Source organism: Methylopila capsulata (genome assembly GCF_016907975.1).
Lineage (GTDB): Bacteria > Pseudomonadota > Alphaproteobacteria > Rhizobiales > Methylopilaceae > Methylopila > Methylopila capsulata.
This window is the reverse complement of record NZ_JAFBCY010000001.1, coordinates 1-57,054: the sequence shown is the minus strand read 5'-3', so window position 1 is coordinate 57,054 and position 57,054 is coordinate 1. Positions and strand designations below refer to the sequence as shown.

Annotated in this window: 50 protein-coding genes and 1 pseudogene (1 of these 51 only partly in view); 32 read left to right on the top strand and 19 right to left on the bottom strand. The window is 70.1% G+C overall.

What is annotated here, in order from left to right; all coding sequences use genetic code 11:
- From JOD31_RS00255 to JOD31_RS00240, 4 genes are all read left to right on the top strand, one after another.
- On the top strand, positions 1–777 hold the 3' portion of the coding sequence (locus JOD31_RS00255; RefSeq protein WP_204948326.1) for a class 1 fructose-bisphosphatase. 246 nt of this gene lie to the left of the window's left edge; only the last 777 of its 1,023 coding nucleotides appear in the window; its start codon lies off the left edge, out of view; it ends in the stop codon at positions 775–777.
- Between the two features lie 22 nt (positions 778–799).
- Positions 800–1,684, top strand: a complete 885-nt coding sequence (locus JOD31_RS00250) for a phosphoribulokinase (RefSeq protein WP_204948325.1) — start codon at positions 800–802, stop codon at positions 1,682–1,684.
- Positions 1,685–1,764: 80 nt separating this feature from the next.
- Positions 1,765–2,433, top strand: coding sequence for a ribulose-phosphate 3-epimerase (gene rpe, locus JOD31_RS00245; protein ID WP_204948324.1), 669 nt, complete (start codon positions 1,765–1,767; stop codon positions 2,431–2,433).
- Positions 2,433–3,179 carry an HAD-IA family hydrolase gene (locus tag JOD31_RS00240; protein WP_204948323.1) on the top strand — a complete coding sequence of 249 codons (747 nt, stop codon included), beginning with the start codon at positions 2,433–2,435 and terminating at the stop codon, positions 3,177–3,179. Before rpe ends, JOD31_RS00240 begins: the two co-directional genes overlap by 1 nt.
- An 86-nt stretch (positions 3,180–3,265) precedes the next feature.
- Here the strand turns inward: JOD31_RS00240 and fhuF are convergent, their stop codons facing one another.
- Positions 3,266–4,021, bottom strand: coding sequence for a siderophore-iron reductase FhuF (gene fhuF / locus JOD31_RS00235; protein ID WP_204948322.1), 756 nt, complete (start codon positions 4,019–4,021; stop codon positions 3,266–3,268).
- Positions 4,022–4,348: 327 nt separating this feature from the next.
- On the opposite strand from fhuF, the gene JOD31_RS00230 reads away from it, so the two are divergent.
- The 4 genes from JOD31_RS00230 to JOD31_RS00215 all read left to right on the top strand — a co-directional run bounded on the left by JOD31_RS00230 (position 4,349) and on the right by JOD31_RS00215 (position 13,328).
- Positions 4,349–5,791, top strand: a complete 1,443-nt coding sequence (locus JOD31_RS00230) for an efflux transporter outer membrane subunit (RefSeq protein WP_204948321.1) — start codon at positions 4,349–4,351, stop codon at positions 5,789–5,791.
- On the top strand, positions 5,788–6,996 hold the full coding sequence (locus JOD31_RS00225) for an efflux RND transporter periplasmic adaptor subunit (RefSeq protein WP_204948320.1): 1,209 nt from the start codon (positions 5,788–5,790) through the stop codon (positions 6,994–6,996). The genes JOD31_RS00230 and JOD31_RS00225 overlap by 4 nt, the downstream gene beginning before the upstream one ends.
- A gap of 16 nt (positions 6,997–7,012) precedes the next feature.
- On the top strand, positions 7,013–10,111 hold the full coding sequence (locus JOD31_RS00220; RefSeq protein ID WP_204948319.1) for an efflux RND transporter permease subunit: 3,099 nt from the start codon (positions 7,013–7,015) through the stop codon (positions 10,109–10,111).
- Positions 10,112–10,256: 145 nt separating this feature from the next.
- Positions 10,257–13,328, top strand: coding sequence for an efflux RND transporter permease subunit (locus JOD31_RS00215; protein ID WP_204948318.1), 3,072 nt, complete (start codon positions 10,257–10,259; stop codon positions 13,326–13,328).
- A gap of 74 nt (positions 13,329–13,402) precedes the next feature.
- Here the strand turns inward: JOD31_RS00215 and gnd are convergent, their stop codons facing one another.
- Positions 13,403–14,503: a phosphogluconate dehydrogenase (NAD(+)-dependent, decarboxylating) gene (gnd, locus tag JOD31_RS00210; protein WP_204948317.1), complete on the bottom strand. Its 1,101-nt coding sequence runs from the start codon at positions 14,501–14,503 to the stop codon at positions 13,403–13,405.
- A 178-nt stretch (positions 14,504–14,681) separates the two neighbouring features.
- On the opposite strand from gnd, the gene JOD31_RS00205 reads away from it, so the two are divergent.
- From JOD31_RS00205 to JOD31_RS00175, 7 genes are read left to right on the top strand one after another with little or no spacing between them, the layout of a single operon-like run.
- Positions 14,682–15,686 (top strand): AAA family ATPase, encoded by a 1,005-nt coding sequence (locus JOD31_RS00205; RefSeq protein WP_204948316.1) that lies wholly within the window; start codon positions 14,682–14,684, stop codon positions 15,684–15,686.
- 16 nt (positions 15,687–15,702) lie between these two features.
- A complete protein-coding gene (locus tag JOD31_RS00200) occupies positions 15,703–16,605 on the top strand; it encodes a DUF58 domain-containing protein (RefSeq protein WP_204948314.1) in 903 nt (300 codons plus the stop codon).
- Complete coding sequence (locus JOD31_RS00195; protein ID WP_204948313.1) at positions 16,592–17,047, top strand: DUF4381 family protein; 456 nt, start codon at positions 16,592–16,594, stop codon at positions 17,045–17,047. Before JOD31_RS00200 ends, JOD31_RS00195 begins: the two co-directional genes overlap by 14 nt.
- 4 nt (positions 17,048–17,051) lie before the next feature.
- The gene (locus JOD31_RS00190; protein ID WP_204948312.1) at positions 17,052–18,011 is read left to right on the top strand and encodes a VWA domain-containing protein; all 960 of its coding nucleotides are present in this window, start codon (positions 17,052–17,054) and stop codon (positions 18,009–18,011) included.
- Positions 18,008–18,937, top strand: a complete 930-nt coding sequence (locus tag JOD31_RS00185; protein ID WP_204948311.1) for a VWA domain-containing protein — start codon at positions 18,008–18,010, stop codon at positions 18,935–18,937. Before JOD31_RS00190 ends, JOD31_RS00185 begins: the two co-directional genes overlap by 4 nt.
- Positions 18,934–19,770, top strand: a complete 837-nt coding sequence (locus tag JOD31_RS00180; RefSeq protein WP_204948310.1) for a tetratricopeptide repeat protein — start codon at positions 18,934–18,936, stop codon at positions 19,768–19,770. The genes JOD31_RS00185 and JOD31_RS00180 overlap by 4 nt, the downstream gene beginning before the upstream one ends.
- Positions 19,770–21,041 (top strand): BatD family protein, encoded by a 1,272-nt coding sequence (locus JOD31_RS00175; protein ID WP_204948308.1) that lies wholly within the window; start codon positions 19,770–19,772, stop codon positions 21,039–21,041. Before JOD31_RS00180 ends, JOD31_RS00175 begins: the two co-directional genes overlap by 1 nt.
- A gap of 28 nt (positions 21,042–21,069) precedes the next feature.
- On the opposite strand, the gene JOD31_RS00170 is transcribed toward JOD31_RS00175, so the two are convergent.
- The gene (locus tag JOD31_RS00170; protein WP_204948307.1) at positions 21,070–22,257 is read right to left on the bottom strand and encodes a pyridoxal phosphate-dependent aminotransferase; all 1,188 of its coding nucleotides are present in this window, start codon (positions 22,255–22,257) and stop codon (positions 21,070–21,072) included.
- Positions 22,258–22,397: 140 nt separating this feature from the next.
- On the opposite strand from JOD31_RS00170, the gene JOD31_RS00165 reads away from it, so the two are divergent.
- The 6 genes from JOD31_RS00165 to trpD all read left to right on the top strand — a co-directional run bounded on the left by JOD31_RS00165 (position 22,398) and on the right by trpD (position 28,258).
- Positions 22,398–23,816 (top strand): M48 family metalloprotease, encoded by a 1,419-nt coding sequence (locus JOD31_RS00165; RefSeq protein ID WP_204948306.1) that lies wholly within the window; start codon positions 22,398–22,400, stop codon positions 23,814–23,816.
- Between the two features lie 341 nt (positions 23,817–24,157).
- Positions 24,158–24,949, top strand: coding sequence for a DsbA family protein (locus JOD31_RS00160; protein ID WP_204948305.1), 792 nt, complete (start codon positions 24,158–24,160; stop codon positions 24,947–24,949).
- Between the two features lie 253 nt (positions 24,950–25,202).
- Complete coding sequence (locus JOD31_RS00155) at positions 25,203–25,706, top strand: RDD family protein (RefSeq protein ID WP_246482284.1); 504 nt, start codon at positions 25,203–25,205, stop codon at positions 25,704–25,706.
- Positions 25,707–25,780: 74 nt separating this feature from the next.
- Positions 25,781–26,530 (top strand): arginyltransferase, encoded by a 750-nt coding sequence (locus JOD31_RS00150; protein WP_204948303.1) that lies wholly within the window; start codon positions 25,781–25,783, stop codon positions 26,528–26,530.
- Positions 26,531–26,605: 75 nt separating this feature from the next.
- Positions 26,606–27,226, top strand: a complete 621-nt coding sequence (locus JOD31_RS00145) for an anthranilate synthase component II (protein ID WP_204948302.1) — start codon at positions 26,606–26,608, stop codon at positions 27,224–27,226.
- Between the two features lie 15 nt (positions 27,227–27,241).
- A complete protein-coding gene (gene trpD, locus JOD31_RS00140) occupies positions 27,242–28,258 on the top strand; it encodes an anthranilate phosphoribosyltransferase (protein WP_204948301.1) in 1,017 nt (338 codons plus the stop codon).
- Between the two features lie 164 nt (positions 28,259–28,422).
- Here trpD and JOD31_RS00135 read toward each other — a convergent pair whose 3' ends face one another.
- Positions 28,423–29,055 (bottom strand): LysE family translocator, encoded by a 633-nt coding sequence (locus JOD31_RS00135; protein WP_204948300.1) that lies wholly within the window; start codon positions 29,053–29,055, stop codon positions 28,423–28,425.
- A 131-nt stretch (positions 29,056–29,186) separates the two neighbouring features.
- Here JOD31_RS00135 and trpC point away from each other — a divergent pair, with 131 nt between their 5' ends.
- From trpC to JOD31_RS00110, 5 genes are read left to right on the top strand one after another with little or no spacing between them, the layout of a single operon-like run.
- Complete coding sequence (trpC, locus tag JOD31_RS00130) at positions 29,187–29,993, top strand: indole-3-glycerol phosphate synthase TrpC (RefSeq protein ID WP_204948299.1); 807 nt, start codon at positions 29,187–29,189, stop codon at positions 29,991–29,993.
- Positions 29,994–30,020: 27 nt separating this feature from the next.
- A complete protein-coding gene (locus tag JOD31_RS00125; RefSeq protein WP_204948298.1) occupies positions 30,021–30,584 on the top strand; it encodes a DUF1003 domain-containing protein in 564 nt (187 codons plus the stop codon).
- Between the two features lie 4 nt (positions 30,585–30,588).
- Complete coding sequence (locus JOD31_RS00120; RefSeq protein WP_204948297.1) at positions 30,589–30,966, top strand: hypothetical protein; 378 nt, start codon at positions 30,589–30,591, stop codon at positions 30,964–30,966.
- Positions 30,963–31,460, top strand: coding sequence for a cyclic pyranopterin monophosphate synthase MoaC (gene moaC / locus JOD31_RS00115; RefSeq protein WP_271206135.1), 498 nt, complete (start codon positions 30,963–30,965; stop codon positions 31,458–31,460). The genes JOD31_RS00120 and moaC overlap by 4 nt, the downstream gene beginning before the upstream one ends.
- Positions 31,457–32,674: a molybdopterin molybdotransferase MoeA gene (locus tag JOD31_RS00110; protein WP_204948296.1), complete on the top strand. Its 1,218-nt coding sequence runs from the start codon at positions 31,457–31,459 to the stop codon at positions 32,672–32,674. Before moaC ends, JOD31_RS00110 begins: the two co-directional genes overlap by 4 nt.
- A 204-nt stretch (positions 32,675–32,878) precedes the next feature.
- Here JOD31_RS00110 and JOD31_RS00105 read toward each other — a convergent pair whose 3' ends face one another.
- The 5 genes from JOD31_RS00105 to JOD31_RS00085 form a co-directional block, all read right to left on the bottom strand.
- On the bottom strand, positions 32,879–33,373 hold the full coding sequence (locus JOD31_RS00105) for a cupin domain-containing protein (RefSeq protein ID WP_204948295.1): 495 nt from the start codon (positions 33,371–33,373) through the stop codon (positions 32,879–32,881).
- A gap of 73 nt (positions 33,374–33,446) precedes the next feature.
- Positions 33,447–33,830: a DUF1236 domain-containing protein gene (locus JOD31_RS00100; RefSeq protein ID WP_204948294.1), complete on the bottom strand. Its 384-nt coding sequence runs from the start codon at positions 33,828–33,830 to the stop codon at positions 33,447–33,449.
- Between the two features lie 91 nt (positions 33,831–33,921).
- Positions 33,922–35,727 (bottom strand): glycoside hydrolase family 15 protein, encoded by a 1,806-nt coding sequence (locus tag JOD31_RS00095; RefSeq protein ID WP_204948293.1) that lies wholly within the window; start codon positions 35,725–35,727, stop codon positions 33,922–33,924.
- A complete protein-coding gene (locus JOD31_RS00090) occupies positions 35,720–36,517 on the bottom strand; it encodes a glucose 1-dehydrogenase (RefSeq protein WP_204948292.1) in 798 nt (265 codons plus the stop codon). Before JOD31_RS00090 ends, JOD31_RS00095 begins: the two co-directional genes overlap by 8 nt.
- A gap of 79 nt (positions 36,518–36,596) precedes the next feature.
- On the bottom strand, positions 36,597–40,034 hold the full coding sequence (locus JOD31_RS00085; RefSeq protein WP_204948291.1) for a class I SAM-dependent DNA methyltransferase: 3,438 nt from the start codon (positions 40,032–40,034) through the stop codon (positions 36,597–36,599).
- A 175-nt stretch (positions 40,035–40,209) separates the two neighbouring features.
- Between JOD31_RS00085 and JOD31_RS00080 the strand changes: the two genes are divergently transcribed.
- The 4 genes from JOD31_RS00080 (at position 40,210) to JOD31_RS00065 (ending at position 43,554) form a co-directional block, all read left to right on the top strand.
- The gene (locus JOD31_RS00080; protein WP_204948290.1) at positions 40,210–41,727 is read left to right on the top strand and encodes a fumarate hydratase; all 1,518 of its coding nucleotides are present in this window, start codon (positions 40,210–40,212) and stop codon (positions 41,725–41,727) included.
- A gap of 38 nt (positions 41,728–41,765) precedes the next feature.
- The gene (locus JOD31_RS00075) at positions 41,766–42,200 is read left to right on the top strand and encodes a PaaI family thioesterase (protein WP_204948288.1); all 435 of its coding nucleotides are present in this window, start codon (positions 41,766–41,768) and stop codon (positions 42,198–42,200) included.
- 93 nt (positions 42,201–42,293) lie between these two features.
- Complete coding sequence (locus JOD31_RS00070) at positions 42,294–42,743, top strand: RrF2 family transcriptional regulator (RefSeq protein ID WP_020185383.1); 450 nt, start codon at positions 42,294–42,296, stop codon at positions 42,741–42,743.
- Between the two features lie 52 nt (positions 42,744–42,795).
- Complete coding sequence (locus tag JOD31_RS00065) at positions 42,796–43,554, top strand: Crp/Fnr family transcriptional regulator (protein ID WP_204948287.1); 759 nt, start codon at positions 42,796–42,798, stop codon at positions 43,552–43,554.
- On the opposite strand, the gene JOD31_RS00060 is transcribed toward JOD31_RS00065, so the two are convergent.
- Together JOD31_RS00060 and JOD31_RS00055 are read right to left on the bottom strand one after the other, a co-directional pair.
- A complete protein-coding gene (locus JOD31_RS00060) occupies positions 43,506–45,329 on the bottom strand; it encodes an ABC transporter ATP-binding protein (protein ID WP_204948286.1) in 1,824 nt (607 codons plus the stop codon). The two genes, JOD31_RS00065 and JOD31_RS00060, sit on opposite strands and share 49 nt — an antisense overlap.
- A complete protein-coding gene (locus JOD31_RS00055; RefSeq protein WP_204948285.1) occupies positions 45,326–46,522 on the bottom strand; it encodes a beta-glucosidase in 1,197 nt (398 codons plus the stop codon). Before JOD31_RS00055 ends, JOD31_RS00060 begins: the two co-directional genes overlap by 4 nt.
- A 395-nt stretch (positions 46,523–46,917) precedes the next feature.
- On the opposite strand from JOD31_RS00055, the gene JOD31_RS00050 reads away from it, so the two are divergent.
- Both JOD31_RS00050 and glf read left to right on the top strand, forming a co-directional pair.
- A complete protein-coding gene (locus tag JOD31_RS00050) occupies positions 46,918–47,979 on the top strand; it encodes a glycosyltransferase family protein (protein WP_271206134.1) in 1,062 nt (353 codons plus the stop codon).
- Positions 47,972–49,162, top strand: a complete 1,191-nt coding sequence (gene glf / locus JOD31_RS00045) for a UDP-galactopyranose mutase (RefSeq protein WP_204948283.1) — start codon at positions 47,972–47,974, stop codon at positions 49,160–49,162. The genes JOD31_RS00050 and glf overlap by 8 nt, the downstream gene beginning before the upstream one ends.
- Positions 49,163–49,287: 125 nt before the next feature.
- Here glf and JOD31_RS00040 read toward each other — a convergent pair whose 3' ends face one another.
- From JOD31_RS00040 to JOD31_RS00005, 8 genes and pseudogenes are all read right to left on the bottom strand, one after another.
- Positions 49,288–51,306, bottom strand: a complete 2,019-nt coding sequence (locus JOD31_RS00040; protein WP_204948282.1) for a cation:proton antiporter domain-containing protein — start codon at positions 51,304–51,306, stop codon at positions 49,288–49,290.
- A 155-nt stretch (positions 51,307–51,461) separates the two neighbouring features.
- Positions 51,462–51,677, bottom strand: a complete 216-nt coding sequence (locus tag JOD31_RS00035; RefSeq protein WP_204948281.1) for a hypothetical protein — start codon at positions 51,675–51,677, stop codon at positions 51,462–51,464.
- 116 nt (positions 51,678–51,793) lie between these two features.
- A complete protein-coding gene (locus tag JOD31_RS00030; protein ID WP_204948280.1) occupies positions 51,794–52,591 on the bottom strand; it encodes a fumarylacetoacetate hydrolase family protein in 798 nt (265 codons plus the stop codon).
- Positions 52,584–53,612, bottom strand: coding sequence for a 2-dehydropantoate 2-reductase (locus JOD31_RS00025; protein ID WP_204948279.1), 1,029 nt, complete (start codon positions 53,610–53,612; stop codon positions 52,584–52,586). Before JOD31_RS00025 ends, JOD31_RS00030 begins: the two co-directional genes overlap by 8 nt.
- A gap of 117 nt (positions 53,613–53,729) precedes the next feature.
- Entirely contained in the window at positions 53,730–54,611 is an 882-nt protein-coding gene (gene sucD / locus JOD31_RS00020; protein ID WP_204948278.1) for a succinate--CoA ligase subunit alpha, read from the bottom strand.
- A 2-nt stretch (positions 54,612–54,613) separates the two neighbouring features.
- Entirely contained in the window at positions 54,614–55,789 is a 1,176-nt protein-coding gene (sucC, locus tag JOD31_RS00015) for an ADP-forming succinate--CoA ligase subunit beta (protein ID WP_204948277.1), read from the bottom strand.
- A 143-nt stretch (positions 55,790–55,932) separates the two neighbouring features.
- Entirely contained in the window at positions 55,933–56,691 is a 759-nt protein-coding gene (locus JOD31_RS00010; protein WP_210341281.1) for a GntR family transcriptional regulator, read from the bottom strand.
- Between the two features lie 222 nt (positions 56,692–56,913).
- Positions 56,914–57,054: pseudogene (locus JOD31_RS00005) on the bottom strand (succinate--CoA ligase subunit alpha); the annotation flags it as partial.

Sequence of the window (57,054 nt, the reverse complement as noted above, 5' to 3'; positions counted from 1 at the left end):
ACGCCGGTCGCCCGTATCGGCTCCGAGGAGGCCGACGACGAGGTCGTGTTCGACGACGCGCGCCCGCTCGTGGTCGCGACCGACCCGCTCGACGGCTCGTCGAACATCGAGACCAACGTCTCCATCGGCACGCTGTTCGGCATCCTGCCGAACACGGGCGAAGCGTCCTTCCTGCAGCCCGGCTCGAAGCAGTTGGCGGCGGGCTTCGTGGTCTACGGCCCGGCGACCGTGCTGGTGCTGACGGTCGGAGCCGGCACGCAGGTCTTCACGCTGGAGCGTGACAGCGGCGACTACGTTCTGACGGACGCCGACGTCGCCATTGCGCGCGAGACCAAGGAATACGCCATCAACGCCTCGAACCAGCGCCACTGGGACGCGGCGGTGCAGGGCTACGTGATGGACTGCCTCGCCGGCGTCGAGGGACCGCGCGAGAAGAACTTCAACATGCGCTGGGTCGGCTCGCTGGTGGCGGACGTGTTCCGCATCTTGGTGCGCGGAGGCGTCTATCTCTACCCGGGCGACGACCGCAGCGGCTACGCCCAGGGCCGGCTCCGGCTGGTCTACGAGTGCAACCCGATCGCCTTCGTCTGCGAGCAGGCGGGCGGCGCGGCGACCACCGGGACCGAGCGCGTGCTGGACGTGATCCCCGCCTCGCTCCACGTCCGTTCGCCGCTGGTCGCGGGCTCGGCGGAAGAGGTCGAGCGCGTCACTCAGTACTACGCGGAGCCGCCGCGCCGCTCGCCGCTGTTCGCGAAGCGCGGCCTGTTCCTGGCCTGAGCGGACGATCGCCGGAACGCCCATGTCCGTCAGACATCCGATCATCTCGGTCACGGGCTCGTCCGGGTCCGGCACGACCTCGGTGCGCGACACCTTCGAGCAGATCTTCCGCCGCGAACACATCGCGGCGGCGTTCATCGAGGGCGACGCCTTCCATCGCTACGACCGGGTGGAGATGAAGCGCGAGGCGCGGAAGGCGGCTGCGGGCGGCGATCCGCACTTCAGCCATTTCGGCCACGCCGCGAACCTGCTCGAGGAGCTCGAACAGACCTTCGCGAGCTACGCCCGGAGCGGACAGGGCCGGACGCGGTTCTATGTCCACGACGAGGTCGAGGCGCAGAAACACAATGCGCTGGTGGGCACCTTCACGCTCTGGGAGGACCTGCCCACCCCCACCGACGTGTTGTTCTACGAAGGCCTGCACGGGGCGGTGGTCGCGGACGGGGTCGACATCGCCCGCCATGCGGACCTGAAGATCGGCGTCGTGCCGGTCATCAACCTCGAGTGGATCCAGAAGATCCATCGCGACAAGCGCGACCGCGGATACTCCACCGAGGAGGTCACCAAGACCATCCTCCGCCGCATGCCGGACTACGTGAAGTACATCTGCCCGCAGTTCTCGGCCACCGACATCAACTTCCAGCGCATACCGACGGTCGACACGTCCAACCCGTTCATCGCCCGCGCCATTCCGACCGCCGACGAATCCATGGTGGTGATCCGCTTCCGCGATCCGAGCGGCATCGACTTTCCGTATCTGCTCTCGATGGTGCACGACAGCTTCATGTCGCGCGCCAACTCCGTCGTCATCCCGGGCAACAAGCTCGATCTCGCGATGCAGCTCATCCTGACGCCGATGATCCACCATCTCGTGGACCGGCGGCGCCGGGCGCTCTGCGGCGCCTGACGCCGCTACGGTCTGTACGCCGCAGGCCGGGCGGTCTAAGGGGATGCCGCAGCGCAGCGAAATCCGATCCGAGACGTTCCATGGCCGCCATCACCATCGCCCCCTCCATCCTCTCGTCCGACTTCTCCCGGCTCGGGGAGGAGACAAAAGCGGTCGTGGCCGCAGGCGCCGATTGGGTCCACCTCGACGTGATGGACGGCCATTTCGTGCCCAACATCACCTTCGGCCCCGAGGTGGTGACGCGGCTCAGGCCCTGGACCGACGCGGTATTCGATTGCCACCTGATGATCGCGCCCGCCGATCCCTACCTCGAGGCTTTCGCGAAGGCCGGCTGCGACGTCATCACCGTGCACGCGGAGGCCGGCCCGCACCTCGACCGGTCGCTGCAGGTGATCCGCGGCCTTGGCAAGAAGGCCGGCGTGGCGATCAATCCGTCGACGCCGGAAAGCGCGGTCGCCTATGTGCTCGACAAGGTCGACTTGATCCTCGCAATGACGGTGAACCCCGGCTTCGGCGGCCAAGCGTTCATCCCCGAGGTTCTCGATAAGATCAAGCGGATCAAGGCGATGATCGGCGATCGTGACATTCGGCTTGAAGTCGATGGCGGCGTGACGCCCGAGACCGCCGCGCTCTGCGCCGCCGCGGGGGCCGACGTCCTGGTCGCGGGCTCCGCAGTGTTCAAGGATGGCCCTGAGGGCTACGCCCGCAACATCGCCGCGATCCGCGCTTCGGCGGACGCCGCCGCCTGATGCCGCTCGAGGCCCTGATCTTCGACGTCGACGGCACGCTGGCCGAAACGGAGGAGACCCATCGCCGCGCGCTCAACGACGCCTTCGCGGCCTTCGACCTGCCCTGGAGCTGGGACCAGCCGACCTACCGCCGTCTGCTCCGGATCATGGGCGGAAAGGAGCGGCTCCGGCATTTCATCGAGCACGACCGCCCGGAGAAGGCGGACGACGCGCTCGCCCGCCTCGACGAACTGCACGCGGCGAAGAACCGGCGCTACGCCGAACTCGTCCACGAAGGCGGGGTGACGCTTCGGCCCGGCGTCGCGCGGCTGATCGCCGAGGCGCGCGAAAAAGGCCTGACGCTTGCGATCGCCACCACCACCAGCCAGGCGAACGTCGAGGCGCTGCTCGTGAAGACGCTGGGCCCCGAAGCCCTCGGCTGGTTCTCGGCGATCGCGGCGGGCGATCTCGCGCCCGCAAAGAAGCCGGCGCCCGACATCTTCCTGCTCGCGCTCCGGCAGTTGGGTCTGCCCGCGTCGGTCTGCGTCGTGCTCGAGGACACCGTCTACGGACTCCGGGCCGCGAAGGCCGCGGGGCTCGCCACGCTCGTGACCCCGAGCTTCTACACCGACGATCAGGATTTCTCGGCCGCCGACGCGGTGTTCGACACGCTCGGCGAGCCTGACGCCCCGGCCCTCCATCTCGCCGGCGCGGGCGTCGGCCGGACGCTGGTGACGGTGGACGTTCTGCGGTCTCTGGTCGCCTAGGGTCTGCCGTCGATCCTCGCGATGCGCCGCCTCACCCCGCATGGGCGCAGGCGCTTTGATGCGCCGCGACGATCGAGGACAGACCCTCAGAGTTCGGCCGCTGTGGCGCAACTGGGTGTGCCCTGCAGTTCCTTCAGCCGGTGGGGACAGTTCGCGCAATAGCCTTCGAACTCCGGCAGAAGATGCCGCAAACAGCAGACGTTTCTCCAGCGATCAATCGCATCGCCGACGTCGACGTAGCGAACGGGCGCGTAGAACCGGTTGCGGCCGCCGTCGGGACGTAACGGCTCGGTCACCAACGGCCGTCCCCGCGCCGTCGCTTCCGGAAACTGGTCCGGCCGCTTTTCCATTTCCTGAAGCACGTACTCGAAGAAATTGGCCGCGTTGTTCCAGAGCACCTTCGGCGAGATTTTCGCGACGGCCGACAGCGCCGAGACAACCGGCGCCACCTGGCCGTCGATCAGCTTGTCGAAACGCTGGAAGGCGCAGTCGTAGGACCGCCCCTCGCCCTGATGCGGCACGACGATCGCGGCCGGGAGACCATGCTCCATCACCAGCCGCGTCTCATCGAGGCTGACCGGCAGGTCGATCTCCAGCGCGAGGCTTGCGACCACCGCCCCCGTCATCGCCACATAGGCGTGCTGCATCGACCAGAGCGAGACCAGTCCGCGGCGATCCTCGTCGCCGTAGGTTCGGGCTGCGATCGCCAGAGCGGCGTCGAGCCCCTCGCGTGACACCGCCTCACGCATCGGCACCGACGGTCGAGGATCGTCAGGCAGCACGGTGAGCGCCAGGAACGGCTCCCACTGCCCGGAAAAGATCGGCCTTAGCGCCTCGATCATCGGGAGACGCCGCGCGACTCAGTGTTGGGACGGATCCGCTGGCGCATGCTGTTCCTCAGCCTCGATCAAGCCGATAACAACCGCTTCGCGGCCTGACAATCCGGCGACGAACACTGTGATCGCTTCAGAAACGTTCCAGCCGAGGACAGCCACGTCCCCGCCCCGTTTGCGCCTTGATCGAGGCCGATGGCGTAGCCGCGCAGGGGCGCTGTTCGCCCGCCGTGGAAGCCTCGCCGATCTGGTGAGCGTTTGTCGCGCGCAAGCGACAGCGGTCGTCGCCTGGACGTGCGAAGACTGCTGCGTGACGCGTCAGGAACGAGATCGCATTTGCGTACCATCACCGCTTCCGGAAAGGCCGCCGCGATCCTCCTCGGAGCGCTCGCGCTGTCGGGCTGCGCCGACAAATGGGACCGCCCCGCGCTCGGAATCGATGCGCCTGGGCGGTGGAAGGACGATTCGGAGAGCCGGCCGGTCTGGCCTGCAGCCGACTGGTGGCGCGGCTTCGGCTCCGCCGAGCTCACCCGTCTGATCGAGGAGGCCGAGCGGTCGAACCAGGACATCGCCCAGGCGAAGGCCCGCATCGAGCAGGCGGACGCCCAGGTGCGCATCAACGGCGCCTCGCTTATTCCGCTGATCAGCACGTCGGGGGACAGCAGCCTGCAGAGGTCGGCGGGCTCGAGCCGGCTCATCGGCGGCCTTCAGGCCCAAGGGTCCGCCAGCTACGAGATCGACTTCTGGGGCAAGAACCGTGCGAACGTGATCTCGGCCAAGGCCTCGGCGCTGTCGAGCCGCTTCGGAGCCGAAGTCATCGCGCTTTCGACTGTGACGAGCGTGGCCGACACCTACTTCGCCCTCATGGGGGCGCAGGAGCGGCTCGCCATCGCGCGCGGCAACGTCAAGAGCGCGCAGACGATCTTCGACGCGATCCAGGCCCGCGTGGAGGTCGGCACCGCGAGCGCCCTCGACCGCGCCCAGCAGCGCAGCGTCCTCGACCAGCAGAAGGCGACGATCCCGTCGATCGAGCAGGAGATCCGGACCAACGAGACCGCGCTCGCCTTGCTGCTCGGGCGGCCGCCGGTGCGGGTCGACATCAAGGGCGGGCGGCTCGCCACCCTGAAGACGCCGAAGGTCGCGCCGGGCATTCCCTCGCAGGTGCTGGCGCGGCGGCCGGACGTGCGCGAGGCGGAGGCCAACCTCACCGCGACCGACGCCGACGTGACCGCCGCCCGCGCCGCCTTCCTGCCGTCCTTCAACCTCACGGCCCAGGGCGGCTTCGAGAGCGTCGCGCTGCGCACGCTGTTCTCCTCGCAGTCGACGTTCTATTCGCTCGGCGCGGGACTGACCCAGCCGATCCTGAACCCGCAGCTTCCCGGCAATCTGGATCTCGCCAAGGGCCAGTACCGCGAGAACCTGTTCGCCTACCGCCAGACGACGATCCAGTCCTTCGTCGACGTGGAGAACGCGCTGATCTCCGTGCGCAAGACGACCGAGCAGGAGCGGCTGCAGCAGGCGGCGGTGAAGAGCGCGCGCGAGGCCTACGACATCGCGCAGGCGCAGCTTCGGGAGGGCGCGGTCGACATCACCACCGTGCTGACGACCCAGCAGACGCTGTTCTCCGCGCAGGACACGCTGGTCAACGTGCGGCTGTCCCGGTTCCAGGCCATCGTCTCGATGTTCTCGGCGCTTGGCGGCGGCTGGGCCGCGTCCGGAAAACCGCCCGGCGCAGGTCCGGTGATCGCGGCGGCGACCGCAGGAGCCCCGGCCCGATGAAACGGCTTTTGACGTTCGTTCTCGTCGCCGCGCTCGGCGTCGCGGCCTGGATCTACTGGCCCACCCTCACCGCCCTCATCGGGGGCCAGGGCGAACAGGAGCAGGCCGTGCGCCGCGGCGGCCGGCGCGGCGGCGACCAGCCGACGCCTGTGATCGCCGCCGTCGCCAAGCGCGAGAACGTGCCCGTGACGCTCGACGGCGTCGGAACCTTCCAGGCGCTGAACACCGCGACCGTGCGCGCCCAGGTCGACGGCATCATGGTCGAGGTCGCCTTCCGGGAAGGTCAGGACGTGAAGGCCGGCGACGTGCTCGCCCGGATCGACCCCTCGACCTACCAAGCCCAATATGATCAGGCGGTCGCCCAGAAGGCGCAGTACGAAGCGCAGCTCGCGAACGCCGAACGCGATTTCGAGCGCTACCAGCGGCTCGCCAAGAACGACTTCGGCTCGCAGCAGCAGGCCGAGACCGCGAAGGCGAGCGTCGCCCAGCTGCAGGCGCAGGTCCGCTACTACGCGGCGACCATCGACCAGGCGAAGGCTACTCTCGACCGCACGGTGGTGCGCGCGCCGATCGACGGCCGCACCGGCGTGCGGGGCGTCGATCAGGGCAACTACGTCACGGCGGGCGACACGACGGGCATCGTGACGATCACCCAACTGAAGCCGATCTCCGCGGTCTTCACACTGCCGCAGCAGAACATCCCGACCGTGGTTCAGGCGATGGCGCGGGGGAAGGTCGCTGTGGAGGCAGTCGCGGGCGACGGGACGTCGCTCGACGCCGGAACGCTCGACGTCATCGACAACCAGGTCGATCAGACCACGGGCACCGTGAAGCTGAAGGCGAGCTTCCCCAACGACAAGATGACGCTGTGGCCGGGGCAGTTCATCACGGTGCGGGTGTTCGCGGACGAGCTGAAGGACGTGGTCACGACCCCCGGCGCGGCGGTCCAGCAGGGACCAAACGGGCCTTACGTGTTCGTCGTCCAGCCGGACGAGACGGTGGCCCAGCGCGAGGTGACGGTCGGCCGGCAGAACGCCGAACTCGCCGTGATCGAAGCCGGCGTCCAGCCCGGCGACAAGGTGGTGACCACCGGTTTCACCCGCCTGCGCGACGGCTCGAAGGTGACGCTCGGAGACGATGCGCCCGTCGCGCCGTCCGCCTCCGACCGCAGGCCGAACCGCCGGGCGGCGGCGGGCGAGCCGTGACGGGCGGCGGCGCGCGATGAACATCTCCGCGCCCTTCATCTCACGGCCGGTCGCGACGACGCTGCTCGCCATCGCCGTGCTGATCGCCGGCGCGCTCGGCTACTGGAAGCTGCCGGTCTCGTCGCTGCCGCAGGTCGATTTCCCGACCATCCAGGTCTCGACGCGCCTGCCCGGCGCCAACCCGCAGACCATGGCGACGCTCGTCACCGCGCCGCTCGAGCGCCAGCTCGGGCAGATCCCGGCGCTGACGGGCATGACGTCGACGAGCTCCTTCGGCCTCAGCCAGATCACGCTGCGCTTCAACCTCGACCGCGACATCGACGGCGCCGCGCAGGACGTGCAGGCCGCGATCAACGCCGCCAATTCGACGCTGCCCAAAACGCTGCCCTATCCGCCGGTGTTCTCGAAGGTGAACCCGGCGAACGCCCCGGTCCTCACGATCGCGCTCACCTCCGACACCATCCCGATCCGCGACGTCTCGGACCTCGCCGACACCCTGGTCGCGCAACGGCTCGCGGAGGTGACCGGCGTCGGGCGGGTCACGGTCGGCGGCGGGGTGAAGCCCGCGATCCGCGTGCAGGCCGACATCCCGCGCCTCGCCTCCTACGGACTGGGGCTCGATTCGGTGCGCACCGCGATCGTCGCCGCCAGCACCTCGGGACCCAAGGGCTCGATTGACGGCGTCCGGCAGTCCTTCACCATCTCAGCCAACGACCAGATCACGACCGCCGCCGCCTACCGCGAGATCGTCATCGCGACCAAGAACGGCGCGCCCGTGCGCCTGAAGGACGTCGCCGAGGTCATCGACGGGCTCGAGGACAACGCCGTCGCCGCCACCTACCAGGGCAAGCCGGCGATCGTCATCGACGTGCTGCGCCAGCCGGGCGCGAACACCGTGGAGACCGTGACGGCGCTCCGCCGCGCGCTGCCGCATCTCCAGCAGGCGATGCCGGCGGGCGTTCTCGTCCACGTGGTCGACGACCGCACGGACACCATCAAGGCCTCGATCCACGAGGTGCAGCTCACGCTCGCGCTTTCGGTCGGCCTCGTCGTGCTGGTGGTGCTGCTGTTCCTGCGCACCTGGCGGGCGACGCTGATCGCCGGCGTCGCGCTGCCGCTGTCGCTGATCGCCACTTTCGCGGTGATGTGGGCCTTCGGCTTCTCGCTCGACAACCTGTCGCTGATGGCGCTCGTGATCGGCGCCGGCTTCGTGGTCGACGACGCGATCGTCATGATCGAGAACTGCGCCCGCCACATCGAGGAGGGCGCCTCGCCCATCAAGGCGGCCTACGACGGCGCGCGCGAGATCGGCTTCACCATCGTCTCGCTCACCGCCTCGCTGATCGCGGTGTTCATCCCGCTGCTGTTCATGAGCGGGCTGATCGGCCGGGTGTTCCGCGAATTTGCGGCCACGCTGTCGATCGCGGTCGTTGTGTCGATGATCATTTCGCTGACGCTGACGCCGATGATGTGCGCGCGGCTGCTGAAGCCGCATGTCCCGTCGGAGGTCTCGCGCATCGGCCGCTGGGCCGAACGGGCGACCTCGCGGTTGATCGAGGGCTACCGTCGCTCGCTGCTGGTCGTGCTCCGCCATCAGACCCTGACGCTGCTGGTGACGCTCGCGACGCTCGCCGCGACCGCGGGCCTCTACGTCGTCGCGCCAAAGGGCTTCCTGCCGCAGCAGGACTCCGGCCTGATCACCGCGACGCTGGAAGCGGGGCAGGACGTGTCCTTCGCCGAGCTGAAGCGGCTCGACGGCGCAGCGATCGCGGCGATCGAGAGCGATCCGGACGTGCGCAGCGTCGTCTCGGTGCTGGGCGTCGGCGAGAACATCCCCACGCCCAACGCCAGCCGCCTGAGCATCGTGCTGCAGCCCTTCGGCGAGCGGAACGCTCGCGCCGCGGACGTGATCGCCCGGCTGCAGGAGGCGGTCGCGCCGATCGCCGGCGTCTCGGTCGTGTTCCAGCCCGTGCAGGACCTGGAGATCACGACGCGCGCCAGCCGCGCGCGCTACCAGTACACGCTGACCGACGCCGACGCGGCGGAGCTGGCGCGCTCCGCGGCGGCGCTGGTCGATCGCCTGCAGGACGAGCCGGCGCTCCGCAACGTCGGCTCCGACGCCCGCTCCGGCGGCGTGCAGGCGCGGGTGGAGATCGATCGGCTGGAGGCGGGCCGTCTCGGCGTCACCGTGCAGGCGATCGCCGACGTGCTGAACGACGCCTACGGCCAGCGCCAGATCGCGACCATCTACGGCCAGTCGAACCAGTACCGCGTCATCCTGGAGGCCGCGCCCGGCCAGCAGAAGGACCCCTCCGCGATCGGCCGACTTTATGTCGCCGGCGCCGATTCCGTGCCCGTGCCGCTCGCGTCGGTCGCGCGGATCACGCTGGAGCCGGCGCCGCTCGTCGTCTCGAACGAGGAGCAGTTTCCGGCCACGACCATCTCCTTCGACCTCGCCGAGGGCTACGCGCTGAGCGACGCGGTGGCCGCCATCGAGCGCTCGGAAGCCGAGATCGACCTTCCCCCCACGGTGGTCGGCGCCTTTTCCGGCGACGCGGCCGAGTTCTCGGAGTCGCTCGCGGGCCAGCCCTGGCTGGTGCTTGCCGCGATCGTCACGATCTACATCGTGCTGGGGGTGCTCTACGAGAGCTTCATCCACCCCTTCACGATCCTCTCCACCCTGCCCTCCGCCGGCGTCGGCGCGCTGATCGCGCTCAAGCTGTTCGGGCTCGACCTGTCGATCATCGCGTTGATCGGCATCATCCTGCTGATGGGCATCGTGAAGAAGAACGCGATCATGATGATCGACTTCGCGCTCGAGGCCGAACGCGAGCGCGGGCTGTCGCCGGAGGACTCGATCGTCGAGGCGGCGGCGCTGCGCTTCCGTCCGATCATGATGACGACGCTCGCCGCCCTGCTCGGAGCGCTGCCGCTGGCGCTCGCCACAGGGCCCGGCGCGGAGCTGCGCATCCCGCTCGGCGTCGCCATCATCGGCGGCCTGCTGCTGAGCCAGCTGCTGACGCTCTACACCACCCCGGTGGTCTATCTCGCCATGGAACGGCTCCGCGCCGCCATCACGCGCCGTCCGGCGCCCGCCGCGGAGCCGGCGGAGTGAGCGGCGCGCGCGTCATCCCGGACGGCCGGAGGCCGATCCGGGATCGTCATCGGAAGACGCGGCCACACGCGCTGCGGCGGACGATCCCGGCTCTCCGCTGCGCTTCGGCCGGGATGACGGCGCCTCATTGGCGAAGGACTACCTGATGTCCTTCTCCACGCCGTTCATCCTGCGGCCCGTCGGCACGACGCTGCTCGCAGTCGCGTTGCTGCTGGTCGGCCTCACCGCCTACATGCGGCTGCCCGTGGCGAGCCTGCCGAACGTCGAGTTCCCGGTGATCTTCGTCACCGCGAGCCGGCCGGGCGCGGACCCGAGCACGATGGCCGCCACCGTCGCGGCCCCGCTCGAACGCTCGCTCGGCGCGATCGCGGGCGTGACCGAGCTGACCTCGGCCTCCTCGCTCGGCTCTACGCGCATCGCGGTGCGCTTCGACATCGGCCGCAACATCGACGACGCCGCGCGGGACGTGCAGGCGGCGCTGAACGCCGCCGCAGCCGACCTGCCGTCCGACATTCCGACACTGCCGACGTTCCGCAAGATCAACCCGGCGGCGGCGCCCGTGCTGGTGCTCGCCCTCACCTCCGAGGCGCTTCCCGCGAGCCGGATCTACGACGCCGCCGACAGCGTGCTGGTGCAGCGCCTGTCGCAGGTGGACGGCGTCGGCGAGGTCAACGTGCAAGGAGCGGAGCAGCCGGCGGTCCGCGTCCGCCTTGACGCCGACCGTCTCGCCGCCATGGGGCTGTCGCTCGACGACGTGCGGACGGCGATCGCAAACGCCAATGTGCTGTCGCCGGTGGGCTCCCTCGAGACCGACGAGCGCACGATCGCGATCTCCCTCGACGGCGAGCTCGGCGCCTCCGCCGCCCCCTATCGCGACGTGGTGGTGCGGGTGGCGAACGGGGCGACCGTGCGGCTCGGCGACGTGGCCGAGGTCACCGAAGGCACTCGCAACGCCCGCACCGCCGGCTTCTTCAACGGCAAGCCGGCGGTGCTGGTCAGCATCACCAAGCAGCCCGACGCCAACGTCATCGAGACCGTCGACGCCGTGAAGGCGCTGCTGCCGGAGCTGTCGAACTGGGTGCCGGCGGCGATCGACGTGACGGTGCTCGCGGACCGGACGACGACGATCCGAGCGAGCGTCGCGGATATGCAGCTGACGCTCGCGCTGTCGATCGCGCTCGTGATGCTGGTGGTCTTCGCCTTCCTGAAGCGCGCGGCGCCGACCTTCGCCGCAGGCGTCACGGTGCCGCTGGCGCTCGCCGGCTCCTTCGCCGGGATGTGGGCGTTCGATTTCTCGATCGACAATCTCTCCCTGATGGCGCTCGCCGTCGCGGTCGGCTTCGTCGTCGACGACGCCATCGTCATGATCGAGAACGCCTACCGCAACCTTGAGCTCGGCCTCAGCCCGCGCGAAGCCGCGCTGCGCGGCGCGCGCGAGATCGCCTTCACGGTCGTCGCCATCTCGGTCTCGCTGATCGCGGCCTTCACGCCGTTGCTGTTCATGGGCGGGCTCGTCGGCCACCTCTTCTACGAATTCACGATGACGCTGGTGTTCGCGATCGTCGTCTCCACGGTGGTTTCGCTCAGCGTCACGCCGATGATCTGCGCCCAGCTGCTGGAGGCGGAGCCCGCGAAGGAGGCGCGAGGGCTGATCACGCGGATCGCCGACCGCTACGCCGCGAGCCTCTGGCTGTCGGTGCGCGCGCCGTGGCTGATGGCGCTGCTTGTGGTGGGCGCGATCGCTTGGTCGGTCCACGCCTACATGGTGATCCCGAAGGGGTTCTTCCCGCAGGACGACACCGGGATGCTGAGCGCCTTCACGCAGGCTTCGCCCGACATCTCCTTCGGCGCCATGGTCGCGCTCCAGCAGAAGGCCGCCGACCTCATCGCCGCCGATCCGGCGGTCGAGTCGGTCGCGCCTTCCGTCGGCGGCGGCCGCGGCTCGGTCAACGAAGGCCGCATCCAGATCGCGCTGAAGCCGCTCGGCGACCGCCCGGCGGCGCAGGTGGTGATCGAGCGGCTGCGCCGGCCGCTGTCGCAGATTCCGGGCCTGCGCGTGTTCATCTCCGCCCAGCAGGAGATCCGCGCCGGCTCGCGCGAGGGACGCTCGCCCTACCAGTTCACGCTGTGGTCGTCGGACCTCAATCTGCTGCAGGAGACGGCGCCCAAGGTGGTGGCGCGCCTGTCCGCCATCTCAGCGCTGCGGGACGTGGCGACCGACCGCGAAGCCAACGGCCTCGAGCTCCTGGTGGACATCGACCGCAAACTCGCCTCCCGCCTCGGCGTCTCCATGTCCGCGGTCGACGCGGCCCTGAACAACGCGTTCTCGCAGCGGCAGATTTCGGTCATCTACGGCCGGCGCAACCAGTATCGCGTGGTCATCGAGCTCGATCCGCGGGCGGCGAGCGATCCCGGCGACGTGCTGAAAGTGCACGTACCGACCAGCTCAGGCTCCGAGATCCCGCTCTCGACGATCGCGACCATGCGGCGCCAGACGGCGCCGCTCGTCGTGAACCACCAGGGCCAATACCCCTCGATCACCATCACCTACGACATCGCGGACAAGGGGTCCGCGGGCGAGGCCATGGCGGAGGTGGAGAGCGCGGTCGCGGACATGCGCCTTCCCGACGCCGTGAACGCCGCCTTCGCCGGCGACGCGGCGGAGTTCGCCTCCTCCGCGGCGAGCCAGCAGGTCACGATCCTTGCGGCGCTGATCGCGATCTACATCGTGCTGGGCGTGCTCTACGAGAGCTACGTCCACCCGCTTACGATCCTGTCGACGCTGCCGCCGGCCGGCCTCGGCGCCCTGCTGGCGCTCCAGATCACCGGGACCGACCTCAGCGTCACGGCGCTGATCGGCATCATCCTGCTGATCGGCCTGGTCAAGAAGAACGGCATCATGCTGGTAGACTTCGCCCTGGAGGCGGAGCGCCATCGGGGCCTGTCGCCGCGGGACGCGATCGTCGAAGCCGCGCGCGTGCGCTTCCGCCCGATCCTGATGACGACCTTCGCCGCCCTGCTGGGGGCGCTGCCGCTGGCCTTCGGCGAAGGCCCCGGCTCCGAGCTTCGCCGGCCGCTCGGGATCACAATCGTCGGCGGGCTGATCGTGAGCCAGGCGCTGACGCTCTATACGACGCCCGCGATCTACCTGCTGCTCGACAAGCTGCGGCGGCGACGGAAGGCGACTTCGGAGCCTGCGCCCCAGCCCGCCGAATAGAAACGGCGAAGCAGGGGAGCACGCCGTCCCCGGCGCCTGGCTTGGGAGCCGAGAACCAGCGGCGCACCGCCGCCTCAGGTCTTTGACTGCTTCGTCTCAGGCCCGGCCGCTTCCTTGTGGCCGCCGAACTGGAACCGCATCGCGGAGAGCAGGCGGTCGGAGAACGGATGGTCAGTGCGCGAGCGGAAGCGCGCGAACAGGGCGGCGGCCAGCACGTCGGCCGGAACCGCCTCCTCGATCGCGGCCTCGATCGTCCAGCGACCCTCCCCCGAATCGGCGACCCGGCCCTCGAAACCGTCCAGCCCGGGGTCGCCCGCGAGGGCCGCCGCCGTCAGGTCCAGCAGCCACGACGACACCACGCTGCCGCGCCGCCAGACCTCGGCGACGTCGGCGACGTCGATGTCGAATCGCCGGTCCTCAGGGAGCTCCTTCGAGCCGCGGTTCTTGATGATGTCGAAGCCCTCGGCGTAGGCCTGCATCAGGCCATACTCGATGCCGTTGTGGATCATCTTGACGAAGTGCCCCGAGCCCGCCGGCCCGCAGTGCATGTACCCTTCGGCGACGCGGGGGTCGCGGCCCTCGCGTTTCGGCGTGACCGGGATGTCGCCGGCGCCCGGCGCGAGCGCCTTGAAGATCGGATCCAGCCGCTCGACCACGGCGGTTTCGCCGCCGATCATCAGGCAGTAGCCGCGCTCGCGGCCCCAGACGCCGCCTGAGGTGCCGACGTCGACATAGTGCAGGCCCATGGAACTCAGATCCGCGCCGCGGCGGACGTCATCTTTGTAGAAGGTGTTGCCGCCGTCGATGATCACGTCGTCCGCCGCGAGCTTGCCCGCCAGGGCCGCGATGGCGTCCTCTGTGATCTTGCCCTCCGGCAGCATCACCCAGACGGCCCGCGGCGCGGACAGCGCGGCGACGAGTTCGTCGAGCGAATGGGCCGGCGTCGCGCCCTCGCCCGCCAGCGCGTCGACCGCTTTTGCGTCGACGTCGTGCACCACGCAGTTATGGCCGGCGTCCATCAATCGTCGTGCGATGTTTCCGCCCATGCGGCCGAGGCCGACCACTCCGATGTTCATATTGCGATCCTGCGTCCGTCCGAAGGAGGCCCGCGGACGGGCCCGGCGACGAATGGCGACATAATCCCTTCGCAGCAGACGCCAAGAGGCAAGCGGCATGGCCGCCATGCGACGCCGAGGCTCGGTCTAAGACGGAGGTCCGGGATTGACGGCGACGCGTAGACGGGGCGAGATCACACCAGCAATAAGTAATCAAAATAATAAGCGACATCGGAGGATTCATGCCGTCGGCTCATTTGATGGGCGAGCGCTTTCGCGCGCGTCAGGCGCCCCGTTCATGAACGTGCAGGACACGACGATCCGCGGCCAGCAGCCTGCGACCGACGCCACGCTCCAGGCGCGCGTCAGCGAACTGCAGGCCGGTCTGGAGCATGGGCTCATCGGCGCGGGCGTTCTGATCGAGCGGTTGCTGATCGGCCTTCTCACCGGCGGCCATGTGCTGGTGGAGGGCGCGCCCGGCCTCGCCAAGACGCGCGCCGTGAAGCGGCTTTCGGCGGGCCTCGACGCCACCTTCGCGCGCATCCAATGCACGCCGGACCTGATGCCCGCCGACCTGACCGGCACGACCGTGTGGCGGCCGGACGAGGGCAAGTTCGAGTTCCTCGCGGGGCCGCTGTTCCATTCGCTGGTGCTGGTCGACGAGATCAACCGCGCTCCCCCGAAGGTGCAGTCCGCGCTGCTCGAGGCGATGGCGGAGCGGCAGGTCACGGCCGGCGCGAACACTCATGCGCTGCCCGATCCGTTCATGGTGGTCGCGACCCAGAACCCGATCGAGCACGAGGGCACCTTCCCGCTGCCCGAGGCGCAGCTCGACCGCTTCCTGCTGCATGTGGTCGTCGGCCTGCCGGACGCGGCGTCCGAGCGGCGCATTCTCGACCTGGTCGAGCGCGAGCAGGTTTCGGGCGAAGACGCCATGCCGTTGCGTCTCTCGGCGGACGAGGTCCGACGCGCGCGACGCGACGTGGCCAACGTCCATCTCGCGCCGGCGCTGAAGGACTACATCGTCCGGATCGTGACCGCGACGCGCGACGCCGACTCGGCGCCTGAGGTGAGGCGGGCCATCGAGTACCCGGTCTCGCCGCGCGGCACGCTGTCGCTCGCCGCGGCGGCCAAGGCGCGCGCCTATCTCCACGGCCGCGACCACGCCACGCCGGACGACGTCGCGGAGCTCGCCGCCGACACGCTCGCGCACCGTCTGGTCCTGACCTGGCGGGCCGCGGCGGACGGGCGCACGGCGCGCGACCTCGTCGCGCCGCTGCTCGACGCGGTGCGACCGCTCTAACGGGGCGAGACCGGCCATGGACGCGCTCCCTGTTCCCGGCGTCGATCTCGACGCTGCGGCCCTGCTTGGCCTGCGCCATCTCACGCGCCGCGCGGCGCCGTCGCGCGCCACGAGGCTCGCGGCGCGCCCCGGCGGGATCGTCACCCGCCGTCGCGGCCGCGGCAGCGAGATCGACGATGTCCGCCTGTGGGCCGACGGCGACGACATCCGCCACATCGACCGAAACTCGACCGCCCGCACCGGCGTGCCGCACGTCAGGACGTTTCGCGACGAGCGCGAGCGGGCCGTGCTGCTGGTCGCGGATTTCCGTCCGTCGATGCTGTTCGGCACCAAGCGCGCCTTCCGCTCGGTGGCGGCCGCGGAAGCCCTGACGCTCGTCGGCTGGCGCGCGTCCGGCGAAGGCGGGCGCATCGGGCTGCTCGCCGCGACGGCCGACGGCGAGCCGGATTTCGTGCGGCCGAAGGGCGGCGAGCGCGCCATGACCGGCATGGTCGGCGTGATGGCCCGCGCCCACGCGCGCGCCCTCAAGCAGTCCGACCGGGCCGATCCCCCGCTCGACGCGCTGATCGAGACCGCGGTCGGGGCCCTGCCCCGCGGCGGCCACCTCGTGCTCGCGAGCGGCCTGGACGTTCCCGGTCCGCGTTTCGACGAGGTGGTGAAGGCCGCCATGTCGCGGGTTTCTGTCAGCGTGCTGCTGATCGCCGACGCGTTCGAGACCCGCGCGCCGAAGGGCGTCTATGCCTTCCTCACCCGCGAGGGGCGCAGCGGCTGGCTCTCCGGCCGCGACGAGCGCCCGGTGGGACCCGACCCGCGGGTGGAGCGGCTGAACGCGCTCGGCGTGCCGGTCTTCCCGATCGACTCGGACCTTGGCGCCGAACGCGTCGCCCCGCTGCTGGAGCGCCTCGATGCCGCCCGCTGACGAACTCGCGAACCTGCGCGGCATCCGCCTCCCGCCGATGGAGACCTGGTTCTGGGCGGACATCGGCTTCGCGGTCGCGATAGGGCTCGCCGCGGCGCTGCTGGCCGCGCTGCTGCTGCGGCTCGTCCGGCGACCGAAGAAGCCCTCGTTGCGGGCCGCGGCCCTCGCGGAGCTCGCCGCGGCGAAGTCGCTCCCCGTGGCGGAGCGGCGCGCCGCCCAGGCGGCGCTGCTCCGCCGGATCGTCCGCACCGTCGAAGGCGAGGACGCCGCGCGCGCGACAGGCCCGGCCTGGGCCGCGACGCTGGACCGGACGCTTGGCGTCGACCTGTTCGAGCGGCGGTCCGGCCGCGTGCTGGTGGACGGGCTCTACGCCCGCGAGCTGCCCGACGACCCGGCGCTCGACCGCGAATTGGATGCGGCCGTCGCCAAGGTGGGCCGCTGACGCCATGTGGACCTTCGCGACGCCCCTCGCCTTCCTGCTGCTGCCGCTGCCCTTCCTGGTGCTGCGCTTCGCCCGCGCCGATCGGCGATCCGGCGGGGCGATCAAGGTGCCCGGCACGATCGTCGGCTCCGGGGAAGAGGCGCCGACCACGGCCTCCGCCACCGGCGGCCGCAAGATCTTCGCCTGGGTCGCCTGGGTCGCGCTCGTCGCGGCGCTTGCCGGCCCCCAGATCGTATTGCCCGTGCAGGCGCTGCCGACCACCGGACGCGACCTGTTCCTGGCGCTCGACCTCTCCGGCAGCATGGAGCGCACCGACTTCTCGATGGACGGCGCCACGCGCCGACGGCTCGACGTCGTCCGCAAGATCGGCTCGGACTTCGTCCGCCGCCGGGCCGGCGACCGCGTGGGCCTCGCGGCCTTCGCCGACCGGGCCTATGTGGCGGCGGAGCCGAGCTACGACGTTGAGGCGGTGGCGCAGGCGCTCGACTCCGTCGCGATCGGACTGGTCGGCCGCTCCACCGCCATCGGCGAGGGCCTCGGCCTCGCGCTGCGCCGGCTGGCCGACGCGCCGGGCAAGAGCCGCGTCGTCGTGCTGCTCTCCGACGGCGCGAACAACGCCGGCGCCGCGACGCCGAAAGACGTCGCGCGGCTGGCGAAGGAGCTTGGCGTGCGCGTCCACACCATCGCCATGGGGCCCCGCGACACCACCGAGATCACCGGCTACGACCCGGACGTGGTCGACGCCGAGACGCTGAAGGCGATCGCCGACGCCAGCGGCGGCCAGTTCTTCCGGGTGCGGACCACCGAAGACCTCCAGGCGGCGATCAACTCCATCGACGAGATCGAGCCGACGCGCACGCTGGCGCCCCCGGCCAACGCCTGGCGCGAGCTCTGGCCGTGGCCCGCGGGGCTCGCCCTCGTCGCCGCGGCCGCCACCGCGATCGGCGGGAGGCGCTTCTCATGATCGAGCTGGATGGGTTCGGCCTGCTCCGGCCGCTCTGGCTGCTGGCGATCCCCGCCTCGCTCGCGCTCGCCTTCGTCGCCGTGCGCCGCGCGGGCGGCGTCGGCGATTGGCGCCGCGCGATCGACCCGCACCTGTTCGACGCCCTCGCCCGGCGCGGCGTCGTCGTGGCCGGCCGCGGCCGGAGCGGGCTGCTGGCCGCGCTCGCGGCGGCCCTCATCGCGCTCGCCCTCGTCGGGCCGGCGATCGAGCGGCCGGGCGTGCAGAACTTCCGCAACCTCGACGCCGCGATCGTCGCGGTCGACGTCTCCCGTTCGGTCGCCGACAGCGGCGAATTCCAGGACGCCAAGATCGCAGCGCTGGGCGCGGCGCAGGCGGCAGGGTCGCGCCAGGTCTCGGTGCTGGTGTTCGCTGGCGACGCCTATCTCGCGAACCCGCCCACCACCGACCGCCGCACCATTGAGACGACGCTCGCCGCGCTCGACGCCCAGACCGTTCCCGACGTCGGCAGCGCGCCGTCGCGGGCGCTGGCGCTCGCCCACCGCACGCTGCGCGATTCCGGCGTCGTCGGCGGCGACGTGGTGCTGATCAGCGACGGAGGCGGGCTCGACGAAGGCGCGCAGAACGAGACGCGCTCCCTCGTCGCCGACGGGCATCGGGTGAGCGCCCTGTACGTCACCTCGGCGACCGCGACGCCGAAGCGGGCGATGGAGACCGGCCGGCCGGAGCTGGAGGCTCTCGCCGCGCTCGGCGGAGGCGCCTTCGCGACCGTCGGCGCGCCGGACGCGGTCTACGCCGAGGTGCAGCGGTCGACCGCCGGGCGGCTGGGGCCCAGCCCCTACGCCTCTCTCGCCTGGCTCGATTTCGGCCGCGCGCTGCTGCTGTTCGCCGCGGCGCCTCTTTTGCTGATTTTCCGGAGGGGCGGATGACGCGCATCGTCGCCGTGCTCGCGCTGATCCTGGTCGCGATCGTCGCCACCGACCCGCGGGAAAGGATCGGCCGCGCGCTCTACCATGCGGGGCTTCCCACGCTTGCCGGCATGACGCTGGACGGGCCGGCCTGGCGGGCGGCGATCTACTACGCGCAGGGGCGTTACGCCGAGGCCGCGGAACTGTTTCAGGGCGAGACCTTTCGCAGCGCGCACTACGATTTCGGCACTGCGCTCGCCAAGGCGGGCCGGCTGAAGGAGGCGGAAACGGCGCTGAACGAGGCGCTGATGTTCGATCCCAACGACGAGGACGCGCGCTACAACCTCGCGATCGTCGAAGCCCTGCGCGCGAAGCAGGAAGATCAGAAGCGCGACGCCCGCAACGCCGCCAACGCCAACGCCGCCAAGCAGAAGCGCGGCGGCGAGGCGCCGACCGACGCCGAGAACGACGTCAACTCTACCGGCGACGGCATGGCCGGCGACCGCGACTCCGGCCGCGAAGCCTCGACGCCCGGCGGCAGCCAGGTGGCGCGGGTGGGCCGCGCCGAGCAGACCCGTATCGATTCAGGGCGCGGCGCGGCGCGCGGCTCGATCGGCGCGGCGGAGGGCGGCGGCCGCACCGGCTCCGAACAGGCGAGCGTCGCGAAGCAGATGGAGCAGCCGTCGCTCCGCCTGCAGAAGAGCTACCAGCAGCAGGCGGTGAGCGCCTCCCGCCAGTGGCTGGAGACCGTGCCGGACGATCCCGGCCGCTACCTCAGGCTGAGGCTCGCCGCCGAACGCGCCCGCCGGGCCGAACGCGGTCTCGCGGCGCCCAGCGGAACGGAGCAATGGTGATGCGCCCCCTCCTCGCCGCCTTCGCGCTCCTCGCCTTGATCGCGCTCCGTCCCGGAGCGGCGCTCGCGGACCCGTCCGAGTTCGACGACGTGCGGCTGGAGGTCACGCCGCTCAACACGGCGGCGCCCTATCCGCGCGAGCTGGTGCTGCTGCGGATCCGCGGGGTCTACCGGCCGCTGGTGAACCGGGAGAAGCTGATCCAGCCGCCGCTCACCAACTTCGCCTGGCAGGAACTGGGCAAGGACGCGGTCTCCGTCATCGAGGACGACGGCTACACCAAGCGCCTGTTCGAGCGGACGATCGCGATCTACCCCGAGAAGAGCGGCCCGCTCGTGATCGAGCCGTTCGTCCACAAGCTGACCGTGGTGGACGGCGCGCGGCAGCGCGAGATCGAGGTGAAGTCGAAGCCGATCACGCTCGACGTGGCGGAGTGGCAGGGGCCGCGCGGGCCCGACGACCAGAAGTTCTGGTGGCTGCCGGCGGGCAAGGTCGAGGTGCTCGACGACTGGTCGATCGACCCCGAGCGGGTGCCGCGCGGCGTCACCGCCAAGCGCACGGTGACGATCCTCGCCGAGGGCGTGCCCGCCGACGCGCTGCCGCCCACCCCGCTGATGACCTCCTCGGGCATCATCAGCTTCCGCGGGCCGGAGACGCGGGAAACCAAGATCACCGCGAAGGGCCCGGTTTCACGTGCGAGCTACAGCTGGGAGATGCGGCCGATCACGGCCTATCCCGCGACGGTGCAGGAAATACGGTTCCAATGGTTCGACACCGGCGCCCGCACGATGCGCGAAGCCGTCATTCCCGCCCGCCGTATGGCCTGGGCCGCCGCCAACGTGACCGACGCGGCGCCCCCACCTCCACCGGAGAGGCCGACGGTCGCCCTGCTCGCCGGCGCCGGCGGCGCGGCTTTTCTTGCGGGCCTCGTCGTGATGCTGCTCGGCGTCGGCCGCGAGACGCTACGTCTGCCCACGCGGCTTCCGCACGAGGCGCGCGCCATGAAGCGCGCGGCGCGGCAGAGCGATCCGTCAGCCTTCCGAGCCGCCGTGACGGCGCTCGCCCGGCATGAGCCGGGGCCGTGGCGAACAGCGCCCGAGGTGCGCGAGGGACTGGCGGCGCTCGACCGCCATCTGTTCGCCGGTGCGGGCTCGACGCCCTGCCCCGACCTCCGGGCTCTCGCCCGCTCGGTCATCCAGGCCCGGCGGGCCGCCGCCGTAGCGGCGCCCAGAGCGTCGGCCCTTGCCCCGCTCGACGGGCCGATCACGCGTTAGGGCCGACGCCGCTTCCGACGGAATCGCCTCAGCGCTTTGGCAGCCAGCGCGCGATCCGGTCGAGCGCGTCGGCGATCTCCGCTTCGGCCCCCGCGAACGACATCCGCACATAGGCGTGGCCGCGTTCGCGGTCGAAGTCCACGCCGGGGGTGAGCGCGACGCCCGCTTCCGCCAACAGCGCCTTGGCGAAGGCTGTGCTGTCGTTCGAGAAGCGACCGACGCCCACATAGGCGTAGAACGCGCCGTCGAGCGGCAGGATCTCGTCGAGCCCCATGCGCGGCAGCCGCTCCAGCAGCATGGCGCGATTCACGGCGTAGGCCTGCCGGTAGGCCTCGCAGGTCTCCCGGTCGTCGAGCGCGGCCTCCGCCGCTCCCTGGCTGAGCGTCGGCGCGGAGATGAAGAGGTTCTGCGCCAAGGGCTCCACCACGCGCACCAGCCGCTCCGGCAGCACCAGCCAGCCGATGCGCCAGCCCGTCATGGCGTAGTATTTCGAGAAGCTGTTCACGACGATGGCGTCGTCGTCGAAGGCGAGCGCGGTGGCGGCCGGCGCCTCGTATGTTAGGCCGTGGTAGATCTCGTCCGACACCAGCCAGATCCCGAGCTTGCGGCAGGTCTCGGCGAGGTCCGCGAGATCAGGCGCGAGCGTCATCACGCCGGTCGGGTTCGCCGGGCTCATGGCGAGCACGCCGGCGAGCGGCTGCTCGGCGTGCGCCGCCGCCACCATCTCCGCCGTCAGCGCCCAGCGCGAGGCGGGGCCGGTCGCGAGCTCCACGGGCGTGAGGTCGAGCGCGGTCAGGATGGCGCGGTAGGCGGGGTAGCCGGGGGACGGGATCGCGACCCGCGCGCCGGGCTCGAACGCTGCGAGGAAGGCGAGCGCGAATCCGCCGGAGGACCCCGTCGTCACCACCACGCGCTCCGGCGCCACCGCGACATCATAGGTCTCGCGGTAGTGGCGGGCGATTCGCGCGCGCAGCGACGGCCGGCCCAGCGCCTCGGTGTAGCCGACGTCGCCCGCGGCGATCATCCGCATGGCGGCCTCGGCCGCGGCCTTCGGCGCGGGGGCGCTGGGCTGGCCCACCTCCAAATGCCGGATGGTTTCGCCCGCCGCGACGCGGACGCGGGCGTCGCGCATCACCTCCATGGCGAGGAACGGCGGCACGGCGAGCGCGCGGCGCGACGGCGTGGTGAGAGCCGGGCGGCGATCGGGAACGGTCATCGGGTCGGCGTCGCTCGCAAGTCGTGGGTCATGACTCGGGTCACGGCTCGGTGACGGTCGGCGCGTTGACCCGGCGTCGGCGCGGCCCTTAAGTGACCCGCGCAACAATCGGTTCTCCTCTTAGCGAGGCGCCTCGCCGCATGGAACCCCGCCCGCAGACGACCCGCCCCGCGCTTTTCCGAAGGCTGGCGCGCGCCGGCACGGCCGTAATGTGCGCGATCGCGCTGTTCGTGTCGTCGCTGCCCCAGCCGGCGCAGGCCCAGGGGCTCGGCGGCTCGATCATCCGCGACGCGGAGATCGAGGGGCTGCTGCGCGACTACATGCTGCCGATCTACCGGGCGGCCGGGGTCGATGCGGGCGCGGTCGAGATCGTGCTGATCAACTCCAAGGTGTTCAACGCCTTCGTCGCGGACGGCCGGCGCATCTTCGTCAACATCGGCGTGCTGCTGGACGCCAAGACGCCGAACGAGGTGATCGGCGTCCTCGCCCACGAGACCGGCCACATCGCCGGCGGCCACTTGGCCCGGCTGAGGCAACGGCTCGACAGCATGCAGACCATGGCGATCGTCGCCATGCTGCTCGGCGCCGGCGCGATCGCGGGCGCGGCCGCCGGCGGCGGCCTCAACAACGGCTCCGGCGGCGCAGCGATCGGCGCCGCGATGGCCCCGCAGGAGATGATGCGGCGGACGCTGCTCTCCTACCAGCGCGCGGAGGAGCAGGCGGCCGACCGCGCGGCGGTGAACTATCTCACCAAGACCGGGCAGTCCGCCAAGGGCATGCTGATCACCTTCAAGCGCTTCGCGGACCAGACCGCCTTCTCGCAGCGCTTCATCGACCCCTACGCCCAGAGCCATCCGATGCCGCAGGACCGCATCGCGAACCTCGAGGACCTGGCGAAGAAGAGCCCCTACTACGACAAGCTCGACGCCCCCGCCCTGCAGGCCCGCCACGACCTGATGCGCGCCAAGCTCGTCGGCTTCGTCGACGGCCTCCAGGGCGTCGGGCGGCGCTACCCCATGACCGACCAGAGCCTTCCCGCCCGCTACGCCCGCGCGATCGCCACCTACCGTTCGGCCTCGCTCACCAGCGCGATCTCGCAGATCGACGGGCTGATCGCGGGCCAGCCGCAGAACCCGTGGTTCCAGGAGCTGAAGGGGCAGGCCTATCTCGAGAACGGCCGCGCCGCGGACGCCATCCCGCCGCTGCGCCGGGCGATCGCGCTCGCGCCCAACGCCACGCTGATCCGCACGATGCTGGGCCAGGCGCTGGTCGCGAGCGGTTCGACCCGCGACAGCGACGCCGCGATCTCGGAGCTCGTGCGCGCCACCGCGCGCGACTCGAAGAACGCCGACGGCTTCCGCCAGCTGGCCCTCGCCTACGCCCGCAAGGGCAAGATTCCGGAAGCCGATCTCGCCTCCGCGCAGGCCGCCTTCGCCTCCGGCGATTTCGGCACGGCCCGCCAGATCGCCGAGCGCGCCAAGACCGGGTTCAAGCGTGGAACGCCGGGCTGGCTGAAGGCCGACGACATCGCGAGCTACACGCCGCAGAAGATGAACTGAGGACCGGACCGGTCGGTGGATCATGAGATCATGCAGGACATCGATTGGCTGAGGCGGCTGGCGCGCTTTCTGTATCAGGCCGCAACTCGACAGTTGAGCCTCCGAAAGACCCGACGCCGCGAACTTGGCCCGCGCGACGACCGCGTCGGTGATGCGCTCGTCGCCCGCGATGGGTATGTTCCCGAGGGGAGCGTCCCTGCGACGCAAGTGTCGATGGCGCCGACGCCCTGGCCAGCGACCGTCGTCCCGCCCCTCCGCCGTCGTTCCGCCATGGATTCGACCGACAAGGGTCCGAACGGGCGCCCGACGCGTAAGCCCTGAGAACACGACCGAGGACGCCCATGCCCCGCTCTTTCCGCAGCATCGCCCTCGCCGGCGCAGCTCTCGCCGCTCTCGCCGGCCTCGCGCTCGTCGAGCTGCCGTTCGAGACGGCGACGGCGCAGACCTCCACCACCACGCTGGACAAGCCTGCCATCGAGCAGATCGTGCGGGATTACATCGTCAACAATCCCGAGATCCTGATCGAGGCCCAGAAGGAGCTGACCAAGCGCCAGGAGGCCGCGCAGGCCGCCGCCTCGCGGCAGAAGCTCGCCGAAAAGCCCGCGACGCTCGAGAATTCGAAGCTGCAGGCCGTGCTCGGCAACCCCAACGGCGACGTCACGCTGGTCGAGTTCTTCGATTACAACTGCGGCTATTGCAAACGAGCTCTCGGCGACGTCAACGCGCTGATCGAGGCCGACCCGAAGCTGAAGGTCGTGCTCAAGGAGTTCCCGATCCTCGGCCGCGGTTCGGCGGAGGCGGCGCAGGTGTCGGCGGCGGTCAACGTGATCGCTCCGGACAAGTACCGCGCCTTCCACGACAAGCTGCTGGCGGCCCAGGGCCAGGTCGACGGCGCCGCCGCGATCCAGGCGGCGAAGGATGTCGGGATCGATCAGGCCGCGCTGAAGAAGGCGTTTTCGCACCCCGACGTGAAGGCGACGCTCGAGGAGAGCTACGACCTCGCGAACCAGTTCGGCGTCGAGTCGACGCCCACGTTCATCCTCGGCGACGCGATCCTGCCCGGCGCGGTGGGCGTCGACGCCCTCAAGAAGCGCATCGCCGCCGTGCGTGAATGCGGCAAGGCGGCCTGCTGAGACTTTGGGGAGCGCCTGAAGACCTTCGTCATTCCCCGGTTTATCCGGGGAATCCAGGCGAGATCGTCGAGCGGCGACCGTGGATGCTGGATGCCCCGGATAAACCGGGGCATGACGCGCGGCGCGGCTGACCAAGCACGCAGGCCGCCGCTTCCGCCAAAACCCTGGATCTTGCGAACGCCCCGTCCCCGCACCACGTTTTTAGCGCGGCGCTGACGCCGCGGTACGAAGTCCTGCGAGGCGCCCCGTCCTGATGTCGACCACTCCGCTTTCTCCCGCCCAGCCGATCCAGCGCGAGGCGTTCGACCCGCTGGCCGATCCGCGTCTCTACGAAGGCGTGCTCAGCCGGCGCGTCCTGGCGTTCTGCGTGGACTTCGGGGTCGTCTTCACGCTGACGGCGATCGCGAGCGTCGTGATCTTCTTCTTGGGCGTCGTCACGCTGGGCCTCGCCTGGCTACTCTACGGCGGCGTGTTTCCGGCGATGGCGATCCTCTACTCCGGCGCGACGCTCGGCGGCGACAAGGCGGCGACCTGGGGCATGCGCCTCACGGGCCTGACCGCGCGCATGACCGACGGCGCCAAGCCCGGCTTCCTGATCGCGGCTGCGCACGTCGTTTTCCTCTACGTGTCGTTCACGCTGCTGACGCCGTTCGTCCTGCTGGTGGGCCTGTTCACCCGCCGGAAGCAGCTGCTCCACGACCTCGTGCTGAGCACCGTGCTGGTGGACCGCGGCCGTCTGGAAGGTCGCAGCTACTGACCGACTTGCCGCGCGTCGCGCCGCTGCTATCCTGATCTGGAAAGCGGCGGCCGGCCGCTTCGCAGGGACCTCCCGTGACCGCCCATTCGCGCGACACGCCGCAGTTCTACCTTACCGCTCCGTCGCCCTGCCCCTATCTCAAGGGGCAGTTCGAGCGAAAGGTCTTCACCCACCTCGTGGGTGAGAACGCCGCGCACCTGAACGATCTGCTGACCCACGGCGGCTTCCGCCGGAGCCAGACGATCGCCTACCGCCCGGCCTGCGAAAGCTGCCGGGCCTGCGTCTCCGTGCGGGTGCGGGTCGACGACTTCGTCTGGACCAAGGCTTTCCGCCGGAACCGGGCCATCAACGCCGACCTCGTCGGGGCGGACGTGGGCGCCAACCCGACCTCCGAGCAGTATTCGCTGTTCCGCGCCTATCTCGACCACCGTCACTCCGACGGCGGCATGGCCGACATGACGGTGCTGGACTACGCCAGCATGGTCGAGGACAGCCACGTCCGCACGCGGCTGACGGAATACCGCCGCCGGGGACCGGACACCGCCATCAACGGCCGCGGCGCCGGCCCGCTCCACGCGGTGGCGCTGGTGGACCGGCTCTCGGACGGCCTCTCGCTGGTCTACTCGTTCTACGATCCCGAGCAGCGCGACCGCGGCCTCGGCACCCACGTGATCCTCGACCATGTCCAGCGCGCCAAGGCGCTTGGCCTGCCGTATCTCTACCTCGGCTACTGGGTCTCGGGCTCCAACAAGATGGACTACAAGCGCCGCTTCCGCCCGCAGGAGCATCTGAGCCCGATCGGCTGGACGCTCCTGAACGACTGAGCGCGCCGCCGCCGCCCTCCCCGCGCTTGACGCCGCGCCTGCGCTTCAGTTGAGTGCGCCGCGCTGGAGACCCCTATGACCGCCGTCACCCTGATCGACAACTACGACAGCTTCACCTGGAACGTGGTGCATGCGATCGGCTCGCTCGGCGCCGAGGTCTCCGTGCGGCGCAACGACAAGACCACCGTCGACGAGGTGATGGCGACGCGCCCCGACGCCATCGTCATATCGCCCGGTCCGTGCACCCCGCACGAGGCCGGCATCTCCTGCGCGCTGATCGAGCGCGCGGCGGCGGAAGGCGTGCCCGTGTTCGGCGTCTGCCTCGGCCATCAGGCGATCGGGGAGGTTTTCGGCGGTGCGGTGGTGCGTGCGCCGACGCCGGTGCACGGCAAGCTCGCCCGCGTGAACCACGCGAACGGCGGCGTGTTCCGCGGCATAAACGGACCGCTCTACGCCACCCGCTACCATTCGCTGGTGGTCCGGCGCGACGACCTGCCGGAGGCTCTCCAGGTGACCGCGGAGACGGACGACGGCCTGATCATGGGCCTGTCCCACCGCACGCTTCCGATCCACGGCGTGCAGTTCCACCCCGAGTCCATCGCGTCCGAGCATGGCGCGACGATCTTCGCGAACTTCCTCGACGACGCGCGCCGCTGGAACGCCGAGCGCCGCCCTCCCGCCCGCCTCGCCGGCTGAGGGGGCTCCGAGCCGATGGACAACTTCAAGGCGGTCATCGCCCATGTCGCCGACGGTCGCGCGCTCGACCGCGCGGAGGCGGAAGCGGCGTTCGACCACATCATGTCCGGCGAGGCGACGCCGGCGCAGATCGGCGCCTTCCTGATGGCGCTGCGCCTGCGCGGCGAGACGGTGGACGAGATCGCCGGCGCCGTCGCGACCATGCGGGCCAAGATGACGCCCGTCGCGGCGCCCGCCGACGCCGTGGACGTGGTGGGCACCGGCGGCGACGGCGCGGGCTCCGTCAACGTCTCCACCTGCGCGGCCTTCGTGGTGGCGGGCTGCGGCGTCACGGTCGCCAAGCACGGCAACCGGGCGCTGTCGTCGAAGTCGGGCTCGGCCGACGTGCTGAAGGCGCTCGGCGTCAACGTCGACGCTTCGCCGGAGCGCATCGGCCAGTGCATCGCGGAGGCCGGCGTCGGCTTCATGTTCGCGCCGAACCACCACGCCGCCATGCGCCATGTGGGTCCGGCCCGCACCGAGCTCGGCGTGCGCACGATCTTCAACCTGCTGGGCCCGCTCTCGAACCCCGCGGGCGTGCGGCGCCAGATGGTCGGCGTATTCGCCGCCAAATGGGTCGAGCCGATCGCCGAGGCGCTCGCCCGGCTGGGGTCGGAGCGCGCCTGGGTGGTGCACGGCTCCGACGGGCTCGACGAGATCACGACCTCGGGCTCGACGCTCGTCGCCGAACTGCGCGACGGCGCGGTCCGCACCTTCGAGGTCACACCCGCGGACGCCGGCCTGTCCCGGCATTCGCCCGAGGCGCTGAAGGGCGGCGACGCCGAGGCCAATGCGGTCGCGCTGCGCGCGGTGCTCGACGGCGCCAGGGGCGCCTACCGCGACGTGTCCATTCTCAACGCCGCCGCGACGCTGATCGTCGCTGGCCGGGCCGAGACGCTGGCGGAAGGCGCGGCGGTCGCCGCAGACGCCATCGACAGCGGCGGGGCCTACTCGCGCCTCGACGCGCTGGTGCGGGTGTCGAACGAGGTCTGAGAGCGCAGCTCTTGTCCCGGCCTTGACCCGGGACCCAGAAACCGCGGGTTTCAGGATCTGATGCGCCGACGTCGCGTCTCTTTCGGAACGCCTGACGCATCTGGGTCCCGGCTCAAGGCCGGGACAAGCGCAGAGTGCTTCTATCGCTAGAGAGCCCCAGCCTCTCAGCGCCGGCTGTCGAGCGCGAGCCGCACGGCTAGCCCGCCGAGCACCAGCCCCATCAACCAGCGCTGCGCCGTGACCCACAGCGGGTGACGCGCGAGGAACGCCGCGATGCCGCCGGCGGTGAGCGCGAACATGGCGTTGCCCGCCATGCTGATCGTGATCTGGACGGCGCCCAGCGCCAGCGTCTGCGTCAGCACCGAGCCCGCCGCGGGATCGATGAACTGGGGGAAGAGCGCGAGGTAGAACATCGCGACCTTCGGATTCAGGAGGTTCGTCACGAGCCCCATGAGGAACAGCCTGCGCGGGCTGTCGGGCGCGAGCGTCCGCACCTCGAACGGCGAGGCGCCGCCGGGCTTCACCGCGTTCCAGGCGAGCCAGGCGAGATAGGCCGCGCCTGCAAGCCGCAGCGCGTCGTAGGCGAAGGGGACCGCGAACAGCAGCGCCGTGATGCCGAAGGCGGCGCACAGCATGTAGACCAGGAAGCCGAGCGCGACGCCGCCGAGCGAGATCAACCCCGCCTTCGGCCCCTGGCAGAGCGAGCGCGAGATCAGGTAGAGCATGTTGGGCCCCGGCGTCAGCACCATGCCGAGTGAGACGGCGGCGAAGGCCAGAAGCGTCGCGGTGGAGGGCATGGGCGACCTCTCGGGCAGGCCGGTTGCAGGGGCGTTCGGATCGGCTCATAGAAAGTCGCCGATCCTCCCGCCCGCGCCTAGACGCCGTCGCGGGGGTTCACGAAATATCATGGGGCATCAAGGGCCTTGATATGACCGACATCCTCGCCCGGATCGAAGCCTACAAGCGCCGCGAGATCGCGGAGGCGAAGGCCGCGCGGCCGTACGACGTGGTCGCCAAGGCCGCCGACGCCGCCTCCCCGCCCCGTGGGTTCGAGGCCGCCATCCGCCGCCGCGTCGACGCCGGCGGCGTGGCGCTGATCGCCGAGATCAAGAAGGCCAGTCCCTCGAAAGGTCTTATCCGCGCGGACTTCGATCCGCCGGCGCTCGCCCGCGCCTATGCCGAGGGCGGCGCGACCTCCCTCTCCGTGCTGACGGACGGCCCCTCGTTCCAGGGCGCGCCGGAGTATCTCGTCGCGGCCCGCGCCGCGGTCGACCTGCCGGTCATACGCAAGGACTTCCTCTACGAGCCCTACCAGGTGGCGGAGGCGCGGGCGCTCGGCGCCGACTGCATCCTCGTCATCATGGCGGCGGTGACCGACGCCGAAGCGCGCGACCTCGTGGCGGCTTCGCGCGACTTCGGGATGGACGCGCTGATCGAGGTGCACGACGGCGAGGAGCTTGACCGCGCGCTCCCCCTCGGCAGCGCGCTGATCGGCGTCAACAACCGCAACCTGCGCACCTTCGAGGTGACGCTGGAGATGACCGAGCGGCTGAGCGCGCGCGTGCCGGACGACCGCATCCTCGTCGGCGAGAGCGGCATCTTCACCCCGGACGACGTCGCGCGGCTCGGCGCGGTCGGTTGCCGCACGCTGCTGGTTGGCGAAAGCCTGATGCGGAAGGCGGACGTCGCGGCGGCCACCCGCGCGCTGCTCGCGCCCGCGCACGCCGCAGCCTGACGCGTCCAACAGCAAGGCCTTGCGACCATGACCGACCACGCCTCCGAGGTGCAGGCCGCCGCCCGGCGCTGGTTCGGCAAGGCGACCGAAGCGCTCGAGGAGAGCGAAGCCCGCGCTCTTCGCCACGCGAAGGCGCGCACCATTCTTTCGCGCGATCCCAACGAGGGGTTCGACGACAGCATGTCGTTCGGCGAGCGCCTCGCCGACCAGGTCGCAACCTTCGGCGGTTCGTGGACCTTCATCGTCCTGTTCGGCCTGTTCCTCGCGCTGTGGACCGGATTGAACGTCTGGCTGCTGACGCTGCCGTTCGATCCCTACCCCTTCATCTTCCTCAACCTGTTGCTGTCGATGATCGCCGCGCTCCAGGCGCCCGTGATCATGATGAGCCAGAACCGTCAGTCGGCTAAGGATCGGCACAATGCGCAGCTCGATTACGAGGTGAACCTCAAGGCCGAGATCGAGATCATGGCGCTGCACGACAAGCTCGACCGGCTGCGCGACGAGCACATCGTCTCGCTGCTTGCGAAACAGCAGGAGCAGATCGATCTTCTCACCCGCCTCGTGAGTGAGGATCGGGGACGGCGGGGATAGCGCAATGGACGTTGATGGCGACGCGCAGGCGGGCCCGGCCGCGAGCCGCGGAGAGCAGCTGATCGAGGCCGTCTTCCGGAACGGCACGATCACCGCGTTCGGCATCACGGTGTCGTTCTCGCTCGGGTTCCTGTCGCAGTGGGCGTCGAGTCCCGGCGCGTGGCGTCTCTACGACCTGCCCCCGGTCATCGCGATCTTCGCCGGCGCCTTGCTCCAGATCCGCGCTCTCGCCCTTCTGCTTCCGCTCGAAGGGCTGGTGAAGCGCGTCTACGACCGGGCGACCCGGCTCTATCTCATCGGCTTCGGGCTGACCGGCTGCGGCGTGTTCGCCGCCGTTGCGCTCGATATCGGCCACGCCCTCTGGATTGGAAACGCACAGTGACCTCGTCCGACGCCTCGCTCACCCATCTGTCGTCCTCCGGCGAAGCCAACATGGTCGACGTCGGCGAAAAGACCGCGACGTCGCGCGAGGCGACGGCGGAGGGCCGCGTCGTGATGGCGCTCGAGACCTTCAAGCTCGTGGAGGCCGGCGACGCCAAGAAGGGCGACGTGCTGGGAACCGCCCGGCTTGCCGGCATCATGGCCGCCAAGCGGACGCATGAGCTGATCCCGCTCTGCCATCAGTTGCTGCTGTCGAAGGTGTCGGTAGAGCTGACGCCGGACTCCTCGCTGCCCGGCGTCGTCGTCACCGCGACCGCGCGCACCACCGGCCCGACAGGCGTGGAGATGGAGGCGCTGACCGCCGTCTCCGTCGCCTGCCTCACGATCTACGACATGACCAAGGCGGTCGACCGCGGCATGCGCATCGACGGCGTGCGGCTGGTCGCGAAGTCCGGCGGCCGCTCCGGCGACTTCCGCGTCGAGGAGTTTTCGTGAGCGATCTGCTGCCCGTCACGGAGGCGCGCGCGCGGATCCTCGCCGCGGTCGCGCCGAAGCCCGCGGAAACCGTCGCTCTCGGCGAGGCTCTCGGCCGCACGCTCGCGGCCCCGATCGCGGCGCTGCGCACCCAGCCGCCCTGGGACTGCTCTGCCATGGACGGCTACGCGGCGCGCGCCGACGACGCGACGCTCGGCGCGCGCCTGACGGTCGTCGGCGAGGCGGCGGCCGGCCGGAGCTTCGGCGGGGCGCTGAAGCCGGGGCAGACGGTGCGCATCTTCACCGGTGCGCCCGTCCCCGCAGGCGCGGACGGCGTGCTGCTGCAGGAGGACGCGAGCCGCGACGGCGACGCGATCGTCGTCGGCGAGGCCGTCCAGCGCGGGCGCCACATCCGCAAGACCGGCATCGACTTCACCGCCGGCGAGACGCTCCTGCACCCTGGCCGCAGGCTCGGCGCGCGGGACCTCGCGCTCGCCGCGGCGCTCGGGCATCCGACGGTCCAGGCCGCCGCGAGACCCCGGGTCGCCATCCTCGCCACCGGCGACGAACTGGTGCTGCCCGGCGAGCCGGTCGGTCCCGACCAGATCGTCGCGTCGAACGCCTTCGCGATCGCGGCGGTCGTGGCCGGTGAAGGCGGGATCGCGCTCGATCTCGGCGTCGCGCCCGACGATCGGGCGGCGATCGGGGCCGCCGTCGGCCGCGCCTTCGCCGACGAGGTCGACATCCTGGTGACGCTCGGCGGCGCCTCGGTGGGCGACCACGACCTTGTCCGTCCCGTGCTGGAGGAGGCCGGCGTCGCGCTCGACTTCTGGAAGATCGCGATGCGGCCGGGCAAGCCGATGATGGCCGGCCGGCGCGGCGGGACATTGGTGCTCGGGCTCCCGGGCAACCCGGTGTCGGCGATCGTCTGCTCGCTGCTGTTCCTGACGCCGGCGCTGAGGCGGCTGTCGGGCCGCACGGACGTCGAACCGGCGTTGGTCGTCGGTCGCCTCGGCCGGGACATGCCGGAAAACGACCGTCGCGAGGACTACCTGCGCGCCGCGATCGAGATCGGCCCGGACGGCGTCGCGGTGGTCACCGCGTTTCCGCGTCAGGATTCCTCGATGCTGAGGCCGCTGGCGGAGGCCGAAGGGCTGTTGATGCGCCCGCCTCACGCGCCCGCTGGGAAGGCCGGCGATCCCTGCCGGTTCCTGCCGCTGCCGCACCCGTATTGAGCCGAATGTCAGCGGCGCTCGGTCTCCCTTCCCTTCGCCCCTTGTGGGAGAAGGTGGCGCGGAGCGCCGGATGAGGGGTCGTCCGGGACATCCTGAACAGCGACGAGGTCGTCCCGGGCGACCCCTCACCCCCTACCCTCTCCCGCAGGGGGAGAGGGGGCGACGACGTCGCGCTCTGGCGCTCCGAACGTTCAGCCGGCCGATCTACCCCTCTGGGCGCGTGTGGATTGGGTCCACCCAGTAGACCTCCTCCGGGGCCTCGACCGGTTCGACGTCGGTGATGTTCACCACCACCGCCTCGTTGTCGGAGCGCACGAGCACGCACTGAAGCGGCTGATCCGGATCGGCGTTGATCTCCTGGTGCGGCACGTAGGGCGGCACGAAGATGAAGTCGCCGGGGCCGGCCTCGGCCACGTACTCGAGACGCTCGCCCCAGCGCATCCGCGCCCGGCCGCTCACCACGTAGATCACGCTCTCCAGCGCGCCGTGGTGATGCACGCCCGTCTTTGCGTTCGGCTCGATCGCGACCGTCCCGGCCCAGATCTTCTGGGCGCCGACGCGGGCGTGGTTGATCGCGGCTTGCCGGAACATGCCCGGCGTCTGGGCGGTGTTCGGGTCGAGCTGGTCGCCTTTGATCACGCGGACGCCGTCGTGCTTCCAGCGCTCGTGCGAATGGTCGTGACCGCTCATGCCCTGCATCTCCCTGAACGCCGAACGCCCCTGCATCCGGCAGGATGCAGGGGCGTTCGCACGCGTCAACGCGACAGTCGGCTTATTCGACGATTTCGACCACCGTGCGGTCGTCGTCGATGATGTAGCGCCGGTCGTTGACGACCGTGTAGCTGTAGTCGCTGTCCGGCACCCGGTAGACCTCGACGGTCTCCGGCAGCGGCTTGCCGACGACGACCTCGCCCTCGTAGGCGATCGACGGGCGCTCGTCGCGCACGACGTACTCCTTGACCTGCTTGGGCGGGGCCATCAGCGTGCCGGCCACGCCGCCGGCGACAGCGCCAGCCGCGGCGCCGACCGGGCCGCCGAGCACGGCTCCTGTGGCCGCGCCGCCGGCGACGCCCGCCGCCGTGCCTTCCTGAGCCATGGACGCGGTCGGCAGAGCGACGCCGAGCGCCAGAACGAAAGCGGTGATGCCCTTGCGCATCTGAAAACCTCCATCATTCCCCTCGGTGAACAAACGGCGGTACGTCAAAAAACGTTCCATCGATCATTTCGCGAAACGCGGCTGTCTTGCCTCACGGGCTCCAAGTGGAGCGACGCCCGCTCAGCTCCCTGTCGAGAAAATGCGCGGCGCTGATCAGCGCGAGATGGGTCAATGCTTGGGGGAAGTTGCCCAATGCGCTTCCGTCGCGTCCGATCTCCTCGGCGTAAAGCCCGACATGGTTGCGATACGCGAGGAGTTTCGAGAAACAAAGCTGGGCCTCGTCCAGTCGCCCGGCGCGGGCGAGGCACTCCACGTACCAGAACGAACAGGCGGAGAAGGCGCCCTCCTCCCCCTCCAGGCCGTCGTCGCAGCGGTAGCGGAAGATCATCGAGTCGTCGCCGAGGTCCCGCTTGATGGCTTCGAGCGTCGCCAACCACTTGGGGTCGGTGGCGCTGCAGAAGCGGACAAGCGGCATCAGCAGCAGCGCCCCGTCGAGCGCTCCTCCCTCCGCGCTCGCCACGAAGTGGCCGAGCTTGGCGTCGTAGAACGTGTTCCAGATGTCGTCGTGGATCGCGTCGCGCGCCGCCGTCCAATCCGCGACGGGCGCCGGCAGCGATCGCTTAAGCGCGAGCCGCAGCGCCCGGTCGACGGCGACCCAGCACATCAGGCGCGAGTGCAGGAAGGCGCGCGTCTCGCCCCGCATCTCCCAGATGCCGGCGTCCTTGTCCCGCCAGACGGCGCAGGCGTGATCGACGATCCGGCGCGTGCGGGTCCAGCCGTCGGCGGACATCGCCTGACCGTACTTGTCGTTGAGGTACACCGCGTCGAGCAGCTCGCCGTAGATATCAAGCTGGCTCTGGCTGGCGGCGGCGTTGCCGATGCGCACCGGCTGCGAGCCGCGGTATCCGGCGAGATGCGGCAGCTCCTCCTCCGCCGGAGTCGGGCCGCCGTCGAGCGCGTACATCAGGCGGATCACGCCGTCCTTCTCGCCCTGCACCCGCTCGGCGATCCAGCGCACGAAGGCGAGCGCTTCGTCCCGGAATCCAAGGCGCATGAACGCGTAGACCGTGAAGGAGGCGTCCCGCACCCAGGTGGCGCGGTAGTCCCAGTTGCGGCCGAAGCCGATCGCCTCCGGCAGGCCGAAGGTCGGCGCCGCCACGATCGAGCCGAAGTCGCGCGAGGTCATCAGCTTGAGCGCAAGCGCCGATCGCGTCACCGTCTCGCGCCAGCGGCCCTGGTAGGTGGACTGCGCGACCCAGCGCCGCCACCAGGCGACCGCCTCGTCGAGCGAGAGCTGGGCCTGATCGGCGGACAGCGGCTCATGCTCGCCGCCGTCCAGCACGAACCAGGCGACCTCGCCTTTGTTCAGCGTGAACTCCGCGACGGCGTCGCCTCCCCGCACGCGCAGGGGAATGTCGGAGGCGAGGCGCAGGGTGAGCTCCTCGAAGCGGAAGGTGACGCCCCGCTTGGCCCGGCGCGTCTCGCCCCGAGCCCGGGCGTAGTCGAAGCGCGGGCGGCAGGCGATGGAGAAGGTCACCTCGCCGCGCGTGGCCTCCACCCTCCGCAGGATCTGCGGCCCGCCGCCGTCTTCGCCGCAGACCGGCCGCATGCCGTCGGTGAGCTCGGCGCTGCCGTCATGGCTCAGCCAGCGGGTGACCACGACGTTGGTGTCCGGCAGGTAGAGCTGGCGGGTGGTCGCGCCCGCGAGCTTCGGCCGGATGGTGAAGTGACCGCCTCTCGCGGGATCGAGCAGACCTGCGAACACGCTGGGGCTGTCGAACCGCGGCCAGCACAGGAAGTCGATCGAGCCCTCGCGCGACACGAGGGCGGCCGTCGCCATGTCGCCGATCAGCGCATGCTCTTCGATAGCGCACGCCGGTGCGTCGGCCTCAGCCATTGTCGCGGAAGGCCGGGTACAGCGTCATCCCGCCGTCGACGAAGATCGTCGCGCCCACGACGTAGTCGGCCTTGTCGGAGACGAGCCAGGTCGCGACGTCGGCGATGTCCTCGGCGTCCCCGATCCGACCGTAGGGGATGAGCTTCAGCACCTGCTCGCCATTCTCGCCGTCCAGCTCCTCCGCGTTGATGGCGGTGCGGATCGCCCCGGGCGCGATGGCGTTCACCCGGACGCCAAGCTCGGCGACCTCCTGCGCCAGCGTCTTCATCATCAGCGCGATCCCGCCCTTGGAGGCGGCGTAGTTGACGTGGCCCGCCCACGGAATGACCTCATGCACCGAGCTCATGCAGACGAGCTTGCCGCGGGAGCGCGAGACGCCGCGATCGCCTTGCTCCCGGAACCGCCGGATCGCGGCCTGCGCGCAGAGGAACTGGCCCGTCAGGTTAACGTCGATCACCTGCCGCCAGTCGTCCAACGTCATCTCGAAGCTGTCCGCGTCCTTCTGCAGGCCCGCGTTGGCGACCACGATGTCGACCCCGCCCCAGCGCTCCACGGTCTTGGCGAACATCGCGTCGACCTGGTCCTTGTCCGAGACGTCGGCGCGGACGGCGAAGGCCTCGCCGCCGGCCTCCGCAATCTCGCGCGCCAGCGCCTGGGCCTCGTCCGCGCCCGACCGGTAGTTCACCGCGACCTTGGCGCCGGACAGGGCGAACCCGCGGGCGACGGCGCGGCCGATGCCGCTCGACGCGCCGGTGACGATGGCGATCTGGCCGTCGAGTCGGATGTCCATTCGTGTGAGCCCTCGCTGTCGCGCCCACGGCGCCGGGATGCGACAGCGAAGCTAGGGCGTGGCGTCGTGGCCGGAAGGGTCAGGCATGGCCGCGCAGCGCAAAGGTCACGCCCGACGACGCAACGGCGCCGATCCGCGCCAGCGCGGCGAGCGTGGCCTCGATCCGCGGCGTCGCGCGCCGTCCCTCGCGGAAGGCGTCGGCCAGCGAGCCCACGTCGATCGGCTCCCGCGCCTCCAGCAGCGCGAAGATGACGGCCGCCGTCTGGGCCATGTCCTCCTTGGGGAACGAGGGCTTGCGCGCGGCGACCGCCGCGAGCGGCGCCTCGGTCTGGCCGGCGCGATCGTCCGCCGCGGCCCGGCCCCGGGCGAAGCGCGGCGCCTGATAGGCGGGCCGCAGCCACCGCACGACCCCTGCCGCCTCCTCCGCGCGGCGCTCGAGGTTCAACGCCGCCAGCCGCGCCACCGCGTCCGCGACGGGGAGATCGGCAGGCCAGCCGTAGGCGCCGGCGACCTCGACGTCGAGCCGGTCGTGCAGTTCCTTCAGGATCAGGACGAGGCCGTCGTCGAAGACCCGCCGCTCCGCGGGCGTCAGGTCGGACGGGGCGGCGCCGGCGCGCAGACGTTCCAGCACGTTGTAGAGCCCGGTGAGCGTGAGCTTCGACCGCTCCTGGAGGACGCGCTTGCGATGCGCGTCGAGCTCTTCCGCGATCGCCGCGATCCGCGCGGCCTGCGACGGGGTGGGGTTGGGGAAGGGAAACGGGTCGAAGCAGCGGGATTTGGAATAGCGGGGGTCGTTGCCGATCCCGAGCCACCCGCCGGAGGCCAGCGCCCATGCCGCGTGAAAGCGCGACGACAGGACGCCGAGATGAAAGGCGCTGTCGGTTGCGACGGCCACGAGCATGTTGTCCGGCAGAATCTCCGCGCCGAGGAACTGGAAGACCCGGTGTTTCGAGGTCTCGACGGTCACCACGTAGCGCGCGAGCCCGCCAAGCGCGTCCCTGAGATCGGGGCGGGGCTTTCCGAAGACCCACCACTGCGCGAGGTAGTCCGCCGCGTCCTTCGTCGGCGACTTCGCGTGCTGCTTCGCCCGATCCACTTTCACGGTCTCGGCGAGATGCTGATAGGCCTCCGGGAAGTCACGACGCACGCGCTCCTCGCTGAGCCCGTAGAGATCGAGCGCTTTCGCATCGCGAGGACGCGCCGTCAGATCGCGTCCATGACGGTACGGCACAATCCGATCGGCGAGGCCTTGCCTGCGGTCCACGCCGAGCGTCCTGATGTCCTGAGGCCGTACGATAAAGCCCTTCCCGTGCAGCTTGACGCCCGGCGACGAAAGGCCGGCGTTCGCAAGCAGCGCCTTCGCCGCCCCCACGTCGGCGCCGATCGTCAGGTCCGCGTTGATCCTTCCGCGCCTCTCGGACAGCTCGATCAGCGGCGCGTCGGTGGCGAGACCCTCCTCCCGCACGACCTCGCGCAGGGCGCCGTCCTTCACGCCCGCCTCGGCCACGGTCATGGCGATGCGCACCGCCGCGCTGTCCCGCGCCGCCTTGGTCCAAGGGTGATCCGGGATCGCCATCACGATCGAGATCGGCGCCTTTCCGCCCATGCGGCGCTCGAGCGTCCGACGCTGGAGCACCTGGCTGATCGAATTCGTGGTCACGAAGCCGAAGCGCCGCAGCGGTGAGCCCTGCGCGGCGAGGATCGCGGCCGCGCGGTCCCACCAATGCATCACGAGATCCGCGCTCTCGTTGATCCCGGGGTTCGCGGCCCACAGCGCCTCGGCGTAGTCCGCGCCAAGCCGCGCGCGCAGGTCCTTGCCGCCGATGAAGGGCGGGTTGCCCACGATGAACTCGGCGTCCGGCCAGGCCGGCAGGCGAGGATTACGGTAGCGGGTGCGCTCGCGCGGCCCGTCCCGGAGCGGGCGGCCGGCGGCGTCGCGGACCAGCTCCTCCTCCGCCTCGAGCACGGCGTCCATGACCTTTATGTTGCGGAAGGCCTTCAGGATCGGCTCGTTCGGCGCGCCGCCGCGGGTGCGGGCGTGCCACTGCAGGTAGCCGATCCAGAGCGCCAGTTCGGCGATCGCCGCGGCGCGGGGGTTCTTCTCGAGCCCCAGCAGCTGATGCGGGTCGACCGTGTGGCCTTCGAGACCCGAGAGGGCCTCCTGCCCGCCGAGGTCGGCGAGCGCCTCCAGCACCTCGCCCTCGAGGCGCTTCATCAGCTCGAGCGTCACGTAGAGGAAATTGCCGGTGCCGCAGGCCGGGTCGAGCACGCGCGTCGCGCAGAGGCGCGCATGGAAGCCCCGCACCGTCTTCAGCGCCTGCGCCGCGCGTCCCTCGTCGCGCTGGCGCTCGGCGGTGGCGAGAGCCGCCTCCCAGTCCGCGCGCAGCGGCTCCATCACGGTCGCGACCACAAGCCGCTCGACATAGGCGCGGGGGGTGTAATGCGCGCCCAGCGCGCTCCGCTCGTCCGGGTCGAGCGCCTTCTCCAGCAGCGCGCCGAAGATCGCGGGCTCGACCTCGCGCCAGTCGTAGGACGCGGCCGCCCGAAGCTCCGCGATCTCGGCCTTATCCAGCGGCAGCGCGGAGCAATCCCGGAAGAAGGCGCCGTTGAAGCGCGGCACCTGCGCTTTAAGCCCGAAGGCGTAGCCGCCTTTGTCCATGGCCTCCCAAAGCTGGCCGACCACGGGCTGGAACCGGGCCGGCGCCGCCTCGCATTCGGCGAGCAGCGCGCTGAAGCCGCCGCGCTCGATCAGCTCCACGTCCTGCGCGAACATCGTGAACAGCATGCGCATCAGGAACTGCGCGACCTCCTCGGTCGCATGGCCTTTCGCCTCCAGACGGCGCGACACCTCGGCGAGCCGGACCGCGATCTCGCGGGTGACCCGAGAGGCGTGCAGCGCGGGGTCGAGCGCGAGCGGGTCGTTCCACACGTTGACCAACCGCTCGCGGATCTCGGGACGGCGCAGATCCTCGAGATAGATCCGGTAGCCCTGCCGGTCGGGAAACTGGTCGTAGGCTTTGCCGTCCTTGCGGAAGTTGGCGTAGAGCTCGAGGCAGTGGCCGACGTCGCAGACGACGACGAACGGCGGCGGTTCGTGCCCCTCCGGAAGCCAGCGGACGTAATGCTCGGCCTGATTGCGGGCGTTCATCATCAGCACGTCCCAGGCCTTGTCGGCCCCGCGACGTCCACGGGTCGCCGGCTCCGGCCCGGCTGTGGCGCCGAGCGGCGCCTTGGCCGCTCCGGGGATGCGCGACTGCTTGGCCTCCAGCACGAACCTCGACCTTCGGTAGAGGTCGATCCGCCTACGGGAGACGGCGCCGTCGCGTCCGGTCTCCTTCACCACCCGCTCGAGGACGTAGTCGTTCTCTTCGGTCTCCGCCGACGCCGGGTCGGGACGGGCGACGCCAAGCGCGTCGGTCAGCTCGCTCAGGAACAAGGCGTAGTTCGCCCGCTCCTGTCCGCCCACTCTCCCCTGCCAGCGCGCGATGAAACGCTCGACCGCCTGTTCCGACGCCATTCCCGCCCGCCGTGCACCGATGCCGCTATACACGTATTGGTGCACATTTAGTTGATCAACACAATCACAGGATGTAATTCCCGGCGCGCGTTCGGGGCGATCGCCTTGAACCGGCGGCGGGGGGCGTGCGACGTTTCCGGCTCGGCGGCCCCCCGGCCGCGCGTAGGTGTCTTGCATGGCCGCGACTGCGCCCCATCCGACCGTCTGGATCGCCGAGGACGACCTCGTCGGCTCGATCGCGGCCGCGCTGCAGTTCGTCAGCCATGTCCATCCCGCCGATTACGTCCGCCATCTCGCCCGAGCCTATGAGCGCGAGGAGAGCCCGACGGCGAAGGACGCCATCGCGCAGATCCTGGTGAACTCGCGCATGGCGCTCATCGGTCGGCGGCCGATGTGCCAGGACACCGGCGTCGCCGCCGTGTTCCTCAAGGTCGGCATGAACGTGCGCTTCGCCACGCGCCGCTCGCTCGACGACCTCGTCAACGAGGGCGTGCGCCGCGCCTATCTCGACGAGGCCAACCCGCTCCGCGCCACCATGGTGGCCGACCCGCTGTTCGAACGCCGCAACACCGGCGACAACGCGCCGGCCATGATCCACGTCGACCTCGTGCCGGGCGACGCGGTCGAGGTCATCGTCGCCGCGAAGGGCGGCGGCTCCGAGAACAAGGCGCGCTTCGTGCAGCTGAACCCGAGCGCCTCCGTCGAGGACTGGGTGGTCGAGACCATGTCGACGCTGGGAGCGGGCTGGTGCCCTCCCGGCCTCATCGGGATCGGCGTCGGCGGCAGCGCCGACAAGGCGATGCTGCTCGCGAAGGAATCGCTGTTCGAACCGATCGACATGCTCGACCTGCTCCGTCGCGGGCCGGCTTCCAAGCTGGAGGAGATGCGGATTTCGCTCCACGAGCGCATCAACGCGCTGGGCGTTGGCGCGCAGGGGCTCGGCGGCGTCACCACCGTGCTCGACGTGAAGATCCGTACCTTCCCCACCCACGCCGCCTCGAAGCCCGTCGCGCTGATGCCGCAGTGCGCCGCGAACCGGCACGTCAGCTTTACGCTCGACGGCTCCGGCCCCGCGACCTTCGAAGCGCCGGACGCCGCCGACTGGCCGGAGATCGTGCTCGCGCGCACGGCCGACGCCGCGCGCCGCGTCGACCTCGATCGGCTGACCCGCGACGAGGTGCGGTCCTGGACGGTCGGCGAACGGCTGCTGCTGTCGGGTAAGCTGCTCACCGGCCGGGACGCGGCGCACAAGCGCATGGCGGATCTCCTCGCCCGCGGAGAGCCCCTGCCCGTCCCGCTCGACGGACGGGTGATCTACTACGTCGGGCCAGTAAAGGCGGTCGGCGGCGAGGCGGTGGGTCCCGCCGGTCCCACCACCGCCACCCGAATGGACGGCTTCGTGGATGCGCTGCTGGCGAGGACCGGGCTGCTCGCCATGATCGGCAAGGCGGAGCGCGGGCCGCAGGCGATCGAGGCCATCGCGCGGCATGGCGCGGCCTCGCTCATCGCCGTCGGCGGCGCCGCCATTCTCGTCGCGCAGGCGATCCGCTCGTCGCGGGTGCTGGCGTTCGAAGATATCGGGATGGAGGCCATCCACGAGTTCGAGGTGGTCGACATGCCCGTCACCGTGGCTGTGGACTCCGCGGGCGCGTCGATCCATCTGATCGGCCCGGACCTCTGGCGGCGCGCCTGAGCGCCCTTCCCTCCCTGAACGACAGGACGTCTTCGCTCGTGAACGCTCTTTCTTCGCCGCCCTACGATCCCCTCGCCCATGGCTGGGAGAGGTTTCAGGACGCCGGCTTCATCGATCTCGTCGGGCCCATCGTCACACGGCGCGGCGCGGACGGTCTTCGCGCCTTCGGCTTCACCGCCGAGACCAAGCACGCCAATCTGATCGGCGTGGTCCACGGCGGCATGCTGATGACCCTCGCCGACCGTGCGCTAGGCGTCGCGGCCTGGGACGCTGCGGGCGGGAGGCCTTCGGTCACCGTGCAGTTCGACATGCAGTTCGTCTCTACCGCCAAGATGGGGGATTTCGTCGCCGTCGAGCCGGAGCTCCTCCGGCTGACATCGTCCCTGGTCTTCATGCGGGGAACGCTGAAGGTCGGCGACCGCGCGGTGGCGGCGGCGAATGGCGTCTGGAAGATCCTCTCCCGGCCCGGCTGACGCCGAGGACGCTCGCATTCCAGTAAGCGACTCAACATATATTGCTGCGGCGCGAGGGATCTCGTATCTCGTGTCGCAGCAAGGGTTGGGACGATGCTGACGAAGAAGGCGAAATACGGCCTGAAGGCCATGGTGGACCTGGCGCGCCTTCAGCCGGGAAAGTCGACCTTCGTGGCCGAGGTCGCCGAGCGCAACGCGATCCCGAAGAAGTTTCTCGACGCGATCCTGGGCGAGCTCCGCAACGCCGGCATGCTGTCCAGCAAGAAGGGCAAGGCCGGCGGCTACATGCTCTCGAAGTCGCCGGACGAGATCACGGTGGGCGCGATCGTGCGAGCGCTGGACGGCCCGCTCGCCCCGATCGCCTGCGCCAGCCGGTCGGCCTACGTGCCCTGCGACGACTGTCAGGACGTGCGGTCGTGTCAGGTGCGCCTGATGATGCTCGAGGTCCGAAACGCCATTTCGACCGTGCTCGATCATCGGACGCTGACCGAAATGCGCGATCTCGGCGGCCTCGCCCTGCTCGAGGCCGACTACCAGATCTGAGCCGCGCGACGGCCGGTTTGCGTTTAGGGCCCCGCGGGTTCAGGCTTCGGAGGTGCTGCGTCCCTCCCGTCCAAAGGCCGATCGCGCCGCTCATCCGCTGATTGCAGGCCTGGAGCCTGAGTCCGCGGCCCTGCTCAGGCGCCATCTCCGACGCGGCGAGAGGCGCCGGGGCGATCTGCTGTCGTCCGCGGGCCACGCAATCCAGACGGTTTTCTTCATAAGCGACGGACTCGTCGCCCTGTTCGGCCGCGCGCCCGACGGCGGCGTCGCCGCGACCGGGCTCGTCGGGCCCGGCGGATTCGTCGGGGTGTCCGCGGCGTTGAGCGCGCAACACCCGGCCGTGCGCGACGCCGTCGCGCTGACAGGCGTCCAGGCCCAGGCGATCGACGCCGAGGCGCTCGACCGCATCGCCACGCTCCACCCCGAACTGCGGCGCAGGCTGATGCTCTACGCCAACGACCGCATCATCCAGGCGACCCAGCTGTGCGTCTGCACAGCCCTGCATACGGTCGAACAGCGGTTGGCGCGCTGGCTGCTGGAGGCCCACGCCCTGCGCGGCGATCGCCCGATCGAGCTCACGCACCAGCAGTTGAGCGACTTGCTCGGCGTGCGCCGCGCGAGCGTCACCCTCGGGCTCCACATGCTCGAGGGCGAGCAGGCCGTCCGGTGCCAGCGCGGGCGGATCGAAATCCGGGACCTCGAGGCCCTCGGGCGGCGCTCATGTGGATGCCACCTCGCAGCCTTTGGCCGAAGCGAACGAGCCTATCCCGCCTTGTCCAACGCTTCGTCCACGGACAACCCGCGCGACTGAAGCCGCCACATCCGGGCGAAGACGCCGTTCGCCGCCAGCAGGTCGCCGATCGGCCCCTCTTCGACCACCCTGCCCTCGACCAGCACCACGATCCGATCGAAGTCGGCGAGCGTCGACAGCCGATGCGCCACGGCGAGCACGGTGCGGTCGCGCGTCAGACGGGTGAGCGCCGTCTGCACCTCGATCTCGGATTCGGTGTCGAGCGCGGAGGTCGCTTCGTCCAGCACCACGATCGGCGCGTTCTTCAGGATCGCCCGCGCGATGCCGATGCGCTGGCGCTGGCCGCCGGACAGCTTGGCGCCGCGCTCGCCGACCAGCGTGTCGAAGCCGTCGTCGAGGTCGTCGATGAAGCCGCAGTGCGCGGCGGCGGCAGCCTCGCGGACCTCGTCGTCGGTCGCTTCCGGCCGGGCGAAGCGGATGTTCTCCATCACCGAGCGATGGAACAGCGAAATCTCCTGCGGCACGACCGCGATCGCGTAACGCAGCGATTCCTGCGTGATCTCGGCCGCCGACTGGCCATCGATGAGCACGCGTCCGGCCTCCACGTCGTGGAGCCGCTGAACGAGGTGGATCAGGGTCGACTTGCCGGCGCCGGAGGGGCCGACGATGCCGACCTTCTGGCCCGCTGGAACGGTGAAGTCGAAGTCGCGCAGCACGGCGTGCGATCCGCCGTAACCGAACGACACCTTCTCGAAGGCGATCGAGCCGCCGCGCTTCTGGAACGGCCGGGCGTCCTCGAGGTCGACCACCTCGTGCGGCGTGCCGATGACCTTCAGCGTCTCGGCGATGTAGCTGACGTGGCGCTCCATATCGACGAGCGCCATCGCGAGGTCGCGGGAGCCGTGGAGAATGCGGAACACCAGCGTCGAGACGACGACGACGTCGCCGGTCGTCACCGACCCGCGCGACCACAGCGAGACCGCCCAGAGCATCATGGAGCCGGCCATCGCCCAGAGAAGCACGTCATGCATGACGCGCGCCTTCTCCGTGAACATCCAGCTCCTGCGCTGGGCCGTCGCCTCGCCGTCGAAGATGTGGCGAAGCCGCCTGCGCTCGCGGGCGCTGGCCGCAAAGGCTTTGACGGACCAGATGTTGGTGAGGACGTCGATCAGCTCGCCCCCGACCAGGCCCGCCTGCTCGGCGTAATGCCGGTGCAGTGGGCGGCCGCGCCGGCCGAAGAGCACCAGGCCGATCGTGACGATCACCGCGAAGGCGGACAGCGCGATCGCCATGCCGAGATTGATCGTGAAAAAGATGACCACCGCGCCGAGAAAGCTCACGATCGGCGGCATGACGTTCCAGGTCATGTTGTTGGTCAGCACGCCGAAGTCGCCGGCGGTCGAGGTGATGCGGTGCCCCAGCGCGCCGGCGCGCTGGTCCTGGAAGTACCGCATGGGATGGCCGGCGACGTGGTCGAGCAGGTCGAGCCGGATGTCGACGCCGACCCCGACCGTCGTGCGGCAGCCGAGCCAGCCCGACACCCGCCACAGCGCGCCTTCGAGCGCCGTCGTCGCCACGAAGAATGCGAGCGCCCACCAGAGCGCGGGCGAGGCGGGCGGCGGCGCCGCCATGGCGTCCACCAGCAGCTTCATGCCGTACTGGGTCGCCACCATCATGCAAGCGCCGACCGTCACCACGAGCCCGAGCGCGATGAAGTGGCCGGGCCAGCGCTTGGCGTAGCGCCAGAAGAACGCCGACGGGCTCTGGAGCGACGCCGCGATGGCGCTGCGCTCCTCCTGCGTGTCGGGCCGGAACGACGTCGAGGCCTCGCTCACGACGCCGCCCCGCGGCGGATGGGAACGACGCGGTCCGCAAGATCCCAGCGGACCTCGGGCTCGAACCGGGCTCTCTGGCGGGCAAGCTCGTCCGCCAGCGGTTTGAACACCGCACGCTCGCCTTTCGCATTCGGCGTCGAGAACAGCCCGACCTCGCAGATCCGGCCGTTGTCCCAGCCGGGATAGTCGAGGATCGGGTAAAGAGTGATCCCCTCCACCTGCACGCCGTCGTCGCGCGCCGCGGCGACCTCGTCGCAGACGTAATGCAGCCAGGCCGCGCGGGCCGTGCCCTCTGCGCCGGTCTCCGAGATCAGCACCGGCCTCCCATAGCGGACAGCGGTTTCGGCGAGCATCTCGCGGAACGGCCGATAGTCGTGATGTCCCATCGGGATGGTCCCGGCTCCCAGAACCCACTGATTCTGCGGATAGAAATTCACGCCGACGATGTCGAGTTTGTCGGGAGAGCCGCCCAACTCAGGATGAAGCCGGCCGGCCAGCATGTCCGTCGCCTCGAATTGCGAGAGCCGGTAGCCCTCGGCGGCTGCTTTGGCCGAGGTCGAAGGCGAGGCCGCCGCCACATGAATGCTCGGCTCGGCCGTCAGGAACCGGGCGCGCGGGTCCACCGACCGCACCGCCTCGATCGCGGCGATCGCGGCCCGCGCGAGTTGGCGCTTCAGCTCCGCCCCCCGCCCCTTCGTCATGGGATTGAACTGGCGCATATCGCCGCCGGCCCAGGCCCAATAGGACATCTCGTTGACAGGGCAGTAGTAGGGAATGTCGTCGCTCTCAGAACGGATGAGCCGGGCGGCCTCGCGGGCGAAGCGAGCGAAGCGCTCAACGAAGGCGGGCGACCAGATGTCGAGCTTGTCGGGATAGCCGTAGTGGCAGAGGTCCCAGATGACCTGAACGCGCGCGTCCCTCGCCGCCCGGAGCATCGGCAGCACGCTCGACCAATCGTAGAATCCAGGCGCCTTCTCGATCAGATGCCACCGCATCCCGTCGCGCGCCGTGGTCACGCCGACGGCGGCGAGGCGCGCGAAATCCGACGCGGCGAGCCGGTCATGGCCGGTCGCGGCGATCAGATCGAGCCGGGTTCCGTCGGCGCGCCGGTGGGATGAGCACTCGAAGCCCGCGACGAAAAAGCTTTGAAGGCCGGCGGAGGCCGGCGGCGCGTCGATGGTCACGCAGCGCATCTCCTTCCGTTCACATGGCGGTGTTCACTCTTGTGCCGGTTTGGCCCCGCAGCGCAGCACGTCGACCTTTTGGTACGGTAGCGCACAGATTCACTTCTCCGGGAACGCCTGAACCTAGGTACATGTTCGAACACCGAGGTTAGGCAGAGGATCGGGCAAAGTTCGCCGACTTCGCGCCAGCCCGACCGACGCCACGTTTCCGCGTCGTGGTTCGTTCATCCGAGACGGGAGAGATCATGCGACCGACCAGCAGTTGCGCGCCAGAACTCGACGCCGCGGGAACTTCGCGGATTGAAGACGCCCCGGTGATTTGCTTCTCGCACCTTCGCTGGGATTTCGTCTATCAGCGGCCTCAACACCTTCTAAGCCGCATCGGCAAGCGGCAGCCGGTCTATGTGATCGAAGAGCCCGTCTTTGAAGACGTCGCCGCGCCGTCCCTGCGGTCGTCGGCGCGGTCCGAAGGCGTCACGGTCGCAGTCCCCGTTCTGCCCCACGGCCTGAGCGAAAGCGGCAAGATCCTCGCGCAGCGTCAACTGGTCGACGAGTTGCTTGAGAACCTTGGGGCCGAGCGCCGGATCTTCTGGTACTACACGCCGATGGCGCTGCTATTCAGCCGCCATCTCGAAGCCGATCTCACCGTCTTCGACAACATGGACCAGCTGTCGGCGTTCAAGGGCGCGCCGCCCGAACTGATCGCGCTCGAGGACGAAATGCTGGCGCGCGCCGACGTCGTGTTCACCGGCGGCCGCAGCCTCTACGAGGCGAAGAAACATCGCCACGACAACATCCACGCCTTCCCCAGCAGCATCGACGTCGCGCACTTCAGCAAGGGCCGCGCCGAGGACCGCGAGGATCCCGAGGACCAGGCCGCCATTCCGCATCCGCGCATCGGCTTCTTCGGCGTCATCGACGAACGGATGGACATCGATCTCGTCGGCGAGATCGCCGCGAAGCGGCCGGAGTGGCAGCTCGTGATGGTCGGACCGGTCGTGAAGATCGATCCGGCGGACCTGCCGAAGGCCGCGAATGTGCATTGGCTCGGCGGCCGCGACTACAAGGACCTGCCGTCCTATGTCGGCGGCTGGGACGCGGCGTTCATGCCCTTCGCGCTGAACGAGTCGACCCGCTTCATCAGCCCGACAAAGACGCCGGAGTTCCTGGCGGCCGGCGCGACCGTGACCTCGACGCCGATCACCGACGTGATCGCCGACTATGGCGAGACCGGCCTTGTGAAGATCGCCTCGACCGCCGACGAGATGATCGCGGCGATCGAGGAGCAGATGGCGATGGACCGAGGTCCCTGGCTCGCCCGCGTCGACGCCAAGCTCTCCGACAACTCCTGGGACCAGACATTCGAGCGGATCTATGCCCTTGCGACCTCGGCCGCTCATGCGCGCCGTCGCAGCCGCGTGGGACTGACGAGCGCTGAAACCGTCAAGGACGCCGCTCATGTATGATTGGCTCATCGTCGGCGCAGGCTTCGCCGGCTCGGTGCTCGCCGAGCGGATCGCCACCGAACGCGACCAGAAGGTGCTGATCATCGATCGCAGGCCGCACATCGGCGGCAACGCCTACGACAAGTACGACGACGCCGGCGTGCTGATGCACCAGTACGGACCGCACATCTTCCACACCAACTCCGACGCCATCGTCGAGCACCTGTCGAAGTTCACGGAGTGGCGCCCCTACGAGCATCGGGTGCTCGGCCGCGTCGACGACAAGCTCGTGCCGATCCCGATCAACCGCACGACGCTGAACGAACTCTACGGCCTCGACCTCAAGACCGACGAGGACGCCGCGGCTTTTCTTGAGTCGCGGGCTGAGCCTGTGGAGGAGATCCGGACCTCCGAGGACGTGGTCGTCAGCAAGGTCGGCCGCGAGCTCTATGAGAAGTTCTTCCGCGGCTACACCCAGAAGCAGTGGGGCCTCGACCCGTCGGAGCTCGACAAGTCGGTCACGGCGCGGGTGCCGACGCGCACCAACACCGACGACCGCTACTTCACCGACACGCATCAGATCATGCCAAAGCACGGCTACACCCGCATGTTCGAGCGGATGCTGGATCACCCCAACATCCAGATCATGCTCAACGCGGATTTTCGCGAGGTGCGCGAGACGGCGCAGTTCAAGCGCCTGATCTTCACCGGGCCGATCGACGAGTTCTTCGATTTCCGCTTCGGCCGCCTGCCGTACCGCTCGCTGCGGTTCGAGCATCGGTCGCTCGAACAGGAGCAGTTCCAGCCGGTCGCGACGGTAAACTACCCGCAGACTGAGGACTACACCCGGATCACCGAGTACAAGCACCTCACCGGCCAGACGCACCCGAACACGACGATCACCTACGAGTACCCGGCGGCCACGGGCGACCCGTACTATCCTGTGCCGCGGCCTGAAAACCAGGAGCTCTATCGGCGGTATCAGGCGCTCGCGAACGAAACGGCGGACGTGCATTTCGTGGGCCGGCTCGCGACCTACCGCTACTACAACATGGATCAGGTCGTCGGACAGGCGCTGGCGGAATTCCGCCGGATCCAGGAGAGCGTGCCGATGTACGACACGCCGCCGAACGGCAAGGCCGAGGCCCGGCCGGCCGCGGTTAGCCCCGCCGTCGCGACAGGATCGAGCCGCGCGCTGAACTGACCGGCTTCATCGACGGACATGCGACCGCCCGGACCTTTCCCAAGGTCCGGGCGTTTTGCGTGTATGGATGCAGCGCGTCGGCACGTCTAACGGTCGGTGACCGCAGATAGGCGCTCAGTAAAGCGTCACGCCGTCTTGGCTGGCGACGCGTCGGGATTCGTAGGCGACGAGGCGCCGTCCGGCGCTTGCGACGAAGGCTCGACCGTCGGATCAGCCATAGCCGACTGCGTGAGCGGAGACGGCTCGCCGACGGCCTCGGGCGCCCCGGGATAGGCGCCGGCGACATGTTCCCGCGGGCCTGGCGCGTCGCCGCGCGCCTTGGTCATCGGCTCGCCGATGCGCTCCAGCATGCCGCGGGCGATCTCGCGCTCGCCCATGATCACCACGTCCGCGCCGAGCTTGGCGAGATGGTCGACCTCGGCGTCGGAATGCGCTCGCCCGATGATCAGCAGGCCGGGGTTCTGGGCGCGCGCCTGCTCCGTCACCTGGCCGCCTTCGAAGGCGTCGGGGATCGCGACCGCGAGGCGCGTCGCGCCCTTGAGGTTGGCGAGCGCGAGCACGGCGGGATGGGCGGCGTTGCCGACGATGACCTCGACGCCCTTCTCGCGCAGCTCGGCGATCCGCTTCTCGCTGTCCTCGATCACGAGGAACGGCGTGTTGGCGGACTTGAGCTGGTCCACCACGATCGCGCCCACGCGGCCGTAGCCGACCACGACGGCGTGGCCGCTGAGGGTCGTGGGCTCGGTCTCGCCCTCCGTCTCGATGTCGGGCAGCGCGGGCTCCTTCTCCTCCTCCGGAGCCGGCCGGGCGCTGGCCGGAGCGGCGGCCGACGGCTCCGAAGCCGCCGTCTCGGCGGACGGCGCCTCGGCGGGCGGCGAGGCCGTCTGGCTCTGGCGCAGGATACGGGCCTCGAGCCGCGGGCGGATCCGGTCGGCGGCGAAGAACACGATCGGGTTGAGGATGATCGACAGGATCGCGCCCGCGAGGATCAGGTCGCGGCCCTCCTCCGGGATCAGGTTCAGCCCGACGCCCAGCTCGGCCAGGATGAAGGAGAACTCGCCGATCTGGGCGAGACTGGCGGAGATCGTCAGCGCCGTGCCGACCGATCTTCGGAACGCCAGCACGATCAGGAACGCCGCCACCGACTTCCCGATCACGATGATGAACAGCGTGCCGACGACCGGCCACGGGTCCCGCACGATGATCGTCGGGTCGAACAGCATGCCGACGGAGACGAAGAACAGCACGGCGAAGGCGTCGCGCAGCGGCAGGCTTTCCTGCGCCGCGCGGTGTGAGAGCTCGCTCTCGGAGAGGATCATGCCGGCGAAGAACGCGCCGAGCGCCAGCGACACGCCGAAGAGCTTGGCCGCGCCGAAGGCGACGCCGAGCGCGATCGCCAGCACGCCGAGCCGGAACAGCTCGCGGGAACCGGTGTGGGCGATGCGGTGGAGCAGCGCCGGGATCAGCCGCCGGCCCACGACGAGCATCAGCGCGACGAACAGCGCCACCTTCAGCAGCGTGACGCCGATGACGCCGGTGAGGCCGAGGTCCACGTTCAGGGCGCGGCTGATCAACAGCGCGACCGGATCGCCGTGGGTGGCGTCGCCGCCCTGCCCGCTCGCGATCCCCGCGGCGGCCGGAATCAGCACGAGCGCGAGGACCATCGCGAGATCTTCGACGATCAGCCATCCGACGGCGATCTTGCCGCGCTCGCTTTCGACCAGCCGCCGCTCCTGCAGCGCCTTCAGCAGCACGACGGTCGACGCGACTGAGAGCGCGAGGCCGAACACGAGGCCGCCGCCGTGCGACCAGCCCATCAGCCAGGCGAGAGCCCAGCCCATGGCGGTGGCGACCGCCATTTGCGCGATCGCGCCCGGCAGCGCGACGCCGCGCACCGACAGCAGGTCCTTCAGCGAGAAGTGCAGACCCACGCCGAACATCAGCAGAATCACGCCGATCTCGGCGAGCTCCGGCGCAAGCTGCTGGTCGGCGACGTAGCCCGGCGTGTGCGGGCCGACGAGCACGCCGGCGACGAGGTAGCCCACGAGCGGCGGCAGGCGGAAACGGTTCGCGATCGCCCCGAGAATGAAAGCCAACACGAAACCCGCGACGATCGTCGAGATCAGCGGCGTTTCATGCGGCATCGGCCACGTCTCCTGAGGCGGTATGTGATGGGATGCCGCAGTATGCAGGCGCACGCGCGCCGGCGCCATGCCGCACGCCGCGCAGATGGCGATTTTCGTTTCGAATGATCAAAGAGCCGCGCTCACGAGAGCGCGAGCGCCACAAACGAGGCCCGTCAGCGGCTCGCGCGGGCCGGCTGAACCGCCTCGACCCGGTCGCCGTCCGCCGTCATCGCGGCCTCGAGACGACGAAGCGCGGCGTGCTTGGCGTCGGCGTCGTCGCCGAATCGCGTGAGATAGCGGTCGAGAATCCGGTCGGCCAGGTCGCCGTCGGCGTCGCCCATCATCTTGAGGACGGCGACGATCGCGCGCTCCAGATCAGGCATGGTCATCGGCGTTCCTCGTGGCGGCGGTGTTTCGGTCGTCGGCATGTGACGACGCCAGGCTTAACGCCGGCGTAATCGCGACCCGCCTCGACACGGGGCGGGGTCGCCCGGAGGCCAAGGCCTCACTGCACGAAGCGGTTGCGCAGCGTCCCTACGCCCTCGATCGTCACCTCGACGACGTTCTCCGGCTCCCTCATGGCACCGACCCCCACGGAGGTGCCGCACATGATCAGGTCGCCCGGCTCCAGCGTCATGTCGAACGACAGCCGGCTCACCAGCTCCGCCGGCTCGAAGAACATGTCGGCGACGGGGTAGTTCTGGCGTTCGGAGCCGTTGAGCACGGTCTTGATCACGAGCGCGCTCGGATCGAGCCCGGTGGCGACGCCGGGGCCGAAAGCCCCGAACCCGTCGAAGCTCTTCGCCCTCGCCCACTGCGCGAAGGACGGATCCTTGTCGATCAGGTCCGCCGCGGTGACGTCGTTCACGCAGGTGTAGCCGAAGATCGCGGCCTCGGCCTCGGCCGGCGTCGCCTCGCGGCAGGTCGCGCCGATCACGATCCCGAGTTCGCCCTCGAACACCACGCGCCCGCCGTAGGACGACGGCCGGCGGATCGTCGCGTCCGAGCCGATCGCCGAGGACGACGCCTTCAGGAGGTAGAGCGGCTCGTCCGGCGGGGTCTGCCCGAGCTTGTCGGCGAGGCCCCGGAGGTTCTTCCACAGCGCGATGATCTTGCCGGGCGTCGTGGGCGCGAGCAGCGCGACGTCGCTGAGCGCGACCGTCTCGCCGGTCGCGGTCGGACCCGCGAACATGTCGCCCTGATGCACCTCGACGGCGTCGCCGACCAGGCGGCCGAAGCCCGCCTGTCCGGCGCGGTCGAACCGCACCCAGAGCGCGGTCGCGACGGCGGTCGCCTCAACCATTGGCCACCTTCAGCGGCTGCTCCTCGACCACCTCTTCCGGGAAGGTGGGATAGACGCCGAGCGAACGGCCCATCTGCTTGGTCAGGCCGAGCACGAGGTCGATCATGGGCGTCGCGACGTTCGCGAGACGGCCCATCTCCTGCACGGACGAGAGCAGGGCGTCGAGTTCGATCGCCTTCCCGGCCTCCACGTCCTGCAGCATCGAGGTGCGGTGCGCGCCGACGCGGGCGGCGCCGTTGATGCGGCGCTCGACGTCCACCTTGAAGGTGGCGCCGAAGGTCTCGCCGATCTGCTGGGCCTCGAGCATCATGCTCTTGGCCAGCGCCCGGGTGGCGGGATCGGTCGCCACCACGTCCAGCGTGGCGCGGGTGATCGCCGAGATCGGGTTGAAGCAGAGGTTGCCCCAGAGCTTCAACCAGATGTCGTCGCGGATGTCGTCGTAGACGCGCGCCTTGAGCCCGCTTGCGTTGATCGCGTCCGCGAGCCGGGTCAGGCGCTCGGTCTTGCGCCGGTTGGGCTCGCCGAGACCGAAGGTGTCGCCGTAGATGTGCTTGATGACGCCGGGCTCGGTGATCTCGGTCGCCGGGTAGACGGTGCCGCCGATCACGCGCTCGGGGCGGATGGCGTTCCACTGCCGGTCGCCGGGGTCGACGCTCTGCAGGCGCAGGTCGCCGAAATCGCCGTCGAGGCCGTGGAAGTACCACCACGGCACGCCGTTCTGCATGGTCACGACCGCGGTGTGGTCGCCCATCAGCGGCGCCATGTCTTCCGCCGACTCCCAGGCCTGATGCGCCTTGAGGCCGTTGATGACGTAGTCCTGCGGCCCGAGCTCCGCGGCGTTCTTGGTCGCCGGCATCTCCGCGACGAGCTCCTGCCCGTCGATCAGCAGCTTGAGCCCCCGCTCCTTGATCGCCGCGAGATGCGGCCCGCGTGCGACGAGGGAGACGTCCACGCCCGAGCGCTTCAGCATCACCGCCATGTAGCCGCCGATGGCGCCGGCCCCATAGATGCAGATCTTCATCGCGTCAGTCTCCCGTATGGTCGTGGCGCGCCGCGCGAGGCCCGGCCAAATGTCGTGATGTCGCGGCGAGGCCTGGCCGCGCGGGCGGCCGGCTCCGCACCGTCGGTCGTCGGGGCGTCAGTGCGTCTTCGCCAGGGCGTCGGCCATGGTGCGGCCGACGAGGCCGGCGCTCGGCGCGATGCGCACGCCCGCCTGCTCAAGCGCCGCGATCTTCGCGGAGGCCGCCGCCGCCCCGCCGATCGCCAGCGCGCCGGCGTGGCCCATGCGGCGCTCGGCCGGGGCGTGGGCGCCGACGATGAGCGCGACGATCGGCTTCGAAGGCTTCGCCTCGCGGATGAACTCGGCGGCCTCCTGCTCCTCGAAGCCGCCGATCTCGCCGATGAGGACGACGCCTTCGGTCTCGGGGTCGGCGAAGAACAGCTCGAGGCAGTCCCGCATGGAGAGGCCGTGGATCGGATCGCCGCCCACGCCGACGGTGGTCGACTGACCGAGGCCCGCGTCGCTCACCTGCGCCACCACCTCGGAGGTGAGCGAGGCGGAACGCGACACGATCCCGACGCCGCCCGGACGCTCCGAGCCCGTCGCCATCACGCCGAGCTTGGCGACGCCGGGGGCGAGCACGCCCTGGCTGTTCGCGCCGACGAGGCGGGTGCGGGAGCCGGCCAGCGCCTCGCGCACGCGGATCATGTCGAGCTGGGGGACGCGCTCGGTGACGGTCACAACCAGCGGGATCTCCGCCTCGATGGCCTCGATCATGGCGGCCGCGGCGGAGGCCGGCGGCACGAAGATGATGCTGGCGTTCGCGCCGGTCTCGTCGCGCGCGGCGGACACCGTGTCGAACACTGGGAGGTTGAGGTGCGACCGGCCGCCCTTGCCCGGGCGCACGCCGCCGACGACCTTGGTGCCGTACTCCATCATCTGCGTGACGTGGTGCGTGCCGGCCCAGCCGGTGATGCCCTGGCAGATGACGCGCGTGTTCTTGTCGAGCAGGATCGCCATGCTCAAGCCCTCCCGCTGGCGGCGACGGTGACCGCGCGCTGGGCGGCCGACGCCATGTCCGGCTCCTCAATCACCGCGCAGCCGAAGTTCTTGAACCGCGTGCGGGCGAACTCCGCGTTCAGTCCCGCGAGGCGGACGACGACGGGCAACGACCGGCCGGAGCGCCGAAGCGCGACGCCGAGGCCTTCGGCGATGGTGTCGCAGGACTGCATGCCGCCGCCGTGCACGTTGACCAGCAGCGTCTTGATCGCCGGATTGTCGAGCAGCAGCGCGAAGCCGTGCGCGATGTCGAGGCTCGTCGCCGTGGTGCGGATGTCCATGAAGTTCGCCGGACGCCCGCCCGCGGCCTTCACCATGTCGAGCGTCGCGAGGCCGAGCCCCGCGCCGTTGGAGACGAGGCCGATGTCGCCGTCGAGCTGCACGAAGTTCAGCTGGTCGCGCTGCGAGGTCAGCTTCACCCGGTCGTCGTCGTCCTCGTCGCGCAGGGAGGCGAGGTCGCGGTGGCGGAACAGGGCGTTGTCGTCGAGCGTCATCTTGACGTCGAGCGCGAACAGGTCGCCGTCGGCGGTGACGGCGAGCGGGTTGATCTCGATCAGGCTGGCGTCGAGCTCGATGAAGGCGCGGCGGAGGCCCGCGACGAGCGTCGCCGCCTTCGCCTGCGCGGCGCCCTCGAGGCCGATCGCGGCGAGAAACGCGTCGAGCTCCGCCGGGTCCGGCTCCGCGCCGACCGACAGCGTCATCCGCTCGCGCACGAGCCGGCCTTCCCGCTCGCGGCGCTCGATCTCTTCGCCGCCCTGCGCCGCGCCCAGCAGCGCGAAGCCGCCGAGGGCGGGCTCGACCACGAGCGCGAGATAGATCTGCTTCACGGCGGAGGTCGCGGCTTCGACGTAGACGCGGCGGACCGTCAGGCCGCCCTCGCCCGTCTGCGCGGTCACGAGCTTCTTGCCGAGCAGCGCCTCGGCGGCGGAGCGGACCATGGCGGGGCCGTGCGCCATGCGGACGCCGCCGGCCGCGCCGCGCTCGCCGGCGTGGATCTGCGCCTTCACCGCGAGCGGCGCGACGCCAAGGTCCCGGGCGATGCTTTCGGCTTCCGCGGCCGTGATGGCGACCGCCCCCTTGGGGCAGGGCAGTCCGTAATCGGCCAAGAGGCTCTTCGCCTGAAACTCATGAAGTCTCATTGGCCCCTCACCCTGTCCCAAGCGTTCCCAGGATCCCAAGCGTTCCCAGGCGGCCCGCATGCGCGGCGAGGTCATTGGTATAACTAATGCCAGAGACTGCCTATTAACAGAAAGGCTGAAGGCGACGCGGGGCTCGGCGGACCTCAGTCGAAGATGTCGCCGTGCTCGTCGACATAGGTCGAGAGACCCAGCGTATGGTCGCGGGAAAACCGCTCGGCGGCGTCGGCGTCGCGCTTCTCCAGCGCCTCGATGATGTTGAGATGTTCAACGATCGAACGGCTCGCGCGGTCGTCGCGGCCGATCGTGATCTGCCGGATGCCGCGCACGTGCACCAGAAGGTTCGCCGTCATGTCCGCCAGCACCTTGGAGCCGCTGAGGCGGATGAGGGTCTGGTGGAACAGGATGTTCGCCTGCGAGTACTCGCTGACGAAGTCCGACGGCTTGTGCGCCTCGCCGAAGTCCTTGAACAGCGTGCGGAGCGTCGCGATCTCCTCGTCGGAGGCGTTCTCGGTCACGAGCCGCGCCGCCATGCTCTCGAGCGCGGCCCAGGCCTGGACCATCTCCACGACTTCGCGCCGGGTCTTCTTCAGCACCATGATGCCCCGGCGGGGCATCGACTTGACGAAGCCCTCCTGCTCGAGCATCGCGATCGCCTCGCGGACCGGCGTGCGGCTGACGCCGAGCCGTTCCGAAAGCTGGCGCTCGTCGATCCACGTCGGCTCCGGCGTGGAGTAGATGTCCATGTTGATGATGGCCTGCTTCAGCGCGGCGTAGACCTTGGTCTTGAAGGTCTGCTCCGGCGCGAAGCGCTCCAGCACCAGCTCGGAGGCGGCTTCGTCCCCCACAGGCCAACGCAGCGGGACTTTCACGGCGCGGCCCTCCTTGACGCTCTTCATCGACATACTTGCCGGATACCAGATGCCAGATGCGTCACGAAGGCCTCCTTTGGACGAGACGCCGCAGCGTAAAGGCGGGCGCGGGCGAGACGATCTTGAGATTCTCGAGCGATACGGCGCGTGAGCGCTTCGATCGGCCGCAGGCGCTAAGGCTTTCGCCGCCGCTGAAATGTAAAGAGGCGGCCCGCCGGACCGCCTCTTCATGTGCGCTGCGGAGCGCGCGCCGCCTCAGAGCGACGCGCCGGCCACGCGGGCTGGGCGAACCTCGCCCTCGCCCTTCAACAATTCCACGAGCGTTTTTCCGAGCCGTGCGGGGCTTGGGCTCACCCGGACGCCGGCGGCTTCCATGGCGGCGATCTTGTCGTCCGC

Coding starts and splice junctions, on each gene's coding strand:
- JOD31_RS00250 (WP_204948325.1), top strand. CDS start 800: ATGTCCGTCAGACATCCGATCATCTCGGTCACGGGCTCGTCCGGGTCC.
- rpe (WP_204948324.1), top strand. CDS start 1,765: ATGGCCGCCATCACCATCGCCCCCTCCATCCTCTCGTCCGACTTCTCC.
- JOD31_RS00240 (WP_204948323.1), top strand. CDS start 2,433: ATGCCGCTCGAGGCCCTGATCTTCGACGTCGACGGCACGCTGGCCGAA.
- fhuF (WP_204948322.1), bottom strand. CDS start 4,021: ATGATCGAGGCGCTAAGGCCGATCTTTTCCGGGCAGTGGGAGCCGTTC.
- JOD31_RS00225 (WP_204948320.1), top strand. CDS start 5,788: ATGAAACGGCTTTTGACGTTCGTTCTCGTCGCCGCGCTCGGCGTCGCG.
- JOD31_RS00220 (WP_204948319.1), top strand. CDS start 7,013: ATGAACATCTCCGCGCCCTTCATCTCACGGCCGGTCGCGACGACGCTG.
- JOD31_RS00215 (WP_204948318.1), top strand. CDS start 10,257: ATGTCCTTCTCCACGCCGTTCATCCTGCGGCCCGTCGGCACGACGCTG.
- gnd (WP_204948317.1), bottom strand. CDS start 14,503: ATGCCGCTTGCCTCTTGGCGTCTGCTGCGAAGGGATTATGTCGCCATT.
- JOD31_RS00205 (WP_204948316.1), top strand. CDS start 14,682: ATGAACGTGCAGGACACGACGATCCGCGGCCAGCAGCCTGCGACCGAC.
- JOD31_RS00200 (WP_204948314.1), top strand. CDS start 15,703: ATGGACGCGCTCCCTGTTCCCGGCGTCGATCTCGACGCTGCGGCCCTG.
- JOD31_RS00195 (WP_204948313.1), top strand. CDS start 16,592: ATGCCGCCCGCTGACGAACTCGCGAACCTGCGCGGCATCCGCCTCCCG.
- JOD31_RS00190 (WP_204948312.1), top strand. CDS start 17,052: ATGTGGACCTTCGCGACGCCCCTCGCCTTCCTGCTGCTGCCGCTGCCC.
- JOD31_RS00185 (WP_204948311.1), top strand. CDS start 18,008: ATGATCGAGCTGGATGGGTTCGGCCTGCTCCGGCCGCTCTGGCTGCTG.
- JOD31_RS00180 (WP_204948310.1), top strand. CDS start 18,934: ATGACGCGCATCGTCGCCGTGCTCGCGCTGATCCTGGTCGCGATCGTC.
- JOD31_RS00175 (WP_204948308.1), top strand. CDS start 19,770: ATGCGCCCCCTCCTCGCCGCCTTCGCGCTCCTCGCCTTGATCGCGCTC.
- JOD31_RS00170 (WP_204948307.1), bottom strand. CDS start 22,257: ATGACCGTTCCCGATCGCCGCCCGGCTCTCACCACGCCGTCGCGCCGC.
- JOD31_RS00165 (WP_204948306.1), top strand. CDS start 22,398: ATGGAACCCCGCCCGCAGACGACCCGCCCCGCGCTTTTCCGAAGGCTG.
- JOD31_RS00160 (WP_204948305.1), top strand. CDS start 24,158: ATGCCCCGCTCTTTCCGCAGCATCGCCCTCGCCGGCGCAGCTCTCGCC.
- JOD31_RS00155 (WP_246482284.1), top strand. CDS start 25,203: ATGTCGACCACTCCGCTTTCTCCCGCCCAGCCGATCCAGCGCGAGGCG.
- JOD31_RS00145 (WP_204948302.1), top strand. CDS start 26,606: ATGACCGCCGTCACCCTGATCGACAACTACGACAGCTTCACCTGGAAC.
- trpD (WP_204948301.1), top strand. CDS start 27,242: ATGGACAACTTCAAGGCGGTCATCGCCCATGTCGCCGACGGTCGCGCG.
- JOD31_RS00135 (WP_204948300.1), bottom strand. CDS start 29,055: ATGCCCTCCACCGCGACGCTTCTGGCCTTCGCCGCCGTCTCACTCGGC.
- trpC (WP_204948299.1), top strand. CDS start 29,187: ATGACCGACATCCTCGCCCGGATCGAAGCCTACAAGCGCCGCGAGATC.
- JOD31_RS00125 (WP_204948298.1), top strand. CDS start 30,021: ATGACCGACCACGCCTCCGAGGTGCAGGCCGCCGCCCGGCGCTGGTTC.
- JOD31_RS00120 (WP_204948297.1), top strand. CDS start 30,589: ATGGACGTTGATGGCGACGCGCAGGCGGGCCCGGCCGCGAGCCGCGGA.
- JOD31_RS00105 (WP_204948295.1), bottom strand. CDS start 33,373: ATGCAGGGCATGAGCGGTCACGACCATTCGCACGAGCGCTGGAAGCAC.
- JOD31_RS00100 (WP_204948294.1), bottom strand. CDS start 33,830: ATGCGCAAGGGCATCACCGCTTTCGTTCTGGCGCTCGGCGTCGCTCTG.
- JOD31_RS00095 (WP_204948293.1), bottom strand. CDS start 35,727: ATGGCTGAGGCCGACGCACCGGCGTGCGCTATCGAAGAGCATGCGCTG.
- JOD31_RS00090 (WP_204948292.1), bottom strand. CDS start 36,517: ATGGACATCCGACTCGACGGCCAGATCGCCATCGTCACCGGCGCGTCG.
- JOD31_RS00085 (WP_204948291.1), bottom strand. CDS start 40,034: ATGGCGTCGGAACAGGCGGTCGAGCGTTTCATCGCGCGCTGGCAGGGG.
- JOD31_RS00080 (WP_204948290.1), top strand. CDS start 40,210: ATGGCCGCGACTGCGCCCCATCCGACCGTCTGGATCGCCGAGGACGAC.
- JOD31_RS00070 (WP_020185383.1), top strand. CDS start 42,294: ATGCTGACGAAGAAGGCGAAATACGGCCTGAAGGCCATGGTGGACCTG.
- JOD31_RS00055 (WP_204948285.1), bottom strand. CDS start 46,522: ATGCGCTGCGTGACCATCGACGCGCCGCCGGCCTCCGCCGGCCTTCAA.
- glf (WP_204948283.1), top strand. CDS start 47,972: ATGTATGATTGGCTCATCGTCGGCGCAGGCTTCGCCGGCTCGGTGCTC.
- JOD31_RS00040 (WP_204948282.1), bottom strand. CDS start 51,306: ATGCCGCATGAAACGCCGCTGATCTCGACGATCGTCGCGGGTTTCGTG.
- JOD31_RS00035 (WP_204948281.1), bottom strand. CDS start 51,677: ATGACCATGCCTGATCTGGAGCGCGCGATCGTCGCCGTCCTCAAGATG.
- JOD31_RS00030 (WP_204948280.1), bottom strand. CDS start 52,591: ATGGTTGAGGCGACCGCCGTCGCGACCGCGCTCTGGGTGCGGTTCGAC.
- JOD31_RS00025 (WP_204948279.1), bottom strand. CDS start 53,612: ATGAAGATCTGCATCTATGGGGCCGGCGCCATCGGCGGCTACATGGCG.
- sucD (WP_204948278.1), bottom strand. CDS start 54,611: ATGGCGATCCTGCTCGACAAGAACACGCGCGTCATCTGCCAGGGCATC.
- sucC (WP_204948277.1), bottom strand. CDS start 55,789: ATGAGACTTCATGAGTTTCAGGCGAAGAGCCTCTTGGCCGATTACGGA.
- JOD31_RS00010 (WP_210341281.1), bottom strand. CDS start 56,691: ATGTCGATGAAGAGCGTCAAGGAGGGCCGCGCCGTGAAAGTCCCGCTG.